General features: G+C 73.2%; 42 protein-coding genes and 1 pseudogene (1 of these 43 running past the window's edge). 24 read left to right on the top strand and 19 right to left on the bottom strand.

Annotated features, from left to right (window positions below; all coding sequences use genetic code 11):
• Positions 1–328, top strand: partial view of a TIGR03620 family F420-dependent LLM class oxidoreductase gene (locus tag ACF073_RS31360; RefSeq protein WP_392074804.1) — the 3' portion only. It extends 554 nt beyond the left edge of the window; the window shows 328 of its 882 coding nt (coding positions 555–882); its start codon lies beyond the left edge, outside the window; it ends in the stop codon at positions 326–328.
• Here ACF073_RS31360 and ACF073_RS31355 read toward each other — a convergent pair.
• The 3 genes from ACF073_RS31355 to ACF073_RS31345 all read right to left on the bottom strand — a co-directional run bounded on the left by ACF073_RS31355 (position 318) and on the right by ACF073_RS31345 (position 4,608).
• Positions 318–1,814: a fatty acyl-CoA synthetase gene (locus tag ACF073_RS31355; protein WP_392074803.1), complete on the bottom strand. Its 1,497-nt coding sequence runs from the start codon at positions 1,812–1,814 to the stop codon at positions 318–320. The two genes, ACF073_RS31360 and ACF073_RS31355, sit on opposite strands and share 11 nt — an antisense overlap.
• Positions 1,815–1,951: 137 nt before the next feature.
• Positions 1,952–3,502 carry an acyl-CoA synthetase gene (locus ACF073_RS31350; protein ID WP_392074802.1) on the bottom strand — a complete coding sequence of 517 codons (1,551 nt, stop codon included), beginning with the start codon at positions 3,500–3,502 and terminating at the stop codon, positions 1,952–1,954.
• Positions 3,499–4,608, bottom strand: coding sequence for an NAD(P)H-dependent flavin oxidoreductase (locus ACF073_RS31345; protein ID WP_392074801.1), 1,110 nt, complete (start codon positions 4,606–4,608; stop codon positions 3,499–3,501). The genes ACF073_RS31350 and ACF073_RS31345 overlap by 4 nt, the downstream gene beginning before the upstream one ends.
• A gap of 161 nt (positions 4,609–4,769) precedes the next feature.
• Between ACF073_RS31345 and ACF073_RS31340 the strand changes: the two genes are divergently transcribed.
• Positions 4,770–6,557 (top strand): serine hydrolase, encoded by a 1,788-nt coding sequence (locus tag ACF073_RS31340; RefSeq protein ID WP_392074800.1) that lies wholly within the window; start codon positions 4,770–4,772, stop codon positions 6,555–6,557.
• Positions 6,558–6,682: 125 nt separating this feature from the next.
• On the opposite strand, the gene ACF073_RS31335 is transcribed toward ACF073_RS31340, so the two are convergent.
• From ACF073_RS31335 to ACF073_RS31315, 5 genes and pseudogenes are all read right to left on the bottom strand, one after another.
• Positions 6,683–8,245, bottom strand: a complete 1,563-nt coding sequence (locus ACF073_RS31335) for a phytoene desaturase family protein (RefSeq protein ID WP_392074799.1) — start codon at positions 8,243–8,245, stop codon at positions 6,683–6,685.
• A 75-nt stretch (positions 8,246–8,320) separates the two neighbouring features.
• On the bottom strand, positions 8,321–9,172 hold the full coding sequence (locus ACF073_RS31330; protein ID WP_392074937.1) for an oxygenase MpaB family protein: 852 nt from the start codon (positions 9,170–9,172) through the stop codon (positions 8,321–8,323).
• 221 nt (positions 9,173–9,393) lie between these two features.
• Positions 9,394–9,765, bottom strand: coding sequence for a hypothetical protein (locus tag ACF073_RS31325; protein WP_392074798.1), 372 nt, complete (start codon positions 9,763–9,765; stop codon positions 9,394–9,396).
• 17 nt (positions 9,766–9,782) lie between these two features.
• The gene (locus tag ACF073_RS31320; RefSeq protein ID WP_392074797.1) at positions 9,783–11,588 is read right to left on the bottom strand and encodes a thiamine pyrophosphate-requiring protein; all 1,806 of its coding nucleotides are present in this window, start codon (positions 11,586–11,588) and stop codon (positions 9,783–9,785) included.
• 68 nt (positions 11,589–11,656) lie between these two features.
• A pseudogene (locus ACF073_RS31315) lies at positions 11,657–12,355 on the bottom strand (FAD-binding oxidoreductase); the annotation flags it as partial.
• A 271-nt stretch (positions 12,356–12,626) separates the two neighbouring features.
• Between ACF073_RS31315 and ACF073_RS31310 the strand changes: the two are divergent.
• The 3 genes from ACF073_RS31310 to ACF073_RS31300 all read left to right on the top strand — a co-directional run bounded on the left by ACF073_RS31310 (position 12,627) and on the right by ACF073_RS31300 (position 14,591).
• Complete coding sequence (locus ACF073_RS31310) at positions 12,627–13,586, top strand: TIGR03557 family F420-dependent LLM class oxidoreductase (RefSeq protein WP_392074796.1); 960 nt, start codon at positions 12,627–12,629, stop codon at positions 13,584–13,586.
• Positions 13,587–13,610: 24 nt separating this feature from the next.
• Complete coding sequence (locus ACF073_RS31305; protein ID WP_392074795.1) at positions 13,611–14,189, top strand: cysteine hydrolase family protein; 579 nt, start codon at positions 13,611–13,613, stop codon at positions 14,187–14,189.
• A gap of 180 nt (positions 14,190–14,369) precedes the next feature.
• The gene (locus ACF073_RS31300) at positions 14,370–14,591 is read left to right on the top strand and encodes a hypothetical protein (RefSeq protein WP_392074794.1); all 222 of its coding nucleotides are present in this window, start codon (positions 14,370–14,372) and stop codon (positions 14,589–14,591) included.
• 357 nt (positions 14,592–14,948) lie between these two features.
• On the opposite strand, the gene ACF073_RS31295 is transcribed toward ACF073_RS31300, so the two are convergent.
• Positions 14,949–16,127, bottom strand: a complete 1,179-nt coding sequence (locus ACF073_RS31295; protein ID WP_392074936.1) for an acyl-CoA dehydrogenase family protein — start codon at positions 16,125–16,127, stop codon at positions 14,949–14,951.
• 127 nt (positions 16,128–16,254) lie between these two features.
• The gene (locus ACF073_RS31290) at positions 16,255–16,629 is read right to left on the bottom strand and encodes a ferredoxin (RefSeq protein WP_392074793.1); all 375 of its coding nucleotides are present in this window, start codon (positions 16,627–16,629) and stop codon (positions 16,255–16,257) included.
• A 170-nt stretch (positions 16,630–16,799) separates the two neighbouring features.
• Between ACF073_RS31290 and ACF073_RS31285 the strand changes: the two genes are divergently transcribed.
• Positions 16,800–17,165: a DUF6479 family protein gene (locus ACF073_RS31285; protein WP_392074792.1), complete on the top strand. Its 366-nt coding sequence runs from the start codon at positions 16,800–16,802 to the stop codon at positions 17,163–17,165.
• 72 nt (positions 17,166–17,237) lie between these two features.
• On the opposite strand, the gene ACF073_RS31280 is transcribed toward ACF073_RS31285, so the two are convergent.
• Together ACF073_RS31280 and ACF073_RS31275 are read right to left on the bottom strand one after the other, a co-directional pair.
• Positions 17,238–17,693 carry an RpiB/LacA/LacB family sugar-phosphate isomerase gene (locus ACF073_RS31280; protein ID WP_392074791.1) on the bottom strand — a complete coding sequence of 152 codons (456 nt, stop codon included), beginning with the start codon at positions 17,691–17,693 and terminating at the stop codon, positions 17,238–17,240.
• Between the two features lie 38 nt (positions 17,694–17,731).
• Positions 17,732–18,064 carry a DUF3040 domain-containing protein gene (locus ACF073_RS31275; RefSeq protein ID WP_392074790.1) on the bottom strand — a complete coding sequence of 111 codons (333 nt, stop codon included), beginning with the start codon at positions 18,062–18,064 and terminating at the stop codon, positions 17,732–17,734.
• A gap of 235 nt (positions 18,065–18,299) precedes the next feature.
• Between ACF073_RS31275 and ACF073_RS31270 the strand changes: the two genes are divergently transcribed.
• Entirely contained in the window at positions 18,300–18,437 is a 138-nt protein-coding gene (locus ACF073_RS31270) for a hypothetical protein (RefSeq protein ID WP_392074789.1), read from the top strand.
• Between the two features lie 105 nt (positions 18,438–18,542).
• Here ACF073_RS31270 and ACF073_RS31265 read toward each other — a convergent pair whose 3' ends face one another.
• Complete coding sequence (locus ACF073_RS31265; protein WP_392074788.1) at positions 18,543–19,445, bottom strand: LysR substrate-binding domain-containing protein; 903 nt, start codon at positions 19,443–19,445, stop codon at positions 18,543–18,545.
• Positions 19,446–19,644: 199 nt separating this feature from the next.
• Between ACF073_RS31265 and kdgD the strand changes: the two genes are divergently transcribed.
• The 12 genes from kdgD (at position 19,645) to ACF073_RS31205 (ending at position 45,559) form a co-directional block, all read left to right on the top strand.
• Complete coding sequence (gene kdgD, locus ACF073_RS31260; protein WP_392074787.1) at positions 19,645–20,565, top strand: 5-dehydro-4-deoxyglucarate dehydratase; 921 nt, start codon at positions 19,645–19,647, stop codon at positions 20,563–20,565.
• A gap of 104 nt (positions 20,566–20,669) precedes the next feature.
• Complete coding sequence (locus ACF073_RS31255; RefSeq protein ID WP_392074786.1) at positions 20,670–22,016, top strand: enolase C-terminal domain-like protein; 1,347 nt, start codon at positions 20,670–20,672, stop codon at positions 22,014–22,016.
• Positions 22,017–22,349: 333 nt separating this feature from the next.
• On the top strand, positions 22,350–23,927 hold the full coding sequence (locus ACF073_RS31250) for a hypothetical protein (RefSeq protein WP_392074785.1): 1,578 nt from the start codon (positions 22,350–22,352) through the stop codon (positions 23,925–23,927).
• An 809-nt stretch (positions 23,928–24,736) separates the two neighbouring features.
• Entirely contained in the window at positions 24,737–26,554 is a 1,818-nt protein-coding gene (locus ACF073_RS31245; RefSeq protein WP_392074784.1) for an asparagine synthetase B family protein, read from the top strand.
• 169 nt (positions 26,555–26,723) lie between these two features.
• On the top strand, positions 26,724–28,529 hold the full coding sequence (locus ACF073_RS31240; RefSeq protein ID WP_392074783.1) for an acyl-CoA dehydrogenase family protein: 1,806 nt from the start codon (positions 26,724–26,726) through the stop codon (positions 28,527–28,529).
• Positions 28,526–38,008, top strand: a complete 9,483-nt coding sequence (locus ACF073_RS31235; protein WP_392074782.1) for an amino acid adenylation domain-containing protein — start codon at positions 28,526–28,528, stop codon at positions 38,006–38,008. The genes ACF073_RS31240 and ACF073_RS31235 overlap by 4 nt, the downstream gene beginning before the upstream one ends.
• 2 nt (positions 38,009–38,010) lie before the next feature.
• Positions 38,011–39,324 carry an MFS transporter gene (locus ACF073_RS31230; RefSeq protein WP_392074781.1) on the top strand — a complete coding sequence of 438 codons (1,314 nt, stop codon included), beginning with the start codon at positions 38,011–38,013 and terminating at the stop codon, positions 39,322–39,324.
• Positions 39,321–42,344: a type I polyketide synthase gene (locus ACF073_RS31225; protein ID WP_392074780.1), complete on the top strand. Its 3,024-nt coding sequence runs from the start codon at positions 39,321–39,323 to the stop codon at positions 42,342–42,344. The genes ACF073_RS31230 and ACF073_RS31225 overlap by 4 nt, the downstream gene beginning before the upstream one ends.
• Positions 42,341–43,132 carry a thioesterase II family protein gene (locus tag ACF073_RS31220; protein WP_392074778.1) on the top strand — a complete coding sequence of 264 codons (792 nt, stop codon included), beginning with the start codon at positions 42,341–42,343 and terminating at the stop codon, positions 43,130–43,132. The genes ACF073_RS31225 and ACF073_RS31220 overlap by 4 nt, the downstream gene beginning before the upstream one ends.
• A gap of 355 nt (positions 43,133–43,487) precedes the next feature.
• On the top strand, positions 43,488–44,480 hold the full coding sequence (gene dhaK / locus ACF073_RS31215) for a dihydroxyacetone kinase subunit DhaK (RefSeq protein ID WP_392074776.1): 993 nt from the start codon (positions 43,488–43,490) through the stop codon (positions 44,478–44,480).
• A 67-nt stretch (positions 44,481–44,547) separates the two neighbouring features.
• Positions 44,548–45,156 carry a dihydroxyacetone kinase subunit DhaL gene (gene dhaL / locus ACF073_RS31210; RefSeq protein WP_392074775.1) on the top strand — a complete coding sequence of 203 codons (609 nt, stop codon included), beginning with the start codon at positions 44,548–44,550 and terminating at the stop codon, positions 45,154–45,156.
• Positions 45,149–45,559, top strand: coding sequence for a PTS-dependent dihydroxyacetone kinase phosphotransferase subunit DhaM (locus tag ACF073_RS31205; RefSeq protein WP_392074774.1), 411 nt, complete (start codon positions 45,149–45,151; stop codon positions 45,557–45,559). Before dhaL ends, ACF073_RS31205 begins: the two co-directional genes overlap by 8 nt.
• Before the next feature lie 17 nt (positions 45,560–45,576).
• On the opposite strand, the gene ACF073_RS31200 is transcribed toward ACF073_RS31205, so the two are convergent.
• Positions 45,577–46,281, bottom strand: coding sequence for a glycoside hydrolase family 75 protein (locus tag ACF073_RS31200; protein WP_392074773.1), 705 nt, complete (start codon positions 46,279–46,281; stop codon positions 45,577–45,579).
• A gap of 428 nt (positions 46,282–46,709) precedes the next feature.
• Between ACF073_RS31200 and ACF073_RS31195 the strand changes: the two genes are divergently transcribed.
• Together ACF073_RS31195 and ACF073_RS31190 are read left to right on the top strand one after the other, a co-directional pair.
• A complete protein-coding gene (locus ACF073_RS31195; RefSeq protein WP_392074772.1) occupies positions 46,710–47,687 on the top strand; it encodes a fibronectin type III domain-containing protein in 978 nt (325 codons plus the stop codon).
• A gap of 198 nt (positions 47,688–47,885) precedes the next feature.
• The gene (locus tag ACF073_RS31190; protein WP_392074771.1) at positions 47,886–48,428 is read left to right on the top strand and encodes a hypothetical protein; all 543 of its coding nucleotides are present in this window, start codon (positions 47,886–47,888) and stop codon (positions 48,426–48,428) included.
• Between the two features lie 82 nt (positions 48,429–48,510).
• Here ACF073_RS31190 and ACF073_RS31185 read toward each other — a convergent pair whose 3' ends face one another.
• Together ACF073_RS31185 and ACF073_RS31180 are read right to left on the bottom strand one after the other, a co-directional pair.
• Entirely contained in the window at positions 48,511–49,068 is a 558-nt protein-coding gene (locus tag ACF073_RS31185; RefSeq protein WP_392074770.1) for a PadR family transcriptional regulator, read from the bottom strand.
• Positions 49,069–49,106: 38 nt separating this feature from the next.
• A complete protein-coding gene (locus tag ACF073_RS31180; protein WP_392074769.1) occupies positions 49,107–51,122 on the bottom strand; it encodes an FAD-dependent oxidoreductase in 2,016 nt (671 codons plus the stop codon).
• 165 nt (positions 51,123–51,287) lie between these two features.
• Between ACF073_RS31180 and ACF073_RS31175 the strand changes: the two genes are divergently transcribed.
• Positions 51,288–51,701: a tautomerase family protein gene (locus tag ACF073_RS31175; protein WP_392074768.1), complete on the top strand. Its 414-nt coding sequence runs from the start codon at positions 51,288–51,290 to the stop codon at positions 51,699–51,701.
• A 4-nt stretch (positions 51,702–51,705) separates the two neighbouring features.
• On the opposite strand, the gene ACF073_RS31170 is transcribed toward ACF073_RS31175, so the two are convergent.
• Together ACF073_RS31170 and ACF073_RS31165 are read right to left on the bottom strand one after the other, a co-directional pair.
• A complete protein-coding gene (locus tag ACF073_RS31170; RefSeq protein WP_392074767.1) occupies positions 51,706–52,077 on the bottom strand; it encodes a hypothetical protein in 372 nt (123 codons plus the stop codon).
• Positions 52,078–52,174: 97 nt separating this feature from the next.
• On the bottom strand, positions 52,175–53,056 hold the full coding sequence (locus ACF073_RS31165) for a hypothetical protein (protein WP_392074766.1): 882 nt from the start codon (positions 53,054–53,056) through the stop codon (positions 52,175–52,177).
• A 337-nt stretch (positions 53,057–53,393) separates the two neighbouring features.
• Here ACF073_RS31165 and ACF073_RS31160 point away from each other — a divergent pair, with 337 nt between their 5' ends.
• Positions 53,394–55,472: a SpoIIE family protein phosphatase gene (locus ACF073_RS31160; protein ID WP_392074765.1), complete on the top strand. Its 2,079-nt coding sequence runs from the start codon at positions 53,394–53,396 to the stop codon at positions 55,470–55,472.
• A 352-nt stretch (positions 55,473–55,824) separates the two neighbouring features.
• On the opposite strand, the gene ACF073_RS31155 is transcribed toward ACF073_RS31160, so the two are convergent.
• Entirely contained in the window at positions 55,825–56,922 is a 1,098-nt protein-coding gene (locus ACF073_RS31155; protein WP_392074764.1) for a hypothetical protein, read from the bottom strand.
• Between the two features lie 83 nt (positions 56,923–57,005).
• On the opposite strand from ACF073_RS31155, the gene ACF073_RS31150 reads away from it, so the two are divergent.
• Complete coding sequence (locus ACF073_RS31150; protein ID WP_392074763.1) at positions 57,006–57,446, top strand: MarR family winged helix-turn-helix transcriptional regulator; 441 nt, start codon at positions 57,006–57,008, stop codon at positions 57,444–57,446.
• Positions 57,447–57,671: the final 225 nt, after the last annotated feature.

Raw genomic sequence — 57,671 nt, 5'->3', positions numbered from 1 at the left:
GCTGGAGACCGACCCGGTCCGGGCCCGGGCACAGGCGCGCGAGCATCTGCACCAGTACCTCGGGACGCCGTACAACGACGCCAAGTTCCGCCGGCTGGGCTACACGGACGAAGACCTGTCGGGCGGCGGCAGCGACCGCTTCGTGGACGACCTGGTGTTCTGGGGCGACACGGACACCGTGGTGCGCAAGCTGCACGGCCATGTCGACGCCGGAGCCGACCACGTGGCCGTGCAGGTGCTCGGGGTCCGGCCGGGCGGCACGGCGCTGCCCCAGTGGCGGCTGCTGGCCGGCGCGCTGCCGCTGTCGCGGGGGACGGCTAGCCGCTGAAGCGTTCGCGCAGCTCGCGCTTGAGGATCTTGCCGCTGGCGTTGCGCGGCAACTCGTCCACGAACAGCACCCGCTTGGGCGCCTTGAACGGTGTGAGCTTCTCCTTCACATGCGCGACGAGCTGGTCCTCCGTCACCTCCGCGCGCGCGACGACCACCGCCGTGACGGCCTCGATCCACCGCTCGTCGGGCAGGCCGATGACGGCGGCCTCGGCCACCGCCTCATGGGTGTAGAGGGCGTCCTCGACCTGGCGTGAAGCCACCAGCACACCACCGGAGTTGATGACGTCCTTCACCCGGTCCACGATGGTGAAGTAGCCCTCGGCGTCCCGCACCGCGAGGTCCCCGGAGTGGAACCAGCCGTCGCGGAAAGCCTCGGCGGTCTCCTCGGGCTTGTCCCAGTAGCCCTCGCACAACTGCGGCGAGCGGTAGACGATCTCGCCGGGCGTGCCGGCGGGCACCTCGGCGCCGTCCTCGTCGACCACCCGGGCGTCCACGAAGAGCACGCTCCGGCCGCAGGAGTCCAGCCTGCCCTCGTGCTCGTCGGGTCCGAGCACCGTGGCCAGCGGGCCGATCTCGCTCTGCCCGAAGCAGTTGTAGAAGGCGAGGTCCGGCAGGCGCTCGCGCAGCCGCTCCAGCACGGGCACCGGCATGATCGACGCGCCGTAGTACGCCTTGCGCAGTCCGTCGAGGTCCCGGGTGGCGAAGTCGGGCCGGCCCGCGAGGGCGATCCACAGCGTGGGCGGAGCGAACAGGCTGTCCACGCGGCCCGCTTCGATCAGGTCGAAGAGCCGGTCCGCGTCGGGGGCGTCCAGGATGATGTTCGTCGCGCCCACCGCGAGGGAGGGCAGCAGGAACACATGCAGCTGCGCCGAGTGGTACAGCGGCAGCGCGTGCACCGGCCGGTCGCCGGCGCTGAGGTCGAGCGCCGTGATCGCGCTCAGGTACGCGTGCACCAGGGCCCGGTGGGTCATCATGGCGCCCTTGGGCAGGGCCGTCGTACCGGACGTGTACAGCAGCTGCACCAGGTCCTCGGTGCGGGGTTCGGGGCCGTCGTACGGCGTCGCTCCGGGGAGCCGGGCGAGCAGCGAGTCGGCGGTGTCCCGCAGCGGCAACGTCGGTACGGTGTCCGGCAGTTGTCCGGCGATGGCCGGGTCGGCGAGCACCAGGGTGCTGCCCGACTGGCCGATGAGGTAGGCCAGGTCGTCGCCGGTGAGGTGCTGGTTGACCGGCACATGGACCAGGCCGGCGCGGGCGCAGGCGAGGAAGGCGATCAGGTAGGCGTCGGAGTTGTGGCCGTAGGCGGCGACGCGGTCGCCGGGCACCCGGCCCTCGGCGAGCAGCAGCGTGGCCGCGCGGGAGACGGCGTCGTCCAGTTCCTCGTACGTCCACACCCGGTCGCCGTACTCGACCGCGATGCGCGCCGGGGTGCGGCGGGCGCTGCGCCGCAGCACCCCGTCGACGGTGCTGCCATGTCCCTGCGTCATGACAGCCGATCCTCGGCCCGCCGGACCCGCCCGGTCAAGCACCCCGGCTCGTGCCGCCGCGCACGCGGAGGGTGGCGCGCGGCCGTCGGTCCGGAGGCGCGATCGGGCCCGCACCCGCCCGCCGCGCCGGGCACGGGTCACACCGGTCGGGTGCGCCCCGCCCAGTACGGCTCCCGCAGGCGCCGCTTGTACAGCTTGCCGTTGGGGTCGCGGGGCATCTCGGTGATGAAGTCGATGCTCTTCGGCCGCTTGTAGCCGGCCAGCCGGTCGGCGCAGTGGGCGAGCAGCGCGGCCGTCAGCTCCGGCCCCGCCTCCTGCCCCGGGGCCGGTTCGACCACGGCCTTGACCTCCTCGCCCCAGTCGTCGTGCGGGATGCCGAAGACGGCCGCGTCGGCGACGGCGGGATGGGCGAGCAGGGCGGACTCGATCTCGGCCGGATAGATGTTCACCCCACCGGAGATGATCATGTCGATCTTGCGGTCGCGGAGGAAGAGATAGCCGTCCTCGTCCAGATAGCCGAGGTCGCCGACGGTGAAGAAGTCGCCGATGCGGTTCTTCCTCGTCTTGGCCTCGTCCTTGTGGTAGGAGAAGCCGCCGGTGTTCATCTTCAGGTAGACGGTGCCGAGTTCACCGGGCGGCAGGCGGTTGCCGTCCTCGTCGAAGATCGCGAGTTCGCTGATGGGCCAGGCCTTGCCGACGGTGCCGGGCTTCTTCAGCCAGTCCTCGGCGGTGGCGAAGGCCCCACCACCCTCGCTCGCGGCGTAGTACTCCTCCACACAGTCGCCCCACCAGTCGATCATCGCCCGTTTCACATGGTCGGGGCAGGGCGCGGCCCCGTGGATGGCGTGCCGCATGGACGAGACGTCGTAGCGGGCCTTCACCTCGTCCGGGAGGGCGAGCAACCGGTGGAACTGGGTGGGGACCATATGGGTGTGTGTGCACCGGTGGGTGTCGATCACATGGAGCATCTCCTCGGGCGTCCACTTGTCCATCAGCGCCAGGCGGTGGCCGATGTGCAGGGAGGCGCCGGCGAACTGGAGTACGGCGGTGTGGTAGAGCGGCGAGCAGACGAGGTGCACATCGTCGCCGTGCGGCGTGATGCCGAAGATGCCGAGGAAGCCACCGAGGTAGGCCTCCTCGGGCCGCTTGCCGGGCAGCGGGCGGCGGATGCCGCGCGGGCGGCCGGTCGTGCCCGAGGTGTAGTTCATGACCCAGCCCAGCTCACGGTCCTCGGGCGCGGACTCCGGTTGTCCGTCCAGGAGTTCGGCGTACGGCCGGAAGCCCTCGACCGTGCCGACGGCGTACCGGCCGGCCGCCGGGAGCCCGGCCTCGTCGGCCGCCTGGCGGGCCTGGGCGGCGAACCGCTCGTGGGCGATCAGCACCTTGGCGCCGGAGTCGGCGACGATCCAGGCGATCTCCGGGCCCACGAAGTGGTGGTTGACGGGGACCAGGTAGAGGCCGGCCTGGCTGGCGGCCAGGTACGCGGTGAAGAACTCGGGGCCGTTGGGCAGGACGACCGCGAAGGCGTCCCCGCGCTCCAGGCCGGCGGCGCGCAGGCCGTGGACGAGGCGGTTGACGGCGGCGTGCAGCCGGCCGGCCGTCCATTCCTCGCCGTCCGGCGCGATCAGGACCGTGCGCTCGGGGCTCTGGGCGGCCTGCGCCCAGAATCCGGCGGGGGGTGTGCTCACTGGCCGCTCCTTCCGGCGATGCGATTGATGCGGTCCACGGCCTGTTCGAAGCCGCGGGTGAGGTCGTCGAAGACGGCCTGGACGCTGCGTTCGGCGGTCATCCGGCCGACGATCTGGCCGACGGGAGTGCCGAGCAGCGGCTCGACCTCGTACTTCTGGATCCGGGAGACCGCCTCGGCGACGAGCAGGCCCTGCAGGGGCATGGGCAGGGTGCCGGGCCCGGCCGGATCGTCCCAGGCGTCGGTCCACCCGGTTCGGAGCTGGCGCGCGGGTTTCCCGGTCAGGGCGCGGGAGCGGACGGTGTCGCCGGAGCCGGCGGCGAGCAGCTTGCGGGTCAGGGCGGCCGAGTGGAGGTCCGCCTCTGTGGTGGTCAGCCACAGGGAGCCCAGCCATACGCCCTGGGCGCCCAGGCTCAGCGCGGCCGCCACCTGCGGGCCGCTGCCGATGCCGCCGGCGGCCAGGACGGGCAGGGGGGCGACGGCCTCCACGACCTCGGGCGTGAGCACCATGGTGGCGATCTCCCCGGTGTGGCCCCCGGCCTCGTAGCCCTGGGCCACGACGATGTCGATGCCCGCCTCCTGGTGCTTGCGGGCGTGCCGGGCGCTGCCGGCCAGCGCGGCCACCAGGACGTCCCGGCGGTGGGCGCGGGCGACGACATCGGCGGGCGGCGAGCCGAGGGCGTTGGCGAGCAGCCGGATCGGGTAGTCGAAGGCGACGTCGAGCTGGGTGCGGGCGACCTGCTCCATCCAGCCGGTGATGCGCCATCCGGACGCCTCGCCCGCGGCCAGCTCCGGGACTCCGTGGGCGGCGAGGGTGTCCCGCACGAACCGCCGGTGCCCCTCGGGGATCATCGCCTCGACCTCGGCCTCGCTGACGCCTTCGACCTTTTTCGCGGGCATGACGACATCGAGGCCGTAGGGCCGGCCCCCGGCGTGCGCGTCCAGCCAGTCGAGGTCGCGTTTGAGGTCGTCGGGGGCGGTGTAGCGGACCGCGCCGAGCACACCGAAGCCGCCGGCCCGGCTGATGGCCGCGGCGACGGCGGGGAACGGCGTGAAGCCGAAGACGGCGTGCTCGATTCCCAGTTCCTGGCTCAGCTCCGTCTGCATGGGCGCAGGATGCCGCAGCGGTCCTGACGACGGAAGACTTTTTCTGATACTCCGTCAGATTCCTGCGGTCGGCGCACACCCCGTTGACACACCTCTCGCCTGACCGGAAAGTTTCACCGGCAGGGCATGCCCCGAAAGATACTTTCAGGCGGGAGGCCTAGATGACGGACGACCTTGCGGGCAGCCGGACGGGCGGACTGACACGCCGTCGGCTCGTGGCCGGCTCCCTGGCGACGGGGGGCGCGCTGGCCCTCGGCGCGCTGCCTGCGGCCCCGGCCGCCGCCGCGCCCGCCGCCGGCCGCCGCCCCACCCTGCGCCACGGCTCGCCCGAGCGCGCCGGACTCCTCCCCGGCCAGCTGCGGCAGCTGGTCACGGACGCGGAGGCGTACCTCGCCCCCTCCCCCCGCCACCCCTGGTACGCGGGCGCCGTCCTGCTCGCCGGGCGCGGGCACACCGTGGCGCTGCACGAGCCGATCGGCATGGCGGTGCGCTACGCCGGCTACGACGAGGCGACCGACAGCGGCATCGAGTTCCCGCCGGAGCGGCAGCTGCCGATGACCCGGGACACCGTGTTCGACCTGGCCTCCCTCTCCAAGCTGTTCACCTCGCTGCTCGCAGTGCAGCTGCTGGAGCGGGGCACGCTGGACCTGGAGGGGACGGTCGCCTCCTACCTCCCGGACTTCGGACGCGCGGGCAAGCGGGCGGTGACCGTCCGCCAGCTCCTCACCCACACCTCGGGGTTCCGCGCCTGGATCCCCCTCTACGACGCGCCGACGTACGAGCAGAAGCTGGAGCTGATCTGGAACGAGGTCCCGCTGCACCCGCCCGGCACCACGTATCTGTACTCGGACCTGAATCTGATCTCCCTGCAACTCGTCCTCGAGCGGATCACCGGCCGCACGCTGGACGCCCTCCTGCGGGACGAGATCACCGGTCCGCTCGGTCTGGACAGCACCCGCTACAACCCGCCCGCCTCCTGGCGGCAGCGGATCGCGGCCACCGAGGACGCCCGCAGGCCCTGGTCCGGTCTCGACCGCGGGCTGGTGTGGGGCGAGGTGCACGACGAGAACGCGTTCAGCCTGGGCGGCGTGGCGGGGCACGCGGGCGTCTTCGCGAGCGCGTGGGACCTCGCGGTCCTCGGCCGCACACTGCTCGACGGGGGCGCGTACGGCCGGACCAGGATCCTGCGGCCCGAGTCGGTGGACCTGATGTTCACGGACTTCAACACGGCCTTCCCCGGCGACGAGCACGGCCTCGGCTTCGAGCTCTACCAGCACTGGTACATGGGCGCGATGGCCACCCCGCGCACGGCCGGCCACACCGGCTTCACCGGTACCTCGCTGGTGCTCGATCCGACGACCGACTCGTTCCTGATCGTCCTCGGCAACTCCGTGCACCCGGTGCGCACCTGGCGATCGGGCTCCGCACCCCGGGTCGCGGCCGGCAACCGTCTCGCCCGCGCGGTCCCGGTCCGGCCGGCGCGCGGCCGTACGGCCTGGTTCGCGGGCATGGCGAGCGCGACGACCGCCACGCTGGCCCTCCCCGCGCTGGACACCTCCGCCGGCGCGGCCCGGCTGCGCTGCTGCCTGTGGTGGGACACCGAACCCCGCTCCGACGTGGTGGCCCTGGAGTCCACGACGGACGGGGGTACCACGTGGCAATCGGTCCCCTTCGCCACCACCCGTCACGGCGAGCACCCCGAAGAGCACCCGGCGGGCACGGTCACCGGCTGGTCGGGGCGCGTCTGGCACCGGGTGACGGCGACCCTGCCGGCCGCGCCCCGGCTGACCCTGCGCTGGCGGTATTCAACCGACGCGCTGTACGTCGGCCGGGGCGCGTACGTCGACGCCCTGCGCGTCGAGGCGGGCCGAACGGTGCTGTTCGACGGGGCACGCCCGGCGGACGCGGCGCGGATCACCCCGGTGGGCTGGCAGATCTCGGGCGACTGAGCCGGACGCTGGCGGCACCCCGGCATCCCGGCATCCCGGCATCCCGGCATCCCGGCATCCCGGCATCCCGGCAGCGGTACCGGACCGCTCCGGGGACAGGTGCCGTCCGGTCCGCGCCGTATCGGTCAGCCGTGTTCCAGCACCGCCATCGCCGCGTTGTGCCCCGGCACCCCGCTCACGCCGCCGCCGCGCACCGCGCCCGCTCCGCAGAGGAGGACGTTGGCGTGCCGGGTCTCCACGCCCCAGCGGCCGTCGTCCGCCTCCGCGTACGGCCAGGACAGGGCCCGGTGGAAGATGTTGCCGCCGGGCAGCCGGAGATCCCGTTCGAGGTCGAGCGGGGTCTTCGCCTCGATGCAGGGACGGCCGTCGGCGTCGGTGGCAAGGCAGTCGGCGAGCGGCTCCGCGAGGTGGGCGTCGAGCTGGGCGAGGGTGGACTTCAGCAGTTCATCGCGTACGGCGTCGTTGTCCCGGTCGAAGAGCCGGGCCGGGGTGTGCAGGCCGAAGAGGGTGAGCGTCTGGTAGCCGCGCCCGGCGAGGTCGGGGCCGAGGATCGTGGGGTCGGTCAGCGAGTGGCAGTAGATCTCCGAGGGCGGTGCGGCGGGGAGTTCGCCGGCGGCGGCCTGGGCGTGGGCGACGGCGAGTTCCCGGTAGCCCTCGGCGATGTGGAAGGTGCCGGCGAAGGCCTCGCGGGGGTCGACGGCGGGATCACGCAGCTTCGGGAGCCGCGTCAGCAGCATGTTGACCTTGAGCTGGGCGCCCTCGGCGGGTTCGGGCGACGGGTCGCCGGTGAGGACCGCCAGTTCCTGCGGGGAGGCGTTCACCAGGACGTGCCGGGCGGCGGCGACGCCCTCGCCCTCCCGGGAGCGGTGGGTGACCTCGGCGGTGCGTCCGTCGGTCTCGATGCGGACGGCCTCGTGGCCGGTGGCGATGACCGCGCCCGCCGAACGGGCCGCCCCGGCGAGCGCGTCGGTCAGCGCGCCCATGCCGCCGACGGGCACGTCCCAGGCGCCGGTCCCGCCGCCGATGACGTGGTAGAGCAGACAGCGGTTCTGGGCGAGGGAGGGATCGTGGGCGTCGGCGAAGGTGCCGATGAGGGCGTCCGTGAGGACGACACCCCGGACCAGGTCGTCGCCGAAGCTGTCCTCGACGGCGACGCCGATCGGCTCCTCGAACAGGGCCCGCCAGGCGGCCTCGTCGTCGACACGGCGGCGCAGCTCGTCGCGGGTGGGCAGCGGCTCGGTGAGGGTCGGGAAGACGCGCTGGGCGACGCGGCCGGTCATACCGTAGAAGCGCTGCCAGGCCGCGTACTCGCGGTCGCCGCCGGTCAGCCGGGCGAAGGCGTCCCGGGTGCGCTGCTCGCCGCCGCCGACCAGGAGCCCGGTGGCGCGTCCCGCCCGCTCCACCGGGGTGTAGGAGGAGATCGTGCGCCCGCGGACGCTGAAGTCGAGTCCGAGATCCTGCACGATCTTCTGCGGCAGCAGGCTGACCAGGTAGGAGTAGCGCGACAGGCGGGCGTCGACGCCGGCGAACGGGCGGGTGGAGACGGCGGCGCCGCCAGTGTGGTCCAGGCGTTCCAGCACCAGCACGGAACGGCCGGCGCGGGCGAGATAGGCGGCGGCGACCAGTCCGTTGTGGCCGCCGCCGACGATGACGACGTCGTACGTGCGGGTTCCCTCGGTGGCAGACATGGTTCTTCGTAACACGTGCTGATCCACCAGGGAAGCCGGATGCCTTGTGTGGTCCGCGCCGGCGGCGACGGCTGTCTAGCGGCCCGGTTCGAACGGTGCCGGCCGGGCGTCCGGTCCGAGCCTCGCCATCGCGCGCAGGATGTGCTTCGGCGGCAGCTGCCAGCGCAGACGTGCGGGTATCGCCCGGAGCAGAGCGCCCGTGGCCCGGAGTCTGCGGGTGACGGCGGCGGGCGCGGAGGCCGGTCTGCCGTACAGCTCGTGGGCGTACGCGGGCAGGGAGTCGTACGCCAGGCGTGCCACCCACCGCCACAGCAGCTCGCGCAGCGGAACGAGGAGCGGGGGCGTCGGGGGCCGGCGCAGGAAGTCGTCCACGGTGCGGGCGTCGGGGCCGGCGGCCAGTTCGGGCCGGACCCTCCCGAAGTACGCGGCGAGGTCGGCGCGGCTCGCGGGGACGGTCTCCGGGTCCAGACCCACCAGCCGGGCGCTGGCCCGGTGCTCGGCGATGTACCGGTCGGCCTGGGCGTCGGTGAGCGGGAAGCCGGAGCGGCGCGCGACGTTCAGATAGGAGTCGATCTCGGCGCAGTGCACCCACAGCAGCAGCGCGGGCTCGTCCACGCCGTACCGCTCGCCGGTGGCCGGGTCGGTGACCCCGAGCATGCTGTGGATCTTGCGCACGCGGGCGCCGGCCCGCTCGGCGGCCTCCGTCGTGCCGTACGTCGTGGTGCCGACGAAGTTCGCGGTGCGCATCAGGCGGCCCCAGGCGTCGCGCCGGAAGTCGGAGTTCTGCATCACTGCGCGGACCGCGCGCGGGTGCAGGGCCTGGAGGTAGAGCGCGCGGACGCCGGCGACCCACATCATCGGGTCGCCGTGCATCTGCCACGTCACCGAGCCGGGGCCGAAGAGGCCGGGATCGCCCCGGGTGTCCATGCCGTCCACACCCGCAGTGTGAGCAGGATGCGGCCCGGTATCAAGGCCCGTGCGGGAGGCGCCGGCGGTGACTGGACACGGGCCGTGGTCGGACGGCCGTGTCCCGGGCGCTCAGCACGACGAGGTGGGTGCGCATCGGGCAGCCGCACCGTAGCGGCACGGCACCGCGCTCCCCGGCGAGGCCGTGCGCCTGCGGCTCCCCCGAACGGGCCCGGCGCCCGTCAGAGGCGGGCCGGGGGGCGAGGCCGACGGCGTGGACGGGCCGGCCGGTCCACGGCGGCGATCGCCTGCGCGGCCACGCCCGGGAGTCCGGCGTGGCGGACGGCCCGGTGCATGGCCTCGCTCATCCGCGGCACGTCGAACGCGGCGCCGCCCACGACCACGCCGGCGAGCAGGTCGCCGACGACGTGCGCGGTGGGCGCGGGCGCGTAGGCGCAGCCGAGCCCGGTGGCTCTGCCGCAGCCGACGGTGGCCGGCACGAGCGTGGTGCTGTCCCAGGCGCGGGTGCCGCCCGCCTCGCCCGCCTCGGCCGCGTCGGTGGGCACGGTGAACACGGCGCTGTCCGCGCGCTCCACGACCGGGGTGTCAGGCATTGCCGTCGACCGGCGTGTCAGGCATTGCCGTCGCGGTGCCGGTGGCCCGGCAGGAACTCCTGGACCTTGGCCTTGAAGCCCTGGCGGACCATCGCGGCCCGGTCGCTGTCGCCCTTGAGGACGGAGGCCGCGGCGGCCTCGATCTGGTCGAGGGTGGCATGCGGCGGGATCGGCGGTACGGCGGGGTCGGTCCGGAAGTCGAGCACGACGGGCCGGTCGGCGGCGAGCGCGCGCTCCCACGCGCCCCGGACGTCCTCGGGCTTCTCGATCCGCAGCCCGTCCAGGCCCACCATGCGCGCGAAGTCGGCGTAGGCGACGTCCGGGATCGACTGGGAGGGCAGGAACTGGGGGGCGCCGGACATCGCGCGCATCTCCCAGGTCACCTGGTTGAGGTCCTGGTTGTTCAGCACGGCCACGATCAGGCGCGGATCCTCCCACTCCCGCCAGTACTTGGCGACGGTGATCAGCTCGGCCATGCCGTTCATCTGCATCGCCCCGTCGCCCACCAGCGCGATCGCCGGCCGGTCGCCGTGCGCGAACTTGGCGCCGATGACGTACGGAACGCCGGGTCCCATGGTGGCGAGCGTGCCCGACAGCGATCCGCGCATCTCCCCGCGCAGTCGCAGGTGGCGGGCGTACCAGTTGGCGGCCGAGCCGGAGTCGGCGGCGAGAATCACGTTCTCGGGCAGCAGGTCATTGAGGGCGTGGGCGACGTACTCGGGATTGATCGGGTCGGCCGCGACCGCGGCGCGCCGCTCCATGACCTCCCACCAGCGGGCCGTGTTCTTCTCGATCTTCTTCCGCCAGCCGCGGTCCTCGGCCGGTTCCAGGAGCGGCAGGAGCCGGCGCAGGGTCTCGCGGGCGTCGCCGACCAGGTTGACCTCGAAGGGGTAGCGCATGCCGACCATGTGCGGGTCGATGTCGATCTGGACGGCCCTGGCCTGTCCGAACTCCGGCAGGAACTGGCTGTAGGGGAAGCTGGATCCGATGACCAGCAGGGTGTCGCAGCCCTGCATCAGCTCGTACGAGGGCCGGGTGCCGAGGAGGCCGATCGAGCCCGTGACATAGGGCAGGTCGTCGTCCAGGGCGTCCTTGCCGAGCAGCGCCTTGGCGACGCCGGCACCGAGCCGGTCGGCTGTCTCCATCACCTCCGCCCGGGCCCCGCGGGCGCCCTGGCCGACGAGGATGGCCACCTTCTCGCCGGCGTTCAGCAGGTCGGCGGCGCGTTGGACGTCCTCGTCGGCGGGGACCGGCGCGTACCGGCCCATGCCGAGGCTGGAGGGCACCATCTTGAAGGCGTGCCCGGGTGCGCTGTACTCGAGTTCCTGTACGTCGGCGGGGATGATGACGGCGGTCACCGAGCGTCGCGCCATGGCCGTACGCATCGCCCGGTCCAGCACGTTGGGCAGTTGCTCGGGGACGGTGACCATCTCGCAGAAGTCGGAGGCGACGTCCTTGTAGAGGCTCAGCAGGTCGACCTCCTGCTGGTAGGAGCCGCCCATGGCGCTGCGGTTGGTCTGCCCGACGATCGCCACGACGGGCACGTGGTCGAGCTTGGCGTCGTAGAGGCCGTTGAGGAGGTGGATGGCGCCGGGCCCTGAGGTGGCCGCGCACACGCCGACCTTCCCGGAGAACTTGGCGTAGCCGACGGCCTCGAACGCGGACATCTCCTCGTGGCGGGACTGGACGAAGCGCGGCCGGTCGTCGGCGCGGCCCCAGGCGGCGAGCAGGCCGTTGATGCCGTCGCCCGGGTAGGCGAAGACGTACTCGACCTCCCACTCGCGAAGGCGTTGCAGGACGTGGTCGGAGACCTTCGTCGACATGTGCGGGGACCCTTTCCGGTGGTGCGGACAGTTTCGTCTCAGGGGCGTCTGACCAGGGGCTACGGGCGGCGGCGCGGGATCCTGGGGAAGCCCGTGCGGACGTCCGCCAGGTACTCGGTGACGACGCGGTCCAAGCCGTCGTAGATCTCGGCTGCGCGGCCCTCTTCGGCGGCGATCCGCTCCCGCTCGGCCCCGGAGGTAGGCCCGACCCACAGGCGTACGCCGTCGTAGGTGAGGATCTCCCGGCGGCGCACGTTGTCCACGGTCTTCCCGTACGCCTGCGCCGACGACCCGCGCGAGTTGTTGCCGGTGATGCCGCCGAGGGCGCAGTGGCTGTGGGGGGAGGGTTCGGGTCCGAACTGCAGTCGGTGGCCGGGCAGCCGCCGGTTGGGTTCGTCCAGCACGATCCCCGGCTCGACGACGCGGGTGCGCGCGCCGGGGTCCACGGAGACCAGGGCACGGCGGCACGGGGGCCAGTCGATCACCACGGCCGCGTTCGCCGGCCGGCCCGCCAGACTCGTCCCGCCGCCGCGCGACACGACCGGCGCGCTGAACCGGGCGCAGACCCCCACGGCGCGGGCGCCGTCCTCCGCGCTGCGCGGGACGGCCACGCCGAGCGGCACCTGGCGGTGGCGGTAGCCGTCCGCCGCGTACGCGCCCCGGCTTCCCGCGTCGAAGCGGACCTCGGCGGCGGTCTCCGCCGCGAGCGCGGCCTCCAGCCCGGCCAGGTCCACCCGCGCGTCGGCCCCGTCCGGCCATGGGGACATGGCCCGCGCCGGCGTATCCGTCATCGGGGAGAACCGCCTCTCTGAGGAAGGGGGAAGACGCGCATCTGAGTTCCGGGCGTACAGGTACCCCGCATCCCGGCAGGCAATAGCGCACCCCCGCGGGCCTCCGGGCGTTGTCCGGCGCGGACCTGCCGGCGCCCGCGCGGTCCACGAGGCCGCTGTGCGCCCGCTCTGGTTAGGCCCGCCGGTCCCCCGGGTACTCGGGGGCGGTTCCCGGACCTGCCACGAACGCTTCACCTGGGAGAACTGCATGCCCGACTTCGGATACTTCCTGTCGTGCGAGGAGCACAGCCCGGCCGAGCTCGTCGACCAGGCCCGCATGGCCGAGCAGGCCGGCTTCGACTCGCTCTGGATCTCGGACCACTACCACCCGTGGAACGACGAGCAGGGCCAGAGTCCGTTCGTGTGGACGGTGATCGGCGCCCTCTCGCAAGCCGTGTCGCTGCCCGTCGAGACCGCTGTGACCTGCCCCATCATGCGCGTCCATCCCGCGGTGATCGCCCAGGCGGCCGCCACCGCCGCCGCCCAGCTGGGCCCCGGCCGGTTCCGGCTGGGAGTCGGTACCGGGGAGGCGCTCAACGAGCACATCCTGGGTACCCACTGGCCCGAGGCGCCGGTACGCCTGGACATGCTGGAGGAGGCACTCCAGATCATCCGGCAGCTGTTCACCAGCGAATCGACGAGCCACTACGGCAAGCACTACACGGTGGAGAACGCCCGCCTCTACACGCTGCCCGACGAGCCGGTCCCCATCGACGTCTCCGCCTTCGGCCCGCAGGCCGCCGAGGTCGCGGCACGGATCGGCGACGGTCTGATCACGATGATGCCCGACACCGCCCTCATCGAGCGCTTCCGTCGCGCCGGCGGCACCACCAAGCCGGTCTACGGCGGTCTCAAGGTGTGCTGGGGCACGGACCGGCAGGAGGCGATCCGCACCGCGCACCGCCTGTGGGCGAACGAGCAACTCCCCGGGGAACTCGCGCAGATACTCCCCACCCCGCGCCATTTCGAGCAGGCGTCCGAATCGGTCACGGAGGACCAGGTGGCCTCCGCTGTGCCGTGCGGTGACGACCCGGACACGCACATCGAGGCCCTGACCGCGTTCGTCGACGCGGGCTTCGACACCGTGTACGTCAGCCAGATCGGCAAGGACCAGCAGAACTTCTTCGACTTCTACCGCACGAAGATCCTGCCGCGGCTGCGGGACTGACGCACGGGACGGACGATCCAGGCCATGGACCGGCGGACGGGCCGCGAGGACCCCGCGCTCATCGTGATCGACATGATCAACACATACGATCACGAGGACGCCGAACTGCTCCTGCCGGCCGCCCGGGGCATCGTGCCGGTCCTGGCGGCGCTGATCGACCGAGCCCGCGGGGCGGACGTACCGGTGATCTACGTGAACGACAACTTCGGGCTGTGGCGCTCCCACCACGGGGAACTCGTGGAAACGGCGCTGTCCGGACCGCACGCCGACCTGATCGAGCCGATCCGCCCCGACGACGCGTCACTCTTCGTGATGAAAGCCCGCCACTCCATCTTCTACGAGACTCCCCTGTCGTACCTGCTGTGGCGGCTGGAGGTCGGACACGTGGTGCTGACCGGTCAGGTCACCGAGCAGTGCGTCCTCTATTCGGCCCTGGACGCGCACATCCGCCATCTGGAGGTCACGATACCGAAGGACGCCGTGGCCTCCATCCACGCCCATCTGGCCTCCGCCGCCCTGGAAATGATGGAGCGCAACATGGGCGCCCGTATCGTCTCGGCGGACGAAATCGACTTCGCCGCATCGGCACGCCGCCGCCGGTAACCCTCAAGAATCCGGTATCTGTGCTGGTCAGAGCGGTGGGACTAGCCGCACGCCCGATCGTTCGGCGCACCCGGCACCGTGGCCGACCGCCCCGGTTCGGCACCCGCGGTGTGGCCCCCGGCACAGATCTGTGCCGGGGGCCACAGCGAACGGCATGCACATAGGCGCATACTGAGAACAATGACAAAGCCAGCTGCACCGAAGCGTCATCTGCCCACCAGCCCCTTCAAGGCGCCGGTGGCACCCGCTCCCAAGCACTTCGCCGTGGGCGACCAGGTCACACACGACATGTACGGACTCGGCCGGGTGATCGGCATCGAGGACGGAATCGCGGCCCTCGTGGATTTCGGCTCCTCGCAGATGCGGATCTTGAGCCCGTATACGAAGATGACCAAGCTCTAGGACCGCTGTGCCCGGTCACGGCACACCAGGCCCCTTCGGGGACCTGTACTGAAAGAGAGACCTCTCATCGATCTGACGTCGCTGTTCTCCGCCCCGGAAGGGCAACCCCGCTGCTCCACGGCAGCTTCGCCGCCTCCGACGACAAACCCCTTCCAGGCTCCGGACTTCGGGGAGGACGAGACCTTCCCGTTCGAGGACGCACAGGCGCCCGACTCAGGCGGGCGCGCGGCACGACGCAAGGCGGCCTAGCTCCGCTCGTGAAGGTGGCCGGGAGCGTGCGGGAGGCGGCTGTCCCGGCCGTGCCGGGCGAGTCGCCGCTCTGCCTGCTCCCGTCATCGTCCGTGGTCGCGTGGCCCGTCAGCGGCGCACCCGGGGCATCCCCAGGCCGATCCACGAGATGATCTCGCGCTGGATCTCGTTGTTGCCGCCGCCGAAGGTGAAGATGACCGCCGAGCGGTAGCCCCGTTCCAGTTCGCCGTGGAGGACGGCGCCGGCCGAGCCCTCTTTCAGCGGGCCGGCCGCCCCGATGATCTCCATGAGCCAGGCGTAGGCGTCCCGGCGGGCCTCGGAGCCGTAGACCTTGACCGCCGAGGCGTCCTGGGGCGTGAGTGTGCCGTCCTGGACGGCCGAGACCATCTGCCAGTTCAGGAGCTTCAGGGCGTCGAGCCGGGTGTGCGTGCGGGCGAGCAGCCTGCGCACCCAGGGCAGGTCGGCCACCCGGCGGCCGTCGGCGGTCTTCGTCTCGCGGGCCCAGCGCTGGACGTCGTGCAGGGCGCGGATGGCCATGGTGCCGTGGGCGGCGAGGGTGACGCGTTCGTGGTTGAGCTGGTTGGTGATCAGGCGCCAGCCCGCGTTCTCCGCGCCGACGCGGCGGGAGACGGGGACGCGGACGTTCTCGTAGTAGCTCGCGGTGGTGTCGTGGGAGGCCAGGGTGCGGATGACCGTGCAGGAGTAGCCGGGGTCCGAGGTCGGCACCAGCAGCATGGTGATGCCCTGGTGCGGTGGGGCCGCGGGGTCGGTGCGCACGGCGAGCCACACCCAGTCGGCGGTGTCGCCGTTGGTCGTCCAGATCTTCTGCCCGTTGACGACGTACTCGTCGCCGTCGCGTACGGCGCGGGTCTTCAGCGCGGCGAGGTCGGTGCCGGCGTCGGGCTCGCTGTAGCCGATGGCGAAGTCGATCTCGCCGGAGAGGATCCGGGGCAGGAAGTACGCCTTCTGCTCGTCGGTGCCGTACCGCATGATCGTGGGACCGACCGTGTTGAGCGCCATCAGGGGCAGGGGTACGCCGGCCTGCGCGGCCTCGTCGAAGAAGATGAACTGCTCCATCGCCGTCATGCCGCGCCCGCCGTACTCCTCGGGCCAGCCGACGCCGAGCCAGCCGTCCGTGCCGAGCCGGCGGATGGTCGCGCGGTAGAACCGCTTCTGCGCGACCGGGTCGGAATACCGGGCGTAGGCGTTGTCCGGAACCAGCTCGGCGAAATAGGCACGCAGTTCGGCGCGCAGCCGCTGCTGCTCGGGCGTGTGGTCGAGGTGCACGGCGCCTCCAGGCTCCCCAAGGGCGGTCCTCACGGCGCACACGGTAGAACGCGTTCCAGAAATTGGGAATGCCGGGGCACGGGCGAATTGGGCTCCGGTGACGCCCGCCTCGGTCACACGGCCCGGCTCACGTGAGCAGCTGGAGGAAGTCCCCGCACGCCTCGGCGCAGGCCCGGCAGAGGGCGGCGACCGACTCGGCGTCGGGATCCTCGTCGAAGGCGGCCGCGCACTCGAGGCAGACCGAGCGGCACCAGGCGACCCGGACCCGGACACCCGACTCGATCTGCGCGTCCTCCTCCGACAGCACCCGGCGGGTGGCGTCACACGCCTCCGCGCACATGAGGCCGAGCCGCCGCGCTCGCTCCTGGCATTCGGCGCCGCCCGGATCGATGAGACTCGCGCGTACGGCGCAGGCCCGGGCGCACTCCGTGCAGGCCAGCGCGCAGCTGAAGCGGTCCTCCAGGAAGCGGTAGAGCTGGTCCTGCGAAGTCGACGATGTCACACGGTGCGGGTAGCCGGGGCGGACGGCCGCAAACCACGGCCCGCTGACCACGTCCCGTCGGAAACCCGCGGACACACCCGGCCGTGTCGCGCGGCCGGTCACTCCTTATTGCCACCCTGTGACCTATAGTGTCCGGGTTCATACCGTTATGGGGTGGGTATTCCTCTCCTATGAACACAGCATCGATGCAGCTTGCCGCGGCGAGCGGACTGATCAGCCTCGTCCTGTTCGCCATCGCCCTGGCTGTCCTCGCGGTACTTGCCGGCGGCTACTGGCTGACCTCCCGCGAGAAGTACCGGGAGCCCCCGCGCCCCCGCGCCGAGGAGCAGCCCAAGCTGCCGCCGGAGGGGGCGGTGCACGAAATCCGCGAGAACAGGGAATCCGCCGACGTGCCCCGGACCGCCAAGGGCGAGCGTCCGCTCACGCCGTACGAGCTGACCAACATGGACACCAGGTCGAGCGACTCGAAGGAGCGCCCACGCTGGAGCAAGGGTTCCAGCGGTTCGTTCGGCGGCGGCGGACTCGGCGCCCACTGAGCCCGCGCCCACGGCACCCGCACCCACGGCCCCACCCGGCATCCTGGCCCGCGCCGGGCCGGCCGGACGCCCCTAGGACTCGGTCCGGGCGGCGTCCAGCCGGCCGAGGCGGGCCACGTTCTGCACGTCCTCGGGATCCTGGCTGGGCTCGGCCGCGAACCAGGCGTCGAGGATCTCCGTCAGCACCGGCCCGGAAGTCAGCCTGAGGCTCAGCGCGAGGACGTTGGCGTCGTTCCAGCGCCGCGCGCCGTCGGCCGTGGCGGCGTCCGTGCACAGCGCCGCGCGCACGCCCGGCACCTTGTTGGCCGCGATGGACGCCCCGGTGCCGGTCCAGCAGCACACCACCGCCTGGTCGGCCGCACCCTCGGCCACTTCCCTGGCGGCGGCCTCCGAGCAGACGGCCCACTGCGCGTCGGCCCCGGGCCGCAGCGCGCCGTGCTCCCGGACGTCGTGGCCACGGCGTCGCAGCTCCGTCACCAGGAGGCGGGCCACGGGTTCGTCCATGTCGGAGGAGACGGAGATGCGCATACCGGGAGAGTAGCGCGCCGCGTCGGAGCTCTCGATGCTCAACGCCGCCGAGTGGCCCGTGATCCGGGGCGGGGGCGGGCCGCTCGGCGCAGCAGGCGGAACGCCTGGAAGAGGGTCAGCGGCCACAGCGCCGCGAAGCACCCCAGCAGGGCGGGGTCCGAGGTACGTATCCCCATGACCGCCACGAACACCGACGCGAGCGCCAGCAGCAGTACGGCCACCGGCAGCCAGACCCGGTGCCGTGCCGCTCCCATGCGCCGCACGAACCGCCGGTCCTGCCGGAGATCCGCTTCCATCCGCAGCAGCGCCAGTTGCTCGCGCGGCGACAGCCGTACCTCGTCGGGCTTCTCCCACATGTCCCAGTCGTTCACGGCGACGGCACCTCCTCCGCCTGTCGGCGGCATCCATGTTCCGGACACCGAGTTCCCCCGGACGGCCCGGCCGATGCGGAGCGGGACGTCGCAGGACGGGTCCGATTCGTTTCCGCTGACGGAGCGGGTGGAGAAAAGCCCACCCGAAGTCCGGTGGCCACCCTGACTGAAACGCGGCCGCGCGCGGTCCACGCTGGAGGCGGTCCCGCCCGTCGCCCGCCCACGAGGAGCCACCGTGTCCAAGACCGCCAAGGTCCGGCCGTCCACCGAGATACGGCCGCCCGAGGAACACCCGATGTGGCCCTGGGTGGTCATCGCGGCCGTGGCGGTCGCGGTGCTCATCGCCCTGGTCAACGTTCTGATGATGCTCTGAGGGCGCCGGTCCCCCCGCCGGTGCCCGGCCGGGCTTCGCGGGGTGACCGGACGGCGCCTGGAGCCGGAGGCGTCCGCCGGGTCGTCCACCGTGACGGCGGGGCGATCACCCGGTCGCCGGCTCGCGCCGCTCGCGCAGCGCCGTCACCAGTGCCGTGAGCGCCGGTACCTCGTGATCGGAGCACCATGCCAGGTGGAGTTCGGCGCGGGTGTCGTCCATGCCCGTCACCGGCCGGAACACCACCCCGGCCGGACGCAGCCGCCGGGCCGCCTCCGGTACCAGGCTGATGCCGAGGCCCGTCCCGACCAGGGCGAGCAAGGTGTGCACCTGGCTGGCGTGCTGGACGTAGCCGGGGGCGGCGCCCGCGCGCTGGAAGAGCCGGCTCAGGAGGTCGTGGAAGTACCACGCCTCGTCCGGGTCGTACATCAGGAACGGCACGCCGTCGAGGTCCCTGACGTCGGGCGCCGCCGCCCGCGTGGCGAGCGGGTGCCCGGCCGGCAGCGCGGCGACCAACGGCTCGCGGGCGAAGGGAAGTCGGGACAGTTCCGCCGCGTCCGCGGGCGGCCGGACCAGACCGATGTCCAGATCGCCGGCGAGCAGCGCTGCGCACTGGGCCGAGGTGACCATCTCGCGCAGCACCAGATCGACCCGGGGCAGCCGGGCCCGCGCCGTGGCGAGCACCGTCTCCAGATGGACGTAGCCGGAGCTGGCGGTGAAGCCGAAGGTGATCGTGCCGGTCTCGCCGGCCATCGCGCGCCGGGCCGAGTGCACCGAGCGTTCGGACAGCTGGAGGATGCGGCGCGCGTCGGCGAGCAGGCTGTGGCCCGCCGCGGTCAGGCGCACACCCCGCTGCGAGCGGTCGAACAGCTGCACCCCGATCCGCTGCTCCAGCGCCTGGATCCGGCGGCTGAGCGGCGGCTGCGTCATGTTGAGGCGGGCCGCCGCCCGGCCGAAGTGGCCCTCCTCGGCCACCGCGACGAAGCCGGACAGCTGGTCGAGCGAGAACACGGAGCCTGCCCCCCTCCGCCCGCCGGAGCGGACGTGGCGCATCCGCGATGCGCGGGACGCATCACGGCATGCCGAATCGGTGTTGGACCTGCATGAGTGTCTCCTCTTAGCGTCACGCCAGACAAGTGACGCGGGTCGCACGGGACGGCGGCCGGCGCCGGCACCCTCGCCGCCTCGTCCTTTCGGGAGCACCCTCGCCATGACCGCCCGCACCCCCGCCGACCTGGGCCGCCACCTCGGTTCAGGTCTGCTGTCCTTTCCCGTGACGCACTTTCGCGCCGAGGACCACTCCTTCGACGAGGACGCCTACCGTGCGCACATCGCGCACCTGGGCGCCCACGAGGTGGCGGGGCTCTTCGCGGCGGGCGGCACCGGCGAGTTCTTCTCGCTGACGCTGCCCGAGGTGGAGCGCGTGGTCGCCGCGGCGGTGGACGCCGCGCCTCGCGGCACCCCGGTCCTGGCCCCCGCCGGTTACGGCACCGCCACCGCCGTCGAGCTGACCCGGTCCGCCGAGCGGGCCGGCGCCGATGGCATCCTCCTCTTCCCGCCCTATCTCACCGAGGTCTCCCAGGACGGGCTCGCGGCGCATGCCGAGGCGGTGTGCCGGGCCACGTCGCACGGGGTGATCGTCTACAGCCGGGCCAACGCCGTGTACCAGCCCGGCACCGTCGCCCGTCTCGCCGAGCGCTGCCCCAACCTGATCGGCTTCAAGGACGGCACCGGCGACCTCGACGCCATGACGCGGCTGTACGCGGCCGTCGGCACCCGGCTCACCTATGTGGGCGGCCTGCCCACCGCCGAGACCTGTGCGCTGCCGTATCTCGAACTCGGCTTCACCACCTACTCCTCCGCCCTGTTCAACTTCGTCCCCGCCTTCGCCCTCGCCTTCTACGAGGCCGTGCGCGGGCGCCGCCATGCGGACGTCCTGCGGATGCTGAACGATTTCGTTCTGCCGTACACCGAGATCCGCGACCGCAAGAGCGGCTACGCCGTGAGCATCGTCAAGGCCGGTCTGGCCGTGACCGGCCGGCCCGCGGGTCCGGTCCGCCCGCCGCTGACGGATCTCGAACCGGCCGAACTCGACGCGCTCGCCCGGCTCATCGCGGGTATCGGCGGCTGACGCAGGGCACACCCGCCCGCCCCGCCGCACCGTCAGTCCCCCGCCGCACTCCCCCCCCTCGCACCGGCACGTTCTCCCGCGAGCCGCACAGGAAAGGCCCGACCATGAGCACCACGGCACCCCGCGCCGCCACCCCCGCCATCACCTCGATGCGGGTCGTCCCGGTCGCCGGCCAGGACAGCATGCTGCTCAATCTGAGCGGCGCGCACGCCCCGTACTTCACCCGGAACCTGGTGATCCTCACCGACTCCGACGGCCGCACCGGGGCCGGCGAGGTGCCCGGCGGCGAGGGCATCCGCAGCACTCTGGAGGAGGCCCGCGATCTGGTCGTGGGCCGGCCCGTCGGTGATGTGCAGGCGGTGCTGCGGTCACTGCGCGAGCGGTTCGGCGACCGTGACGCGGGCGGCCGCGGTGTGCAGACCTTCGATCTGCGGATCACCGTCCACGCGGTGACCGCCGTCGAGTCGGCGCTGCTCGACCTGCTGGGCCAGTACCTCGACGTACCGGTCGCGGCACTGCTCGGCGAGGGCGTGCAGCGCACCAGCGTCCCCGTCCTCGGCTACCTGTTCTACGTCGGCGACCGCCACCGCACCGACCTGGCGTACCGCGACGAGTCGGACGCGGAGGACGCCTGGGTGCGGCTGCGCAATGAGGAGGCGCTCACGCCGGAGGCGATCGTGGCGCTGGCCGAGGCCGCGCAGCAGCGGTACGGCTTCCAGGACTTCAAGCTGAAGGGCGGTGTCCTCGACGGCCGGGCCGAGGCCGAGGCGGTGACCGCGCTCTCCGAGCGTTTCCCGCGGGCCCGGATCACGCTGGACCCGAACGGCGGCTGGCTGCTGGCCGACGCCGTCGCGATCGGCCGCACGCTGCGCGACGTCCTCGCCTACGCCGAGGATCCGTGCGGCGCCGAGGGGGGTTACTCCGGGCGGGAGACGATGGCGGAGTTCCGGCGTGCCACCGGTCTGCGGACCGCCACGAACATGATCGCCACCGACTGGCGGCAGCTCGGGCACGCCGTCAAGGCGGACGCGGTCGACATCCCGCTGGCCGACCCGCACTTCTGGACCATGAACGGGTCCGTGCGCGTCGCCCAGTTGTGCGACGCGTGGGGTCTGACCTGGGGCTCGCACTCGAACAACCACTTCGATGTGTCGCTGGCGATGTTCACCCAGGTCGCCGCCGCGGCCCCCGGCGACATCACCGCGATCGACACGCACTGGATCTGGCAGGACGGACAGCGCCTGACCCATGAGCCGCCCGTCATCCGCGACGGGGCCGTCGCGCTGCCCGAACGTCCGGGCCTGGGTGTCGAGTTGGACATGGAGCAGGTGGAGGCGGCACACCGGCGCTACCGGGAGCTGGGCCTCGGGGCGCGCGACGACGCCGCCGGGATGCAGTTCCTGGTCCCGGGCTGGGAGTTCGACCCGAAACGCCCGGCGCTGGTGCGCTGACGCCTGCCGCCCGTCGGCCGCTCCTGCCTACGAGGACCATCGCCTCAGCCTGCGCGCCCGGCAGACACGTCCGTACTCCTGACCCTCTGCAGCACAACCCGATCGAACCGCGGGTACTCGGCCGCAGCGGCGGAGCCGATGCCATCCGGCGCGGGCTAGGGTGATCTTCGGTAGCGAGAACGCTGCGCAGCCGGCCGGAGGTGACGGGTGGGGTCAGCCGATCCTTGGACGGTAAGGGTGCCGGTCGGCGAGGACTCCCATCTGTGGACCAGTCGGTCGACCAGCCGCAAGGTGCTGCTGGTGGCGCACAACGTCGCTTCCGCTGGGCGCCTCATGGACGTTCTGCCTCTGTTCCGTGATGACTTCCGGGTACAGCTGCTCGTGACCTGCACCGGGTCTTCCGCGTTCCGGGCGGGACTCCCCGAGCTGTTCGCTGAACTGGAGTTGCCCGTACTGCCGTGGGAGCAGGCCCGGTCGACACCGGTCGACCTGGCAGTCTCCGCCAGCTTCGGCGGACAACTGCACGCCCTGCAAGGCAAGTTGAGCGTGCTGTCACACGGTGTCGGCTACACCAAGAAGTTGGCGATACCGAGAAACGGGAGCCGGGAGCCGACGTTCGGCCTCTCACGCGAGTGGCTCCTCGTCGATGACAAGCCGTTCGTGGACGGTCTCGTCCTGTCCCACCCGGAGCAGTTGGAGCGGTTGCGGCGCGCGTGCCCGGAGGCCGTGAGGTCAGCGGTCCTCGCCGGGGATCCCTGCTTCGATCGCTTGCTAGCGGCCTTCCCCTACCGTGAACGGTTCCGGCGTGCCCTGGGCGTACGTTCCGGGCAGCGACTCGTCGTACTGAACTCGACCTGGAATCCGGAGGGTTTCTTCGGGAACGGAGGCGGGGAGGACGTGCTGCCGAGTCTGCTGCCGCGCCTCGCCGCCGAGTTGCCGGCCGACGAGTACCGGCTGGCCGCGATCCTGCACCCGAACATCTGGTACGGGCACGGCCCGGGTCAGATCCGGGCCTGGCTGGACCGAGCGCGCCGTGCCGGGCTCACCTTGATCGATCCCGTACATGCCTGGCGGCAGGCCCTCATCGCGGCAGACGTGGTTCTGGGTGACTTCGGGGCGGTCACCTACTACGCGGCGGCTCTGGGCCTCCCCGTGCTGCTGGCCGCTGCCTCGCAGGTCCGGCTGGACCCCGACGCACCGCTCGCTGCGTTCGTGCGCGACGCACCGCGTCTCGACGTGCACCGCCTCCTGCGGGAGCAGATCGACGAGGTGCTGACCGGGCACCGGCCGCTCGCCGAGCCGGCCGAGTTCACCACCTCCGCTCCCGGCGCCTCGGCGAGGTTGCTGCGACAGCACTTCTACCAGTTGATGGACCTCCCGGAGCCTGAGGGTCCCGCGCTCCTTGAACGCTTGCCGCTACCGGCGTACGACCCGCCGCAACGCACCGCTCCCCTGCGTGTGTGGACGCGTGTCCAGGGGGCGGACGTCATCATCGAACGCTCCACAGGACGCCCGCACCGGACCGACGGGAACGCACACCTCGCCGTCCACGAGGACAGCCTGGACCCCGCCAGCCTGGAGTCCGCTGATGTGATCACACGTGAGGGGCAGCCGGACGATCCCCGACTCGGCAGCCCGGAGGCGTGGACCGCCGAGGTGCTCCGCCGGTATCCGCACTGCCCGGTCGCCGCGTACGTGACGGGCCCGCACACGTGCACCGTCCGGGTCCGCGACCACGGTGGGTTCCTGCTGTCGGCAGCACCGGGCTCGGACGCGGACCCGGCGGCCTACGCGTCCTCGCTGGCCGCGTGGTTCGCCGCGGGCGGAAGCGTGCCACCGGGCGGATCCACCCTTCGGGTGCACGTCGCGGGCGGCGTGCACCCGGTGGCTGTAGCACCGTCGACCGGCTGATCCCCGGCGCGGTCGGGAGGGCTCCGGCGGTTCCGGAAGTGCCGGGCCCGCGGCACGATCCTTTTCTCGTCGATTCTGATGCGCGCTTGTGCCGGGCGGTCGGGGCGGCGGAGCCCAGCTGGATGTGCCCGTTGCGGGGCCCACGGCCTAGACGATGTCCCACGTGTCCGTGCCTCGGCGAGCGCCCCCAGGACGGTCCGCTGCTGCCGTCTTCCCTGGCGGAGGGGAATACGTCCATCGGGCGCCTGGCGAACCGGGCGCATTCGGGGAAGCGGGCCGAGCTCCGCGGAGGCGCTTTAACGAATTAGCTCGCTGCTCGCAAGTGCCCCGTAGCAAAGGTTTTGTATTTTCGCGATTCCTGTGTGTTTGCCATGCGGGAGCCCTTTGAACGCGATAGGTGGGCTGACCGGTCGTTCAGCAGCGTGGCCGGGATTCGAGGGGAGGGTATTGGGATGGATGTCGGGAATGCGAAGTATTCAGACTGGCAATCACAGGGGGCTTGAAGATGAACACCCCGTGTCGTTCGGGGGGTTCGAGAGGGGGCGTGCGGCGTTCGGCAGGGCTGTGAGCAGCACTTCCGGTGGGTCTGTCCGGTGATGTGCTCGCGTTGTCCACGGGTGCGAGGTCGTTCCGGGATCGGTTGGTGAAATGGATCACAGACGTTCCGGATCGGCGCTCACTAAGATCACGAATGTCGGTCGCCCGGCTTCGTTTCCCCCACCTCCTCATGTTCGACAGGACTTGCGTGATTCGAGCCGTCCGCTTCTTCGGCGTCGACACTCCTGCACTGCATGAACGTAAGGAAAAGTGTGTCCGGTATTGCCGGTTGGCTCGATCGACGCCGGGATTTAAGTTCTTTCTCCCTGACGGTCGAGCAGATCGCTTCCGATCTCGTCGTCCGCGGCCGCAAGGGCGGCCCGGTGTGGCAGGGGCGGCATGTCGCCCTGGTCCAGAGGGGTTCGGCGCACGACCAACAGGCCGCTGTCGCCACCGACGGCACCGGTGACGTCCTCGCCGTCGCCGTGTGCGACGGCCACGTACTGCCGCCCGGCGATCTCGATTCCCCGACGGCCGGTACGTCCGGCTCGGACCTCCCCGTCAGCGGGGGAAGCAGAGAGGCCCGGGCCCTGCTCAGGGCCTACATGCGGTGGGGACGGTCCGCCCCGGCGCATCTGGACGGGGCGTTCGCCTTCGCCGTGTGGGACGTCCGCACCGGAGAACTGCTCCTCGGGCGCGACCGGTTGGGCGTGAAGCCCCTGAGTTACGCGCTCACCCCGGACGGGGTCGTGTTCGCCTCCGATGTGGCCACCGTCGTGCGTCATCCGATGGTGCGGGCCGAACTCGACGGCGCCGGCCTGGGCGCCGTCCTCACCCAGTTGCGCAGCCCGGGCCGGGGCGTACTGCGCGGCGTGCGCGAGGTTCGGGCCGGTCACACCCTGTGCCTCGGGCCGGAGGGTCGTACCGAGGAGGCGTACTGGCGCCTGGAGGCCCGCCCCCACGAACTCGACCTCGACACCACCGTGAAGTACGTCCGGGAGCTGCTCGAGGACGCCGTGGCCGACGCCGCGCCCCTCGACGGAGCAGCGGTCCTGCTGTCGGGCGGACTCGACTCCAGCGTGCTGACGGGCCTTGTCGCCTCCCGTGGCCGAAGCGCGCCGAGTACCTTCACGGTGCTGTTCGGTGACACCTCCGCGCCCGTACCCGACCGGCCGTACGCGGAGGAGGTCGTGCGGCTGTGGGGCTGCGACCACCAGGAAGTCGCGGTCCGGCCCGAGGAACTGCTGGATCCGGTGACCCTGGCGGAGGTGCTCGCCGCCAAGGACCAGCCGACGCCGTTCGGCGACAAGAACATCACCCCCTACCTCTTCAGCCGGCACGTGGCGCGGCATGCGCCCGTCGTGCTCAGCGGGGAAGGCGCGGACGCCCTGTTCGGAGGTCTGGGCGGTGCCATCGACGAGGGCCGGGTGCTGACCTCCTTCCCGTGGATCGAGCGTTCGCGGCGGTTCGGGATGCCCTACGGCATCGGCACCGGCCTCTTCGACCAGGCGCTCCTGGAGGCCGTCGACGTCGACGGCCATGTCGACCGCATGTTCCGTGAAGCGCTCGACGAGGTTCCCCACCTGGCGGGCGCCGATCCGGTCGACCGGCTCGCCCGGCAGGTGGACTACCTCACGGTCACCAGGCTGCTGGAACAGACGGTGCTGCACTCCGAGCGGCTGAGCACCGCGGCGGGTCTGGAGGTGCGGTTCCCCTTCACCGACCACCGTCTGCTGTCCGTCCTGTTCAACGTGCCGGCGGCGATGAAGTCCTTCGACGGCCGGGAGAAGAGCCTGCTGCGCGCTCTGGGCCGGGACGTGGTCCCGCCCTCGGTGCTCACCCGGGCCAAGGTCCCGTACCCGATCACCTACGACCCGCACTACAAAGCCGGACTGGTCGGCAGGCTGCGCGAGCTGCTCGACGACAGCACGGCGCCGGCGCGTCCGCTCGTCGACCTGTCGGCGATCCGTCGTATGACCGAGGACCCGGCACTGCTCGACCGCGGCGGCTGGCTGGGCCGCGCCGATGCCGAGATGGTGCTCCAACTCGACGACTGGATGCGGCGCTTGAACGTACGGACCCGGCTGTAGCCGGCCGTCGTGCACGGTCGGCCGGGCGCCCCTGACGCCCCGGCCGCCCCCTCTTTCCTGACCCCACCCCCCTTCCCCCACACCGCCACGCTCGTCCGCCCCTGCACATGGGCAGGGCGACTTGGCATGCCCATGTGCAGGGGTATCCACCTCGATGTGAGGACCTCCTTTGGCAAGCACACCGTCAAGGACCACACGGAACGCGACCAGCGACCCCGATCGGGTCAGCTTCCTCGAAGAGCTGTACCAGGGACGATTCCGCTGGGACCTCATCCGGGACTTTCCGGTGCAGGACCCGGCCGACGCGCGGACCGGCGACCGGATGACCGAGGAGCTGGCCGCCCTGCTCCGCGACCGCGTCGACCCGGACGATGTCGACGCGCGCGCCGCCCTGCCCGACGGACTCCTCGACGAGCTCGGCGCTCGCGGCTACTTCGCGCTCCAGGCGGACCCGGCCCTGGGCGGGCACGCGCTCTCGCACTACAACACCTTCCGCATGGTGGCGACGGCCGCGGCGCACTGCACTCCGGTGGCACTCTCCCTCGCCATCGAGAACGCGCTCGGCGCCGGGGCCTTCCTGTCCGTCGTCCCGGACGGGCCGCTGCGCGAGCTGCTCGGCGACGTGGTGCGCCGCGGCGCCCGGTCCGCCAGCGCGGACAGCGAACCCCAGGGCGCGGCGAACCAGCGCCGCTTCACCACCGCGACCCGCGTCGAGGGCACCGACGACTACCTGCTCAACGGGCGCAAGGTCTTCGTCGGGCACGCGCCCGTCGCCGAGGTGGTCAGCGTCTCGGCGACCGTCCGCGAGGACGGCGCCGACCGGGTGCGGATGTTCTTCGTACGCACCGACAGCCCCGGAGTGACCAGCGGAGACTGGCACACCTACATGGGGATCAAGGGATTCCCCAACGGCTGGCTGGAGTTCCGGGACGTCCGGGTCAGCGGGGCGCACATGCTGGTCGAACGCGACGCCGGGCACGTCGTCCGTACGACGCCCGCGACCGCACGGCTGGTCGGCCGGGGCCGGATGCACCTGATCGCCGCCCCCGCGCTGGCCGTCGCCCGGCTGTCCGCGGGGTGGATGCGCGACTTCGCCGCCCGCCGGGTCATCGACGGACGGCCGCTGTCGGAGTACGACGAGGTGCGGCGCCGGCTGGCCGACACCCTGGCCGAGACGTTCGCGATCGAGACCATGGCCCAGTGGTGTCTGCTGCCGGACGACCAGGGCGGGGACCTCAACCTGCGGTTCGAGCAGAACGCCGTCAAGAACGCGGCCTCCCTGCTGGCCTGGGACGTCGCCGAACGCGCCATGTCCCTGCTGGCGGCCGAGGGCTACGAGACGGCGCCGAGCAAACGGCTGCGCGGCGCGGCGCCCGTGCCAGTGGAGCGGTACCTGCGCGACCTGCGCAATCTCCGGATCTCGGGTGGCGTCGACTTCCAGATCGACAACTGGATCGGACGGCTGTCGATCCTGTCGTACTACTACCCGGAGCCGGAACACGCCGAGGAGCTCCTGAGGGAGGACGCGGCGCCCCTCGACACCGCGGGCACCGTCCTCACCGACCGCAATCTCGGCCATCTGCGCCGGGTGGCCGAACAGACCCGCGACTTCGGCCGCACCTGTCTGCGGCTGGCCCGCCGGCACCCCGACCGGGAGGAACTCGCCTCCCAGGAACGGACGGTGATCCTGCTGGCCGGTATCGCCCGGGAACTGCTCGGCATGTCGCTCACCCTGGCACGCGCCTCGGCCCTGTCGGCGTCCGGCGACGACAGCGCCCAGCCGCTGGCCGACATCTTCTGCACCGCCGCCCGGCTGCGGATCGACGACCTGTCCCGCCGGCTCCAGTCCCCGCCCGCCCCGGACGTAGCAGCGGTCACCGCCGCCTGGATGTCCGGAGCCGGCTTCGGCTTCCTCACCTCCGACGGCACACCCCGCCCGTCGCACGCCGACCGCCCCGAAGAGAGCACCGTATGAACACCCCCGCGCAGTGTGTCCCGCTGTCCGTCGGCCAGGAGGCGATGTGGGTCGCCTGGAAGCTGGATCCCGGCCAGTGGAGCCACATCATCCCCACCCCGTTCAGGGTGCGCGGCACCCTGAACCTCGACCAGCTGCGCCTCGCGGTCGCCGAGGTCGGTGAGGCCTTCCCGCAGCTGCGCGCGCGGGTGCGCACCGGGCAGGAAGGGTCCGTGCTCGACTGGTCGGACGCCCCCGTAATCCCCGTCCGGCGCCGCCGTACCGAACTCGACCAGGACGCGGCGATCCGCGAGACCTGGCAGACCCCGTTCGACCTGCGGAGCGGCCCGCTCGCGCGCGTCGACCTCATCGACGGCCCGGACTACACGGTCCTGCTCATCGCCGTGCACCACCTGGTGTACGACGGCGCCTCCATCCTGCTGCTCCTGGACGCCCTGCGCACCGCCTACGAAGGCGCCCGGCTGCCCCGCGAGGACCACGCTCCGGCGCTCGCCGCGTTCGCCGCGCACTCGCGCGAACTGGCCGACGGCCCCTCCGGAGAGGATCACCGGCTGCACTGGAAGGCCGACCTCGGCGACGGCGGCGGCGACTTCGCGCTGCCGAGCGGTGCGCAGGAGCCGCGGTACACCGTCCTCAGCGAGAAACTGCCGGCCGACCTGGCGAAGGACCTGCGCGCACGTGCCACCGAGGCGGGCATGTCCTACGCCACCCTCCTCATGGGCGCCTACTTCGCGCTGCTGAGGCGGCACAGCGGCGCGTCGGACGTGCTCTCGTTCCTCCCGTACCACGGCCGCTGCCTGCCCGAACTGAGCGGGCGGGTGGGCTACTTCGTGAACGCCCTCCCGGTGCGGGTCCCGGTGCGCGACGACGACACCTACGCCGACCTGCTCGGCCGTGTCCGCTCCCGCGTCAAGGAGACCCTGGCCCACGGCGATCTGCCGCTGCCCGCCATCATGCGCGCCGCCGGCCTGACCGGCCCCGAGGCCCAGCGGCGCACCCATCAGACGGTGTTCCAGTACTGGCACGCCGGCCTGCGCGACGGCGTCGACGTCCACGACGTACGGCTGCGCCACGACGGTGCCGAGGCGCGGTTGAGCCTGCTGGACATGGAGAGCACCGCCGGTTTCCGCCTCGCGCTCATGGTCCGGGAGGACAGCTGCGGCACGCATCTGCTGTGGAAGGACCCGGCGGGCTCGCTGGGCGCCACGGTGGTCCGCGCCATGGCCGACGACTACACGGCGGTACTGCGCGCGCTGGCGGACGACCCGCGGGCGGGCATCGGCGAAGTGGTGGCCACCGCACGAACGGACGCGGGCGGCACCGCACCCGGCGGCGACGGCGGCGGGGACCGGCCTGCGTCGGCCGCCGCTGCCGGGGACACCGCCCGTCTGAACGAGATGGCCGAGGTCTGGCAGTCCGTGCTCGGCACGGGTCCCGTCGCGCCCGGCGACTCGTTCTTTGAGCTGGGGGGCCACTCGCTGCTCGCCGAGAGGCTCGTCGCAGCGGTGCGTGAGCGGTTCCCGGCCTCCACCGCGACCATCCGCCTGCTGTTCGACCACCCCCGGCTCGGGGAGTTCGCCGCCCACGCGCTGCCCGCACCCGCCTCCGAGGCCGCCGACCGGCCGCTCGACGGGACACCGGCCGCTGCCGCCGGCACCGACCGCCCACGCCACGGGACAGGGACGGCTGCCGCCGACGCCGGTCGCCCGGCCGGCGCTCCCTCCGTCCAGCCCGGCCCGGCCGCCACGGCCACGCCGGAAGCAGGAGAGGCCGCCGGGCGCCCGGTGCAGGGCGTCGGCGACCGCTTCCCGGCCTCCAGCTTCCAGCGCCGTGTCTGGCTGGCGCAGCGGGTGGGCGGTGATCCGGCCGCGTACAACGTGCCCCTCGCCTGGCGAGTCGAACACCCGCTGGACGCCGACGGCGTCAGCCGTGCCCTGGCCGCGACGATCGCGCGGCACGAGATCCTGCGCACCGCGTTCCACGAGGTCGACGGTGATCTCATGCAGACCGTGCGCGCGCCGTGGGTGCCCGGCGTCCAGCGGATCGACCTCGCTGACCGCCCCGATCCGCAGGCGGCGCTGCAGAACTGGATCCGCACCGCCGCCCATGAGCCCTTCGACCTGGCCTCGGGCCGGCTGCTGACCGCTGCGCTCATCGAACTCGGGCCGGCCGGCCAGGTGCTCTTCGTGTGCCTGCACCACCTGCTGTGGGACGGCGAGTGCGAGGAGATCCTGCTCAAGGAACTGGACGCCCACTACACCGAGGCGAGCGGCCCCGAGGCGCCGCTCCCGACCGGCGAGGAGGCTCCGGCCGGGACCGGGGCGGACGTCCACCCGGCCTCCGCGCACCAGGAACGCATGTGGTTCGTGGACCGGTTCGAGAACGGCCACCTCTACCCGGCGGCGCCCACCTACCACAACCTGCCGCTCTTCCTGCGGCTCGACGGGCTGCCCGACCGCACGGCGCTGGCGCGGCGCGTCGCCGCCGTCGTCCGCGCCCATGAGGCACTGCGTACCGAGCTGGTCGAGCTGGACGGCCGCGTCGTCCAGCGGGTGCGTACCGACGCGACCGTCGTGCCCGCGTGGCTGCCCGCCGGGCCGGGCGACGCGGCCGGTGCGGAGGTACCGGACGCCCTGACGGACTGGGCACGCACACCGTTCGACCTGTCCGCCGGTCCGCTCCTGCGCATCGCCGTCCTGCCCGACCAGGGCTCCCGCGGCGGCTGGATCGCCCTGTGCGGGCACCAGGCCGTGATCGACCGGGTCTCCCTGGAGACGGTGGCCGGGCAGATCGTGGCCGGTCCGGACGCGCGCGAACCGCGGCCGACCGGCTACCAGGCGTGGCGCGACAGCGAGGACGAGGCCGCCGGCCGGGCTCATCTCGCCGCCCGGGCCGCCGTACTGCGGCCGCCCGCCGACCCGCTGCGCCTGCCGGAGCGCCGTACCCGCGACGCCGTGCACGTCTACGAGGAGCGGTCGGTGGCGTTCGCCGTCCCCGCCGACGTCGCGCTGGGCAGCGCCGCCGAGCGGCTCGGGGCGCAGGTGACGGACGTCGCCCTCGCCGCCTTCGCGGCCCTGCTCCAGTGGTACTCCGGCCAGGAGGACATGGTGCTCGGCCTGTCCCACGCCGGGCGGCGGGAACAGGACCGGCACGTCGTCGGTCCGCTGAGCAACCTCCTGCCGGTGCGCCTGCGCCCGGAAGCCGGCCTCTCGTTCGCCGGACTCGTCGAACGCACCGCCGCCGAGACGGCCCATGCCCGTACCCACGACCGGGCTCCGTTCGACGAGCTGGTCCGGCTGGTCGACCCGTCCAAGGACATGAGCCGTACGGCGCTGTTCGACGTCCTGTACAGCTACCTCCCGGCCGCCGCACCGCTGCCCGTGCCCGAGGGGGCGGCGGCACGGCCGGTGGACGCCGGCGGCGGACGCGGCAAGTACGACCTGCACCTGTGCCTGCGGCCGGACGGCGACGGCGGGCACCGCGCCCGTCTCGTCTACAACGGCCGGTACTTCGACCACGACCAGATCACCGCGATGGCCGCCCACTACGTCACGGCCCTGCGCCTGCTGACCGAGCGGCCCGACTCCGGTGTGGCCGAGATCGACCCCCTCTCGGAGGCGGAACGCCACACCCAGCTGCGGGTGTGGAACGCCACCGAGGCCGGGTACGAGGAGACGCCCGCCCACGACCTCATCCGGCGTCGCGCCGAGGCCCGGCCCGCCGACGTGGCACTGACCGACGGCGCGCACTCGGTCGCCTACGGCGACCTGCTGGCCGACGCGCGGGCGGTCGCACAGGGTCTGCTCGCCGCCGGCGTACGCCAGGGAGAGCTGGTCGCCCTGCTGTTCCCGAGGGGTGCCGACCAGGTGCGGGCGGTCCTGGGAACCCTGCTGGCCGGCGCCGCCTACCTGCCCATCGACCCCGCCGTCCCGGACGAGCGCCGGGAGTTCATCCTCTCGGACTCGGGAGTGCGCGTCGCGCTCGCCCCGTCGGCCGGGTCGGACGGCCACGGCTTCGACGGGCGGGTTCTCGCCCTGGACGAGCTGCTCGCCCCGGCGACCCGGGGCGCGGAGGCACCGCTGCCCTCGGTCCCCCTGGACTCGCCCGCCTACTGCATCTACACCTCCGGCACCACCGGCCGGCCCAAGGGCGTGGTCCTCACCCACCGCAACCTGGTGCGGCTCCTCGTCAACGACCGGCTCCCGTTCGCCTTCGGACCGCAGGACGTGTGGACGATGTTCCACTCGTACGCCTTCGACTTCTCGGTGTGGGAGCTGTTCGGCGGCCTGGTGCACGGCGGCCGGGTCGTGCTCGTCTCCGAGGACGAGACCCGGGACCCCGGGCTCTTCTTCGACCTGCTCCAGCGCGAGCGCGTCACGGTGCTGAACCAGACGCCCAGCGCGTTCCGCCGGCTGATCGGGCTGCGGCCCTCGGCGCCGGACGGTCTCGCCGCGCTGCGCTATGTGGTCTTCGGCGGTGAGGCACTGCGCCCGGCGATGCTGACCGAGTGGTCCGAGCGGTTCCCGCAGGTGCGGCTGGTCAACATGTACGGCATCACGGAGACCACCGTGCACGCGAGCGTGCGCACCGTCTCACGCGGCGACATGGAGACCGACACGAGCGTCGTGGGCACTCCGATCCCTACGACGCGCCTGCATCTGCTGGACCGGCACACGGGCCGCCGGCTGCTGCCCGTCGGCGCGGTGGGTGAGATCTACGTCGGCGGCGACGGCGTCGCGGGCGGCTACCTTGGGCGGCCGGAACTCACCGCCCAGCGCTTCGTGCCCTCGCCGTTCGGTGACGGCACCCTGTTCCGCAGCGGCGACCTCGCCGCCCGGCTGCCGGACGGATCCCTGAGGTTCATCGGACGCGCCGACTCCCAGGTCCAGCTGCGGGGCTACCGCATCGAGCCCGGCGAGGTGCAGACGTGCCTGTGCGACCACCCGGGTGTCTCGGACGCCGTCGTCTTCGCGGAGGACGACCGGCTGATCGCGGTGGTGCGCGGTGAACAGGGGCTGAGCGCGGGCGAGTTGCGCGGCCACCTGGCACGCCGGCTGCCCTCGTACATGGTGCCCTCGCTGTTCCACGTGGTGGCGAGCATCCCGCTGACCGTCAACGGCAAGATCGACATGGCCGCGCTGCGGGCGCAGACCGCCGCGCTCGCCGCTCCGGCCCGCCGTGCGCCCCGCTCGGGTACTCCGGCCGCGCTGGCGGCCGTGTGGCGCGACCTGCTCGGCGTGCCGACGGTGGGCGAGGACGACTCGTTCTTCGGGCTGGGGGGACACTCCATGCTCGCCGTACGCCTCATCGGCGAGATCGCCGAGCGGTTCGGAGCCGACCTGCCGATCAAGACGCTGTTCGAGACGCCGCGGCTCGGCGACCTGGCCGATGTGATCGACCGGGCCTCGGGCCGTACGGCGGCCGACCCGGACCGGCCCTCGCCCGACGCCGCACCCGCGGCACCGCGTGGGGCGGACCGCGGGAGCGCCGGCGCCGGTGACCGGGCGGCGGCCCCCGCCGCCGCGGCGGCGTCGCCCGCCAGCGCCTTCCAGCGGCGCATGTGGCTGGCGGAGCAGACCGGCCAGGGCTCGCCCGCCAACGTCTTCCTCGGCTGGACCGTCGAAGGCCGGCTGGACACGGCGGTCCTCGAGGACGCGCTCGCCCGGCTCGTCGCGGGACACGAGATCCTGCGCACCGCGTTCCGCGCGCAGGGCGGCACCGTACGGCAGGTCGTCCAGGAGCCCTGGCGGCCCCGGATCGAGATATGCGACCCCACCGGCGCGGAGGGCCCCGAAGAGACCGCCACCCGCTGGCTCGACGGCGCCGCGGGCCAGCCGTTCGACCTGGCCTCGGGCCGGCTGCTGCGCGCGGCCGTCGCCGACTGCGGGCCTCGCGGCCAGGCGTTCATGCTCTGCCTGCATCACCTCGTCGTGGACGGCGAGTCCGTACCCGTCCTGCTGCGCGAGCTCGAACGCCGCTACCGCGACAGCCTCGCGGGGCTGCCGTCCGAGCCGCCGGCGCTCCAGTACCGCGAGCACGCGGCCGCCCTGGAGCGCTCGGGCGACCTTCGCCGTGACGCCGACCTGGACTTCTGGGCGGAGCGGCTGACCGGCTGGCCCGCCCGGCTCGACCTGCCCGCGCCGGCGCGGACCGAGGCCGACGGAGCGGTGCGCCTGGTGCTGCCCGAGGGGCTGCTGGGACGGCTGCGTCCGGTCATGGACGAGCACGGCGCGACCTGGTTCATGCTCATGGCGGCGGCACTGGCCACCGGCCTGCACCGGTGGAGCGGCCTGCCCAGGGTCACCTTCGGTGTTCCCGCGAGCATCCGGGACCGCGACAGCGCCGACCTGCTCGGCCCCTGCCTCAACCTCGTCGTCCTGCGCTCCTCGACGGCCGGTGACGGTCCCGCGGGCGACCTGCTGCGCGCGATGCGCACGGAGGTGCTGGACGCCTTCGAGCACGCCCGGACGCCCTTCGACGAGGTGCTGGCCCGGCTCCGCCCCGAACAGGGCGCGGACCGGGCGCCGTTCGGCGACGTGGTCATCAACATGAACCTGCGCGCCGACCGGCACGCCGTGCTCGGCGGCGCCGCGCTGCGCCCGGTGTTCGCCGAGTCGCTCTGGTCCCACGAGGCCAAGTTCGGCATCACGCTGACCGTGGCCGAGCAGGACGGGGAACTGGACGCCGTGCTCTCCCACCGGGGCGACCGCGTGTCCGCCGCCGACGCGGCCCGCCTCGCGGACGCCGTCACCGCGTTCCTCGTGGAGCTCGCCGACGGCCGGCGCCCCGCCCAGTACCGGGACTTCGTCCAGGCCCGGGAGACGGCTCGCGCCGGCGCCCGGCACGAGGCGGACCTCGCCCACTGGCACGAGCACCTCGGCGGGGCGCCCGCGTACGTGGAGCTGCCCGCCCCCGAGGAACCGGCACCGCACGGGGTGGTGGAGATACCGATGCCCGCGGGCGTGGGCGAGCGGCTGCGCGCCCTGCACGAGCGGCACGGTCTCTCCCCGTTCATGACGGCGGCGACCGCACTGGCCCTCCTCCTGCACCACCGCACCGGCACGGACGACGTGGTGATCAGCAGCCCGATGACCCACCGGGGCCCGGGCGCTCTCGCGGACGTCTTCGGGCCGTGCCTGAACACCGTGGCGCTGCGCTCCCGGCTGCGGCCCGACGCGACCGTGCGCGAGGCCCTGGAAGCGATGCGGGACACGACCCTGGACGCCTTCGCGCACCGCGAGGCGGCCTTCGAGGACGTCGTCGACCGGATCAACCCGCCGCGCAGACCGGGACGCACGCCGTACTGCGACGTCTCGCTGGCGTTCAGCACGGCCGCGGGGCGCCCGCCGACGCTGGGGGGACGCGCCCTGCGGGCCGTCGAACTCGACGGCGGCGACGCGGCGTACACCGGAAAGCTCGGACTGACCGTCGCGCTCGTCCTCGACGGCGGCGAACTGCGCGGCCGCATGGCCTACCACGGCGGCCTCGTCCGGCGCGACGACGTGGAACAGCTGGCCGACGCGCTGGCCGCGCTGCTGGCACAGCTGCCCGATCACCTGGACACCCCCGTCACCGGTCTGGAACTGATCCCGCGCGACCAGCTCGACCGGATGCGCGCGTGGGAGCGCGGCCCGCTGCCGGGCCCCGCGACCACCGTCCCGGAACTGATCCTGGAGCAGGCACGCGTCCGCCCCGACGCGAAGGCCGTCGACAGCGACCGGGGCACGCTCGACTACCGCGGGCTGGTCGCCCGCGCCCGCTCGCTGGCCGGCGCGGTGCGCCCGCACCTGCCGGCCGACGGGCCCACGGTCGCCCTGCTTCTCGAGCGCGGCGAGGACTTCGTCGTCGCCATGCTGGCCGCCTGGTTCGCCGGGGCCGCCTTCTGCCCGCTCGACCCGTCGTGGCCGGCCGCCCGGCAGGAGTTCGTCCTGGACGACGTCCGGGCCGATGTCCTGCTCACCCGCGAGGGAATCACGCTCCCGTCGACCGGCCGGACCACCGTCCTCGACGTCGCGAAGGCGGCGGGCACGGCGGACGGCGGCGACACCGGGGCCGGGCCGGCGTGGTCCCCGCAGGCCACGGCCTACGTCATCTACACCTCCGGCACCACCGGAACCCCCAAGGGCGTCGTCGTCCGGCACGGCGGACTGGCCAACCTCGTACGGTCGGTGGGCGACACCCAGGGCATCGGCCCCGAGGACCGCTGCACGCACCTGCTGAGCGTCAGCTTCGACTCCTCGCAGATGGAGGTGTGGCAGGCCCTCGCCCATGGCGCCTGCCTGGTCCCGCACGAGCGACCGGTCGTCGCGTCCACGCTCGGCGCGTGGCTGGACCGCAAGGGCGCCACCGTGGCGTTCTGCGCCACCGCGCTGGCCGAGGCCATGTGGAGCGCCGGCACCGCCGCCCCGCGCACACTGCGCTGGCTCGGCATCGGCGGCGCGGCCCTCTCCCAGCGTCCGCCGGCCGGGCTGCCCTACCGGCTGCTCAACTCCTACGGCCCCACCGAGAACACCGTCGCCGCCTCGGAGCACGTCATCGACGGCTCCGGCTCGACGCCGCTGAACTGCATCGGCCGGCCGATCGCGGGCGTACGGATGCTCGTCCTCGACGCGGCCGGCCGGCGCTGCCCGCTCGGCACCACCGGAGAGATCCACCTGGCGGGAGACAGCCTCGCCGTCGGGTACCTGCGGCGGCCGGAACTGACGGAGGACCGCTTCCGCACGATCGACCTGGACGGTGCCCCGCTGCGGGTCTACCGCACCGGAGACCTCGGCCGCCGGCTCGGCGACGGGACCGTGGAGTACCTGGGCCGGGCGGACCGCCAGCTCAAGCTGCGCGGCTACCGCATCGAACCCGGCGAGATCGAGCACTTCCTGCTGCGCCAGCCCGAAGTGGCCCAGGCCGCGGTGACCGGCGATCCGCAGCGCACCCCGGCTCTGGTCGCCTATGTGACCCCGCAGGGCGCGCACCGTCCCGACAGTGCCGAACTGCTGCGCCGCGCGCGGGCGGAACTGCCCGCCTTCATGGTGCCGGAGGCCGTCGTCGTGCTGCCCGCCCTGCCGCTGACCACCAGCGGCAAGGTGGACCACGCCGCACTGCCCAGGCCCGAGCGCGGCGACCTGGTGGGGGCGGCGGGCCACGTCGCACCGGGCAACGACACCGAACGGCGCGTGGCCGCACTCTGGTCGGAGGTCCTGGGACTGTCCGCGGTCTCGGTCCACGACAACTTCTTCGACCTCGGGGGCAATTCCCTGGCGTTGGCCAAGCTGCACGGCAAGGTCGTCGCCGCCTTCGGCCGGGAGCTGCCCGTCACCGCCCTGTTCGAGCACCCGACCGTCGCCGCTCTGGCGAAGGCGCTGGACCCGGCGCGTCGCGACGGCGGACCGGCGGACGGCGGCACCGAACCGAGGCGTCCTCAGCGGTCCGGCCGCCAGGCCCGGCGGGGCCGGCGCCGTCCCGGCACGACGGAAGGTGCGTGATCATGACGAACGGGACCACACCCCTCACCCCCGTCGCCCCGCCGCCCGGCATCCGGCGGCACCGGACCCTGCGCGTGCTCCTCGTGGCCGAGACCATCTCGATGCTCGGCACCCAGCTCAGCGCGGTCGCCATGCCCTGGCTCGTCCTGCAACTGACCGGCTCCGCCGGCGACATGGGGCTCGTCATGGCGTCCCAGCTGGCCGCCATCGCGGTGTTCGGCTTCTTCGGCGCCTCATGGACGGGACGCCTCGGACCGCGCGGCGTCATGCTCATCGGGGACACCGTCCGCGGCCCGCTGGTGGCGCTGCTGCCGGTGCTGTACTTCCTCGACTGCCTGAACACGGCCACGTTCGTGGTGGTGATGTTCGCGATCGGCGCGTTCTACGCCCCGTACGCGGCGAGTCAGCAGGCCATCCTGCCGGGCGTCGTCGGCGAGGACGAGCAACTGCTCGGCCGGGCCAACGCCGCCCTGCAGAGCGCGACCCGGCTCAGCGTGCTGCTGGGCCCCGTGCTCGGCGGCGTCCTCATCTCCCTGTTCGGCGCTCCCACGGTGCTGGTCCTGGACGCGGTGTCCTTCGCGTGCTCGGCCGTGCTGCTGCGCCTGTGTCTGCCGCGCACGCCGAGGACCGGCACGGTCCCGGCACGTCGTTCGCCCGCGGCCGGGTTCCGGGTGCTGATGCGGGACCGGCTGCTGGGCAGCTGGTCGGTGGCGCTGGCGCTCGGCGAGATGGCCTGGCAGGCGCTGTTCGCCCTGTTGCCGGTGATCGCCGTGTCGCGGGAGAACGGATCCTCCGTCGTCGCCGGCGCCCTGCTGACCGCCTTCGGCGGCGGCGCCCTCACGGGCACGCTGCTGGCCGGGCGGCTGCTGCGCCGGGTACCGGCGAGGAGGCTCGCCCTGACCGGCCGGGTCGCGCTGGGCGTGGGATTCCTCGCGCTGCCGCTGCCGCTCGGCGTGCCGGGCCTGGTCTGTCTGCTGGTGTGCGTGGGCTTCCTCAACGGCGTCTCCTCCGCGCCGGTCGCCACCGTCCGGGTCCTGCGGATCCCGCAGGCCCAGCGGCCCGAGGCGCTCACCGTCGCCACCGCGCTGGCGCTGATGGGCGGCACGGCGGGCTGGGTGCTGTCCGGCACGGTCGCCCAGAAGGCGGGACTGACCCCCGCCTTCTGGGGGCTGGCCGGCCTGCAGCTCGCGGCCGCCGCCCTGTTCGTGATCGGCGCCCTGGGCACCGCGTCCCCGGCGCCCGCGGTGTCCCCGGCGCCCGCGCCCGCCGACCCCGCCAAGGCCACTCGCACCGACCCCGCCAAGGATTCTCGATGACATACGACCAGCAGGAAGACCAGCACGACCTCGTCGCGGTGGTGGGCATGGCCGGCCGCTTCCCCGGCGCTGCGGACGTGGAGCGCTTCTGGGAGAACCTGTGCGCCGGCCGGGAGACGGTCTCCGTCCTGCCCGACCGCGCCGACCCGGCACATCCCGACTACGTGCCGGCCTACGGAGTGCTGGACGGGGCCGGCGAGTTCGACGCGGCCTACTTCGGACTCTCGGCCCACGACGCCCTCATCACCGACCCGCAGCAGCGGCTGCTGCTGGAGTGCGCCCACGAAGCACTCGAACGGGCCGGGCACGGCGGCGAGGACCGGCCGGTGACCGGTGTCTTCGTCGGCGCGGGGAACAACGGGTACGCCGAGGCGGTGCGCGCCCGCATCGACGAGCTGCCGTTCCTCGACGAATGGCGGCTGCGGCAGGCCACCGCGCCGGACTTCGTCAGCACCCGCATCGCCTACCACCTGGACCTGACGGGCCCGGCGCTGACCGTGCAGACGGCCTGTTCGACCTCTCTGGTGGCGGTGCACCTGGCGGTGCAGTCGCTGCTGAACGGCGAGTGCGACCTCGCCCTCGCCGGCGGCGCGAGCGTCGTCCCGCACCTGCCCCGCATGCGCTACACACCCGGCGGCATCGTCGCGGCCGACGGCCACTGCCGCGCGTTCGACGCCGACAGCGACGGTACGGTCGGCGCCAGCGCGGTGGGCGTGGTCGTACTGCGGCCCTTGACGGACGCGCTCGAGGACGGCGACCACGTGCACGCGGTGATCCGGGGTTCCGCGGTGAACAACGACGGCCGGCACAAGGCGGGCTTCACCGCGCCGAGCGTGGTGGGCCAGGCCGAGGTGATCCGACTCGCCCACGAGGCCGCCGGTGTCGATCCGGCCGAGGTGGGCTACGTGGAGGCGCACGGCACGGGCACCGCGCTCGGCGACCCGATCGAAGTGGCCGCGCTCAGCCGGGCCTTCGGGTCCGGAGCCGACCGCGAGGGCGGCCCCTGCCTGCTCGGTTCGGTGAAGACGAACATCGGGCACGCCGACTCCGCGGCGGGTGTGGTGGGCTTCATCAAGGCGGTCCTCAGCGTGGAGCACGGCGTCGTGCCGGCCACGCTGCACTACCGCCGGCCGAACCCCGCCATCGACTTCACCTCGTCCGCCTTCGAGGTCAGCGGTACCACGCGCCCGTGGCCGGCGGCGCGGCGGCGGATCGCCGGAGTCAACGCGCTGGGTGTCGGCGGGACCAACGCGCACGTGGTGCTGGAGCAGGCGCCGCCTCCCGTGGCCTCCGCCCCGGTCCATCGCCGGCAGCTGCTCGTGGTCTCCGGCCGGACCCCGGAGGCCGCAGACCTCGCGGCGAGCCGCCTGGCCGACCATCTGGTCGCACATCCGGAGACACACCTGGCCGACGCGGCCTGGACCCTGCAGTCGGGCCGCGCCCACCACACCCACCGCAGGTTCGCCGTCGCCGGCGACGCGCAGGAGGCGGTGTCCGCGCTGCGCGGCCGGGCATCGGCCGCGGGCGGCGCCTCCTCCGACGCCGAACAGGTCTTCCTCTTCCCGGGCCAGGGCGGCCAGCACGTCGGCATGACGGCCGAGTTGTACGACGCCGAGCCCGAGTTCCGCCGGCACCTGGACGAGGTGGCCGAGGCGGTGGCGGAGCCGCTCGGACTGGATCTGCGGGAGGTGCTGTATCCGGACACGGAGGCGCAGCGGGCGACCGCGGCGGAACGGCTCGCGACCATCGCCGTCGGCCAGCCGGCGGTGTTCGCGGTGCAGTACGCCACCGCCCGGCTGCTGACGTCCTGGGGGCTGCGGCCGAGCGCCGTCACCGGGCACAGTCTCGGCGCGTACGCCGCGGCCTGCGTGGCCGGGGTGTTCGCACCGGTGGACGCGGCCCGGCTGGTGGCCGAACGGGGCCGGCTCCTGGCCGCCCTTCCCGCCGGCGCGATGGCGGCCGTCCGGCTGCCGGAGGACGAGGTCGTGCCGATGCTCCCGGCGGACGTGACGATCGGCGCGGTGAACGGCCCGGGCCAGTGCACGGTCACCGGGCCGGCCGCGTCCGTCGCCCGTCTCGCGCGGGAACTGAGCGGCCGTGGGATCGAGGCACGGGTGCTGCGGATCGCCACCGCGGGCCACTCGCCGCTCGTGGAGCCGATCACGCGCCGCTTCGCCGAAGCGGTCGAGGCGGTGCCGCGCGAGCGGCCGGTGCTGCCGGTGCTCTCGGACACGACGGGGTCGTGGGCGGACCCCGAGGGGATCCGTACCGCCGACCACTGGATACGGCACCTGCGGCAGCCGGTCCGCTTCGGCGAGGTGCTGGACACCCTCTTCGGCACCCCGGACCAGGTCCTCGTCGACATCGGCCCGGGCCGCACCCTGGCCACGCTGGCCCGGCAGCACGCGCGCTACGACAGCAAGCAGGCCGTCGTCCATCTCGCCCCGCACCCGGCGGAGGAGGCCTCGGAGACGGCGACACTGCTGTCCGGGGTGGGCGAGCTGTGGACGCGCGGCGCACGGCCCGACTTCGCCGCGCTGCACGGCTCCCGGGCACGGCGCCGGGTGACGCTGCCGACGTACCCGTTCGAGCGCCGGAACCACCTGGTTCCCGCACCGGCCGAACCCGGCACGCCCGCCGGTCCGGCCGAACCGCACGGCCGGCCGGTGTCACCGCCGCCCGCGCCCGCCGCCGCCGCGCCGTCGGCCGCGGGGACGGCGCCGACGGACTCCGGGGCGCCGCGGGAGCGCCCGGCGGCGGAGCACCCGAGCGTGCTGGACGCCGTACTGGGCGCCTTCACACAGGCGCTCGGCTACCCGGACATCGACCCGCACGAAGGTCTCTTCGACCTCGGCGGTGACTCACTGACCGCGACCAAGCTCGCCGCGTGGGCCGCCGCCGCCTTCCACATCACCGTCAACGCCGGGGACGTCCTGCGCTCCCAGACCCCGGCGGCGCTGGCCGCGCTGCTCGAGGAGCGCGGGGCGGCATCCGATTCCACCGAGGAGACTCCCGCATGACCGCCCCTGTGCCGTCCGCCGCGCCGACCGGCACGCCCGGCCGCCGCAGCCCCTGGCTGACCGGCCGTGCCCCGGCCCAGGCCCCCGAGCGCCACCTGTACTGCTTTCCGCACTCCGGTGGGTTTCCCGGCGAGTACGTCCGCTGGGGACAGCAGTTGCCCGGCACCCAGGTGTACGGCGTATGCCCGCCGGGCCGCGGCGGCCGTGTGTCCGAAGCGCCGTTGACCGACCTGGACACCCTGGTGCGGGAGCTGCTCGACAGCACGGAGTTCGTACCGCCCTACGACCTGTTCGGGCACAGTCTCGGCGCGTTGGTCGCCTACGAGGTGACGCGGGAGCTGATCGCCCGGCGCCGCCCGCTGCCCGAGCGGCTCATCGTGTCGGCCTTCCCCGCACCGCACCTGCCGCGCCAGGCGGCCGGGCTGGCCGACACGCCGGACGGCGAACTGCTCGCGGTGCTCGACGAACGCCACGGCGGCATCCCGCCGCAGATCGCCGCCGACCCGGAGCTGCTGACGCTGCTGCTCCCGGTGTTCCGCGCGGACCTCACCCTGCTGGACAACTACCGCCACCGGGAGACCGGGCCGCTTCCGGTACCCCTGGTCGTGCTCGGCGGGGACGCGGACACCGTCACCGCCGAGGACCTCGAACAGTGGAAGGAGCACAGCACCGAGGCCGTACGGGTGCGCCGGTACCCGGGTGGTCACTTCTACTTCCGTGACGATCCGGCGCCACTCCTGAGCGTGCTCGCCCGACGGGACGGAGGGCACGCGCTTCCCACTCCGTGACGAAGTCCGGTCCGCCGCCGCGTCCGCGGGGCGCGGCGGCGGCGTGCCCCGCCCCGCACACGGCCACCGTCTCCGGAGCAGAGGTACCGCTACGCACCGTGACGGTGGGCCGTCGCAGGTGACCTTCGCTGCCGCAAGGTCGATACTGCCAGTAGACGAGACGGGCGGCTGCCTCGACCGGGTGGCCGCCAGTTCCTGACACGCGGTCACGAAAGTCAGCATGGAGTCAGCGACAGCCCGCCACGACCCGCCTCCGACGGCACCGGAGCGTCACGATCGATAACTGCCCCCGCCAACGGTGACCTGCGAAAACGCCGGTCCTGAGCCCTGGTGATAAGCTCACGAGGAGACACCCATGAGGATGCTGATCAACGTCCCGGAGACCGTCGTGGCGGACGCGCTGCGCGGCCTGGCGGCCGCGTATCCCGATCTGAACGTGGACGTCGAGAACCGGGTGATCGTCCGCCGGGACGCCCCCGTGGCCGGTCAGGTGGGGCTCGTCTCCGGCGGCGGCTCCGGGCACGAACCGCTGCACGGCGGGTTCGTCGGGCCGGGCATGCTCTCCGCCGCCTGCCCCGGGGAGGTCTTCACCTCGCCGGTGCCCGATCAGATGGCACGCGCCGCCGCGGCCGTCGACAGCGGCGCGGGTGTCCTGTTCATCGTGAAGAACTACACCGGTGACGTGCTGAACTTCGACATGGCGGCCGAGCTGGCCGAGGACGAGGGCATCCAGGTCGCCAAGGTGCTCGTCAACGACGACGTGGCGGTCACCGACAGCCTCTACACGGCCGGCCGGCGGGGCACCGGGGCGACGCTCTTCGTGGAGAAGATCGCGGGTGCCGCCGCGGCCGAGGGGCAGCCGCTGGAGCGGGTGGAGGCCATCGGCCGCCAGGTCAACGAGAACTCCCGCAGCTTCGGCGTCGCCCTCAGCGCGGTGACGACCCCGGCCAAGGGCAGCCCGAATTTCGATCTGCCGGACGGCGAGCTGGAGTTGGGCATCGGCATCCACGGCGAGCCGGGCCGGGAGCGGCGCCCGATGATGACTTCGGGGGAGATCGCCGACTTCGCGGTCAACGCCGTCGTGGAGGACTTGCCGCCGCGCGGCCCGGTCCTGGTGCTGGTCAACGGCATGGGCGCGACCCCGCTGCTGGAGCTGTACGGCTTCAACGCCGAGGTGCAGCGGGTGCTCGGCGAACGCGGCGTCGTCGTGGCCCGCACCCTCGTCGGCAACTACGTCACCTCCCTGGACATGGCGGGCGCCTCGGTGACGCTGTGCCAGGTCGACGAGGAGCTGCTGCGCCTGTGGGACGCGCCGGTGAAGACGCCGGCGCTGCGCTGGGGAATGTGATCCGGCGGGGCGGCCGGCCACCCGGTCCGGCCGCCCCGCCAACAGCCCTACCACGCAAGGAGATCCAGTGCTCGATGCCGATTTCTTCCGCCGTTGGATGACGGCGGCCGCCGCGTCCGTCGAACGTGAGGCGGACCGGCTCACCGCCCTCGACTCGGCCATCGGGGACGCCGACCACGGCAGCAATCTGCAGCGCGGGTTCCGGGCCGTGACGGCCACCCTGGAGAAGGAGGCCCCGGACACCCCGGGTGCCGTCCTGACGCTGGCCGGGCGGCAGTTGATCTCGACGGTCGGAGGTGCGTCGGGGCCGCTGTACGGCACCCTGCTGCGCCGGACCGGCAAGGCGCTCGGGGATGCCGCCGAGGTCGACCGGGAGCAGCTGGCCGCGGCGCTGCGCGCGGGGGTGGACGGGGTGACGACGCTCGGCGGGGCGGCGCCCGGCGACAAGACCATGGTCGACGCCCTGCTGCCGGCCGTGGACGCGCTCGGCACCGGGTTCGCCGCGGCGCGGACCGCTGCGGAGGAGGGCGCGCTGGCCACGACGCCGCTGCAGGCCCGCAAGGGCCGGGCGAGCTATCTGGGCGAGCGCAGCATCGGCCACCAGGACCCGGGGGCGACCTCGTCGGCGCTGCTGATCGCCGCGCTGGCCGACACGGCGGAGGCGGACGGTGAGTGACGAGAAGCTGGTCGGGATCGTGCTGGTGTCGCACAGCGCGGAGGTGGCCGCCTCGGTCGCCGAGCTGGCGAAGGGCCTGGCGGGCGGTGCCACCGCGGTGCCGGTGGCCGCGGCGGGCGGCACCGAGGGCGGTGGGCTCGGCACCAGCGCCGAGCTGATCTCCGCCGCCGCGGCGGCGGTGGACCGGGGTGCCGGGGTGGCGGTCCTCACCGACCTGGGCAGCGCGGTGCTCACGGTGAAGGCGCTGCTCGCCGAGGGCGACGAACTTCCGGACGGTACCCGCCTGCTGGACGCGCCGTTCGTCGAGGGCGCGGTGGCGGCGGTGGTCACCGCCGCCGCGGGTGCCGGTCTGGACGCCGTGGAGGCCGCGGCGGCGGAGGCGTACAGCTACCGGAAGGTGTGAGGGGCCCGGCGGGCTGGTCAGTCCTTCTCGATGAAGTGCCTGGCCAGCCGCCTTCCCACCTCCGTCGCCTCCTTGCGGGACTCGATGGGGCGGATCCGGGAGTTCCGGAAGACGATGTAGGTCACGCCGGAGGCCACCCCGCCGTTGATCGGGTTGGCCCGGATGCCGAGGGCCCGGGCGGTGGCGTAGGAGGCCTCGCCGATGAGGTCGCGCGGGCCGGTGTCGCCGACGATCGCGTACTGCACCCGGTCGCGGTAGATCACGGCGGCCACGGAGCCGCCGCGCACACCGGACGTCCGGGGGTTCCAGCGCTTGCTCGGCGCGGGGACCACGATGTACGGCAGCCGCTCGGCGTTCAGCTGGCGGCCGTCGGCCTGCTGGAAGGCGGTGGTGGCGGCGAACAGCGGGTCGGTGCCGCGGTTGCAGCGGGCGGTGGGCCGGCCGTCGCAGTCGATGTCCAGGTCGGCCTTCCAGAAGACGATGTCGCGGTTGCCGCAGACGCGGATGGTCGCGGGGCTGTCGGCGTCGGTGCGGAACCGGCCCCGGGAGGGCTGGGTGCACGCGTGGGCCCTGGCGAGCAGGTCGGCGGCGGTGACCTCGTGTTTGTCACGGGACGCGGCGGGCCGCTGGGGCGGCGGGACGGCGGTGGCCGGGACGGGCAGCACTGCCGGGGCGAGCAGGGCGGCGCCGGCCGTGGCGAGCGACAGGGACGTGACACGCACGATGAGGGACCCTCTCGTCGGGAACATGGGGGACAACCAGCCCACTGTGCTGCGGGGGCGGCCACCCGGCCATCGGGGCCGCCGCGAAGGGGCCGGATGGAGCACGCTTCTGACACTCTGTCAGGGGACAGCGCGGGACCGGCGCGGGCAGGCGTCGGGGGCCGGGACAGCGGGGGCCGGGGATCCGGGCCGGAGGCCGGACCGGATCCCCGGCCACCCGTGCCGGCGCGGGATCGGCGACGACAGCGTGTCCGCGCCGCAGGCCGAACTGCCCACCTCTCGGGGGCAGTTCGGCCGTAGAGGGGCTCAGCATACGTAACGTCCGGGGATCCTCACCAACGCGGCCCCCTTGCTGTGGCCGCCCCGGCCGGGCCATATTGGTCCGGACCTTTGCGTGATGTCCAGGCCGTCCCCGGGGAGGCAGAGCCGTGCGACGCGTTCCTCTTCCGTCCGTGCTGGCCTGCGGGATGCTGCTGCTCGTCGCGTCCTGCGGCTGGAGCCGGGCCGACGACGGCGGCGGGGAAGGCCGGGTACCCGGCGCCCCGGCCGGGGTCACGGCCGCCGCGGGCAGCGCCACGAGCGTGCACGTGATGTGGAACGCGGCGCCGGGGGAGGCCGGGGTCCGCGCCTACGAGGTCTACCGCGGCACCACGAAGGTGGTCGACGTACCGGGTTCGCAGCACATGGTGGACGTCACCAGGCTCAGGCCGTCCACTCAGTACGCCTTCACCGTGCGGGCCCGGGGTGCCGGGGACCGGCTGGGTCCGCCGAGCCGGACGGTGCGGGCGCGGACCCCGGCCGCCGCCGCAGCGGACCGCTCGGCGCCGACCCGGCCGAAGGACACCACCGGGCGGACCGTCAGCAGCCGCGCGGTCCAGCTGTCCTGGGGCGCGTCCCGGGACGACCGGAGTGTGGTGTCGTACGACGTCTACCAGGGCGGCGTGAAGATCCACAGCGTCGGCGGGAACCAGACCGCCACCGTCGTCACCGGCCTGCGCCCCGGCAGCCGGTACGTTTTCACGGTCCGCGCCCGGGACGCCGCGGACAACCTCTCCCCCGCCGGCTCACCGGTCCGCCTCACCACACCGGGCCGCGACGACGGCCGCGACACCGCGCCGACCGGGTTCACGGCCACGACCCACCGGGCCGACGGGGCCTGCTACATCGACCTCGCCTGGGATCCGCCGCGGGCCGACGGTGTGATCACCGAGTACCAGATCCAGCTCGACGGCACCGCGGCCACCTCGCTGGTCTGGGGCGGCACACCGCCGCGCGGCCGGGCGCACCACAGCTTCTACGCGGGCACCGCCGCCGGCGAGGAGCACCGGGTGCGGCTGCGGGCGCGGCTGCCTGACGGCACCTGGGGCGGCTACTCGGCGCTGCGGACGGTGACCACGGGCCGCTGACCGCGTCCCCGGGCCGCGGCGTTCCCCGGCGCCCGCCTGCCGGGGTGCGCCGGTCGACGGAATCCGTCACCTGACCGGGCCCGCTCCGCGTGCGGGCGGACCCGGGACCGCGTTGGCTGCGGTTGAGGCAGCACGGGCGTATCCGACCCTCGGCGGCGCATCGGACGTACCGCCAACCGTGCCGTCGGAGGTCAGACCATGCACAACTCGCGACTCCTGCTCCGCTCCGGCCTGACCCTGGCGGCCGCCGCCGCGGTCCCGGCCGCGCTCGCCGGGCCGTCCGCCGCGGTCTCGGGCATCTCGGTCAGCACCACCGGCTCCACGGTCTCCGTGGTCACCAGCGCCTGCACCCAGATCAACAGCAGCTGGGGCACCGCCGCCCTGCTCGCCAACGGGCAGTCGAGCTTCTCCCAGGGCCGCCAGGTGACCCTGTCCGGCACGACCGTCAGCCAGTCGGCGGCCTGGTCCGGGGTGAGCCCGGGAACGTACACCGTGGTGGTGGTCTGCTCCAGCGGCACCACCGCAGGCAGCCAGTCGGTGATCGTCTCCGGGGCCGCCTCGCGCCCGACGATCTCGGCGACCTCCAGCCCGGCACCGTCCCGGGGCGTGATGGGCGGCCTCGGAGGCGCGGCACGCGACTACGGCCCGCTGACCCTCGGCGTGGGCGCGGCCCTGGTCGGTGCGGGCGTCGTCGCCACGGGCTGGGTCCTGCGCCGCCGCTCGAAGCCGTACCGGCTCTGACAGCCGGACCGGGGCCGCCGGCCGTACCGCGCCGGGCGGCCCGGGCGGCCGTACCGGCCGTGCGCGAGCGCACCGCCGGGCGTCAGCTCCGCTCCGGCCCCTCCCCCGGCAGTTCGCCGAACTCGGCGAGGGCCTGGGTGAGCCACCCGGTCCAGAAGGTCTCCAGGTCGATGCCCGCCCGCAGCACCAGATGGCGCAGCCGGTCCTCCGGGGTGTCCCGGTCCGGCGGGAAGTCGCGCTGCTCGATCTCCTGGTACTCGGCCAGCTGCCGCCGGTGCAGCTCCAGATGGCGGCGCAGATCGGCGTCGAGGCCCGCCGTGCCGACCACGGCAGCGGCGCGCAGCCGCAGCAGCAGCGGATCCCGCAGGGTCCGGGGATCCTGCGGTGCGGCGGTCCAGCGGGCCAGTTCGGCGCGGCCGGCCGGCAGGACCTCGTAGCTCTTGCGCTGCCCGCGGGCGGGCTGCTCGGCCGGCAGCGTGCGGATGAACCCCTCGCCCTCCAGCTTCCCCAGCTCCCGGTAGATCTGCTGGTGGGTCGCCGACCAGAAGTAGCCGATCGACTTGTCGAACCGGCGGGTCAGCTCCAGCCCCGACGAGGGCTTTTCCAGCAGGGCGGTGAGGATCGCGTGCGGGAGTGACATGGGCTCATCCTAAGGACGGGGCCGGGACGCGCCCGGCGCTACAGCGCCGCCGCCAGCTCCGTGCCCTGCTTGATGGCGCGCTTGGCGTCCAGTTCGGCCGCGATGTCCGCGCCGCCGATCAGGTGTGCGCTGCGCCCGGCGGCGATCAGCTCCTCGTACAGGTCGCGGCGCGGCTCCTGGCCGGTGCAGAGCACCACCGTGTCGACTTCGAGGACGGTGCTCTCCTCGCCGACGGTGATGTGCAGTCCGGCGTCGTCGATCCGGTCGTAGCGCACGCCCGGCACCATGGTCACGCCCCGGTGCTTCAGCTCGGCGCGGTGGATCCAGCCGGTGGTCTTGCCGAGGCCGGCGCCGACCTTGGTGGTCTTGCGCTGGAGCAGGTGGACCTGGCGGGGCGGGGCCGGCCGCTGCGGGGCCGCGAGGCCGCCGGGTGCCGCGTAGTCCATGTCGACGCCCCAGGCGCGGAAGTACGTCTCCGGGTCCTCGCTCGCCTTGTCGCCGCCGTCGGTGAGGAACTCGGCGACGTCGAAGCCGATGCCGCCGGCGCCGAGGACGGCCACGCGGTCGCCGACCGGGGCTCCGTCGCGCAGCACGTCGAGGTAGCCGAGGACACGGGGGTGGTCGGCGCCGGGGATGTCCGGGATGCGCGGGGAGACGCCGGTGGCGACGACGACCTCGTCGTAACCGTCCAGATCGGCGGCGCCCACCCAGGTGTCCAGGCGTACGTCGACGCCGTGCGCGTCGAGCTGGTGGCGGAAGTAGCGCAGCGTCTCGTCGAACTCCTGCTTGCCGGGCACCTTGCGGGCGACGTTCAGCTGTCCGCCGATCTCGGCGGCCGCGTCGAAGAGGGTGACGGTGTGCCCGCGCTCGGCGGCGGAGACCGCGCAGGCGAGGCCGGCCGGACCGGCGCCGACCACGGCGACGCGCTTCGTCAGCCGGGTCGGGGCGAGCACCAGCTCGGTCTCGTGGCAGGCGCGCGGGTTGACCAGGCAGGAGGTGATCTGCCCGCTGAAGGTGTGGTCGAGGCAGGCCTGGTTGCAGCCGATGCAGGTGTTGATGGCCTCCGGGGTGCCGGCGGCGGCCTTGGCGACGAAGTCGGGGTCGGCGAGCATCGGGCGGGCCAGGGAGACCATGTCCGCGACGCCGCCGGCCAGCAGTTCCTCGGCGAGTTCCGGGGTGTTGATGCGGTTGGTGGTCACCAGGGGCACGGAGACCTCGCCCATCAGCTTCTTGGTGACCCAGGTGTAGGCGCCGCGCGGCACGGAGGTGGCGATGGTGGGGATGCGGGCCTCGTGCCAGCCGATGCCGGTGTTGATGATGGTGGCCCCGGCGGCCTCGACGGCCTTGCCCAGGGTGATCACCTCGTCCAGCGAGGAGCCGCCCGGGACCAGGTCCAGCATGGACAGCCGGTAGATGATGATGAAGTCCTCGCCGACGGCCTCGCGCACCCGCCGGACGATCTCGACGGGGAACCGCATCCGGTTCTCGTACGAGCCGCCCCAGCGGTCCGTGCGGTGGTTGGTCTGCGCGGCGATGAACTCGTTGATGAGGTAGCCCTCGGAGCCCATGATCTCCACGCCGTCGTAGCCGGCCTGCCGGGCGAGGCGGGCGGTACGGGCGTAGTCCTCGATGGTCCGCTCGATGTCGGCCTCGGTCAGCTCACGGGGCACGTACGGGCTGATCGGGGCCTGGACGGGGCTGGGCGCGACCAGGTCCTCGTGGTACGCGTACCGGCCGAAGTGCAGGATCTGCAGGGCGATCCGGCCGCCCTCGCCGTGCACGGCCCCGGTGATCCGCCGGTGCTCCTCGGCCTCCGCCTCGGTGGTGAGCTTGGCTCCGCCGCCCCACGGCCGCCCCTCCTCGTTGGGCGCGATGCCGCCGGTGACGATCAGCCCCACTCCCCCGCGGGCGCGGGCCGCGTAGAACGCCGCCATCCGCTCGAAGCCGTGCTCGGCCTCTTCAAGGCCGACGTGCATGGAGCCCATGAGCACGCGGTTGGGCAGCGTGGTGAAGCCCAGGTCGAGCGGGGTCATCAGGTGCGGGTAACGGCTCATGGGGCCCTCCGTGCGCGGTGTCGTCACTCCCTGTTGTAGAGGAAGCCCCCCGCTTTATGCAACTAGTTGCACAACCGGGAGGGGGTGACTCCAGCCACTCTGTACCTACTAGTATGTACAGCCTCCGGGCGACCGACCCGCCCCCGAACCGGAAGGACGCCTCGCATGCCCTTCGTCCGCATCGACACCCTCGGCACCGACCCCGCCCGCCTCGACGCGCTCGGCCGGGCCGTCCAGGACGCCCTCGTGGAGAGCCTCGGCGTCCCGCCCGAGGACCGCTTCCAGGTGCTGACCGGCCACGACGGAGTCACCAGCACCCTGCGCCACGGCGACTACCCCGGCGTGCGCCGGGACGACTCGCTGGTGTTCGTGGCGATCACCCTGCGCGCCGGGCGCGACGCGGACCGCAAGCGGGCGATGTACCGCAGGATCGCCGAGCTGGTGCACGAGCGCACCGGCACCGAGCCGCGCAACGTGTTCGTCACCCTGACCGAGAACGGCGACGCCGACTGGTCCTTCGGGCACGGCCTGGCGCAGTACGCCCCGGCCGACGGGGAGCCGGCCGGGGCGCTGCCCTGATCGTTCAGCGGCTCTCCAGGCGCAGGTGCAGGTCCCGCTCCTGGTCGCCCGAGGCCGTACAGGTCTCCCGGACGGTGAACATCGAGTCCAGGGTGGTGCGGAACCGGTCCACGGCCCAGTAGCCGCCCTGGACGTCCGCCTGGACGGACGCGTCGAGGTGGACCGGAGGGCACCCCGATCCGCGGACGTCCGCGACGTCGTACGTGCCGAGCCAGACCATGGGCCGGGTCTCGTGCAGCTGCTGCGGGTCCTCGTGCTCACCCCGGTCGGAGGCGAAGCAGGACCCCAGCGCGTCGAAGACCAGGCGGGCGTCCTCCTTGGAACCGCTGATCTCCACCGTGACGGTTTCCGGATGCGACCGCTCCGTGCGTGCCATTGATCGCTCCTTTCATGGACCGCGCCGCGATGGCAGGGAGGTACCCCGTCTGACCGCGTCCATGCTCAGCAAAGCACCGCGGGGCACCGCGCACACCTCAGCCGCGGGAGAACTTGTACGTCTTGCTGTCCGTCAGCACGCAGAAGCCGGGCGAGACCACGATCACCCGCAGGACCCCGCTGCGGCGGTCGTAGTCGATGCCCTCCGCCTCGAAGGTGCCCGGACAGGCGCTGCGCAGCGGCAGCTGGCGCAGGGCGGTGACATGCCCGGAGACATCGCCGGAGCCGTTCGGCGCGGCCGACAGGTCGACCTGGAGGAGCGGCTTGGCGAAGCCGAAGAGGCTGCCCTCGGGGTCGTCGGAGGAGCACAGCAGGGTGGTCGGTCCGGAGAAGTCGCAGCCCTGGACGTCGCGGACGGCGTGGTCCAGGCGGACGGTCGCGGCCCGCGGCAGATCGGCCGAGGGCGAGGTGGCCGGGTTGACGCCCGGGGTCGGGAAGACCAGCAGGCGGTCCATCGTGCCGTACTCGCCCGAGAGCATCCACTGGCCGTCGGGCGAGATCGCGACCCAGGAGTTGTTCAGCGCCTCGCCCGCGCTCAGCGTGTGCACGTACTCCGACCAGGCCCCGCCGGGCGCCTGCACGCGGAACATCTTCGCGTTGCCGGAGTCCCGCTGGTAGGGCTCGATGTAGTAGCCGTTGTACGAGGCGTCCGGGTCGCCGACGTGGTTCCAGCCGCGGCTGGAGACGCCGATCGGGATGGTGCCTATGCCGGTGTACCGGTTGGGGCTGTTCGCCGGCACCTCCACCGAGGCCAGGCCCTGGCTCTCGGTGAGCGGTTCGGCGCGGTCGGAGCCGGTCTCGGTCCAGGTGTCGGCCGCGCTGGCGGGTGCGGGCGCGGCGAGGGACACGACGGCGGCGGCGGCGAGGGTGACGAGTCCGGCGAGGACTGCGTGACAACGTTGCCTGGCGGACGCGGGCATGGCCGACTCCTCGGGCGGGGGGCGGGGGGCAGCGGACGGGTGCGCGGGACACCCGGTCGGCCGACAGTCTGGCGTGGCGTCGTAGTCATGTACAGACCAATAGAGCAACATGAGCGTGAACTCTCACGGCCCGCCGGAACCCGCTGTACGGTCTCGGCAAGGGGCCCCGATCCCGCGCCCGCCTCCGGCGCGGCGACTTCGGCGGACGTCCGCCGAGGTGTTGAGAGATGGTGGAGGTAGGCGAAGGGCGCGGAGAGTCGGGTGTGAGCGCGGTAGAACAAGGGGAGTCGGCACGGGGGACGGCGTGCCGTGCGGACGGGCGAAGGCGGTGCGTGGCATGAGTGCAGCCGAGGCTCCGGTGACGGAGAGCGGCGAGCCGGCGCGCGGGCCGGTGCGTCCGGGCGGTCTGCTCGATGTACTGGGCGTGGCCTCCGTGGTGCTGGACACCGACGGCCGCATCGTGCTGTGGAGCCCGCAGGCGGAGGAACTGTTCGGCTACACGGCGCAGGAGGCCCTCGGTGAGTTCGCCGCGCGGCTGATGGTGCACGAACGCCACATCCAGCTGGTCGGCAGGCTCTTCGCCGACGTGATGCGCACCGGGCAGAGCTGGGCCGGCGGCTTCCCGATCCGGCACAAGGACGGCAGCACCCGGCTGGTGGAGTTCCGCAACATGCGGCTGCTCGACGACCGGGGGGACGTCTACGCCCTCGGCCTGGCCGCCGACCAGTCGACCGTGCGGCGGCTGGAGCAGGACGTGGCGCTGTCCGAGCGGATGGTGCGGCAGTCGCCGATCGGCTACGCCGTGCTCGACAACGACCTGCGGTTCGTCTCCGTCAACCCGGCGCTTGAGCGGCTGAGCGGGGTGCCGGCCGCCGAGCACGTGGGCGGCAGGCTGCCCGAGGTGCTGCCGCTGATGAACGCCGACGCCTGGGAGACCGCGGCCCGGCGGGTGCTGGACACGGGGGAACCGCTGATCGCCGACACCCTCGTCGGCCGCACCCCGGCCGACCCGGACGAGGACCACACCTGGTCGCACTCCCTGTACCGGCTGGAGGACGCCGGCGGCAATGTGCTCGGTGTGGCGGTCTCCCTGCACGACATCACCGAGCAGCACCGGGCCTCGGTGGAGGCGGAGGCCGCGCGGCGCCGGCTCGCGGTCGTCGCGGACGCCTCCGCGCGGATCGGTACGACACTGGAACTGGAACGCACCGCCTGCGAGCTGGCCGAGGTCGCCGTGCCGGAACTGGCGGACGTGGCGGCGGTCGACCTGCTGGACGCGGTGGTCGAGGGCCGGCCCAGCACCCTGGGCCCTTCCGAGTCGGCGGTGATCCGCGCGCTCGCCCTGCGCCCGACGGAGGGCACCGAGGCGGTACGGGCCGCCGACCCGCCCGGCCGGATCGCCCGGTACGCACCCGACCGCCTGGTCACCGAGTGCGTACGCACCGGCGAGACGGTGCTGGTGCCGCAGGTGAAGGACGAGGACCTGCCGCGCATCGCCCGCTCCCCCGAGGCGGCCGTCCTGCTCGGCCGCGCGGGCCTGCACTCCTACCTCGCCGTACCGCTGATCGCGCGCGGCGTGGTGCTGGGCGCGCTCGACCTCAAGCGCACCCGCAATCCGGCGCCCTTCGACGAGGACGACGTCCTGCTGGCGCGGGAGCTGGCCGCCCGCGCTGCGGTGCAGATCGACAACGCGCGCTGGTACCAGAACGCCCGCAACACCGCGCTCACCCTGCAGCGCAGCCTGCTGCCCAGCCATCCGCCGGTCACCACCGGCCTGGAGGTGGCTTCCCGCTACCAGCCGGCGGGTGCCACCAGCGAGGTCGGCGGGGACTGGTTCGACGTCATCCCGCTGGAGGGGGGCAAGACCGCACTCGTCGTCGGGGACGTGATGGGCAGCGGCATCAGCGCCGCCGCCACGATGGGCCGGCTGCGCACCGCGACGCTCACGCTGGCCGCCCTCGATCTCGACCCGGCGCGGCTGCTGGAGCACCTGGACAAGACCACCTCGGCCCTCGACCACTCCATCGCGACCTGCGTGTACGCCGTCCACGACCCGCATCTGCGCCAGTGCCGGATCGCCAACGCCGGCCATCTGCCGCCGGCCCGGGTCCGGCCGGGCAGGCCCCCGGAGCTGCTCGGCCTGCCCACGGGGGTGCCGCTGGGGGTGGGCGGGGTCGAGTTCTCCACCGTCACGGTCGACTTCGCACCCGGCGACGAGTTGGTCTTCTACACCGACGGCCTGGTGGAGACCCGCCGGCACTCGCTGGACGAGCGCCTGGACTTCCTCCTGTCCCTGCTCGACGACCCGGCCCGCCCGCTGGAGGAGGTCTGCGACCTGCTCCTGCGCACACTGCACCACCCCGACAACCACGACGACGTGGCCCTGCTGATCGCCCGGGCGCAGGAGCTGGATTAGCGGCCGGCACCGGCGGGGCCGCCGCCGGAGCCCCCTGCGGCGAACCCGCCGGCGGGACCTGGGGCGGCGCACCGACCGCCACCAGCGCGGACGGGAGCCTCGCGCACCGCCGGACGGGCCGGGTCGGACGCGCGTCCGTGACCGCCTGTACGGCGGCCGGGTCCTGGCGTTCGCCGGGCCCGGTCGGCAGGCAGCCGCCGGGGGCGGGCCACTCGGGCGCCCCGGCGGCCGGCCGGCGCAATACGTCCGGGGAGGATCCGGCCGAAACGGCCGCGGTCCGCGCTCCTCCCCCGCCGCGGGGGTGCCGTCCGGCGCCGGGCGACTCGTCCCCCGCGGTGGGGTTGCCGGCCGCTCAGACCCCGACCGTCTCCTCGACCTCTTCCTCGGCCTCCTCCTGGGCTTCCGCCGCCTCCGCTGCGGCTTCCCGCCCGGCGCCGTGCTCGGGCTCGGCCGCCCTGGCGGCGTCGGTCCTGGGCGCGGCGTGGGCGGCTGCCCGGCGGGGGCGCTCCCAGACGGCGGCGAGCGCGGTCGCCGCGAGGCCGACCAGGAACCAGACCGCCAGGGTCAGGACGGGGCGGGCGAGGCCGTCGTCGGCGAAGTAGAGCAGGCTGCGGACGCCCTCGACGAATCCGGCGCCGTTCCAGAAGGCGTGCAGGGTGCCGAAGAAGCCGTTCTGGAGTTCGGGCCGGAAGAGGCCGCCCGAGCTCGTGAAGTTGAGCATCACGAACAGCACCATCATGGTCAGCGTGGTCCACCGCTTCAGGAAGGTGTGCAGGCCGACACCGATGAGGAGGATGCCCGCCGAGTACAGCGAGGCCATGCCCCACACGCTCGCGAGGTCGTGGTGGGCGAGGTGGAAGACCGGCCCGGCGAGCAGCGCGCCGATACCGCCGACGACCACGGCCACGCCGAGCGCCAGCAGCGCCCGTACCCGCATGGCGAGACCCGCGCCCGCGGCACCGAGCGCGGCGACCGAGGCGTACGAGCCGATGCTGACCGCGATCAGCAGGAAGAACAGGCCCTGGCCGGTGGGGTCGTCGGCGACCGGGGCGGCCACGTCGGTGACCTTCAGCGGGGCGCCCTCCTTGGCGGCCACCGGTGTGAACACCTTCTCCACGGCGGTGGCACCCATGTCGGAGGCGGCGCTCGCCACCAGCAGCTCGGGCGCCTTGGCACCCGGCACATAGGCGCCGGTCACCTCGCGGGACTTCAGCAGCTCGACGGCGTCGGCACGGTGGGCCACCGTACGGACGTCGAGCTTGTCACCCGCGGTGTCCTTCACCGTCTGCGCGAAGACCTTCGCCTCGGGTCCCGTACCGACGATCGCCACCGGCATGTGGTGCGGCTCCGGGGTGACGAACGCCCCCATATACGCGAGCCCCATACCTATGCACATCAGCAGCGGGGTGATCAGGTGTGTGAGCACATGGCGCAGCGCCGGCGACCTCATCGAGCGCGACCTCCAAAGGTTGGCTTATACAACTCTCAGTTCAAGTTGTACTATACAACTAGAACCCCGGAGGAGGTATTCCCGTGACCGCAGCGGAGTCGGCCGTCGAGACGATCCAGCGCGAGATGACCATCTTCGCCCGCCGGGCCCGCGCCTCGGCGGGCCGCATGCACCCCGAGCTGTCCCTGGTCTCGTACACCCTGCTCGGCCATCTGGAGGAGCGCGGCGGCTGCCGGGCCACCGACCTCGCGGCCCACTACGCCCTGGACAAGTCCACGGTGAGCCGCCAGGTGGCGGCGCTGGAGCGGTCCGGCCTCATCGAGCGGCGCCTGGACCCGGAGGACCACCGGGTCCAGGTGCTGCATCTGACGGAGGCCGGCGAGGAGATCCTGGCCCAGGTCACCCACAGCCGCCGGGCCGCTTTCCGGGAACGGCTCGCCGACTGGCCGGAGGAAGACCTGGTGCGGTTCGCGGCCTACCTGGAGCGCTACAACGCGGGGGCGGGCGGCGCCGCCCCGGAGTGAGGGATCACCGACCACCCGGGCTAGGGGCGGCGTACGGGGGCTATGGGTGGGCTACGGGGCGGAGGGGCCCCTTGCCCCGGGGCTGAGGGGGCTCGGGGCTGCGGGGCCACGGGGCTCGGGGCTGAGGGGGCTAGGCAGTGTCTTCAAATGATCTTGCCTGGTGGATCATGGTGGCGTGATACGTCGTCATGAACTGTCTGATGCCGAGTGGGAGTTCGTCCGGCC

This window comes from Streptomyces sp. NPDC015171, assembly GCF_043079545.1.
Taxonomy (GTDB): Bacteria; Actinomycetota; Actinomycetes; order Streptomycetales; family Streptomycetaceae; genus Streptomyces.
Note: the sequence above shows the minus strand (reverse complement) of the source record. Positions and strands in the feature narration are given on the sequence as shown.

Coding starts and splice junctions, on each gene's coding strand:
- ACF073_RS31335 (WP_392074799.1), bottom strand. CDS start 8,245: ATGTCTGCCACCGAGGGAACCCGCACGTACGACGTCGTCATCGTCGGC.
- ACF073_RS31345 (WP_392074801.1), bottom strand. CDS start 4,608: ATGCAGACGGAGCTGAGCCAGGAACTGGGAATCGAGCACGCCGTCTTC.
- ACF073_RS31320 (WP_392074797.1), bottom strand. CDS start 11,588: ATGTCGACGAAGGTCTCCGACCACGTCCTGCAACGCCTTCGCGAGTGG.
- ACF073_RS31175 (WP_392074768.1), top strand. CDS start 51,288: ATGCCCTTCGTCCGCATCGACACCCTCGGCACCGACCCCGCCCGCCTC.
- kdgD (WP_392074787.1), top strand. CDS start 19,645: ATGACCGCCCGCACCCCCGCCGACCTGGGCCGCCACCTCGGTTCAGGT.
- ACF073_RS31225 (WP_392074780.1), top strand. CDS start 39,321: ATGACATACGACCAGCAGGAAGACCAGCACGACCTCGTCGCGGTGGTG.
- ACF073_RS31160 (WP_392074765.1), top strand. CDS start 53,394: ATGAGTGCAGCCGAGGCTCCGGTGACGGAGAGCGGCGAGCCGGCGCGC.
- ACF073_RS31250 (WP_392074785.1), top strand. CDS start 22,350: ATGGACGTTCTGCCTCTGTTCCGTGATGACTTCCGGGTACAGCTGCTC.
- ACF073_RS31170 (WP_392074767.1), bottom strand. CDS start 52,077: ATGGCACGCACGGAGCGGTCGCATCCGGAAACCGTCACGGTGGAGATC.
- dhaK (WP_392074776.1), top strand. CDS start 43,488: ATGAGGATGCTGATCAACGTCCCGGAGACCGTCGTGGCGGACGCGCTG.
- ACF073_RS31325 (WP_392074798.1), bottom strand. CDS start 9,765: ATGCCTGACACCCCGGTCGTGGAGCGCGCGGACAGCGCCGTGTTCACC.
- ACF073_RS31355 (WP_392074803.1), bottom strand. CDS start 1,814: ATGACGCAGGGACATGGCAGCACCGTCGACGGGGTGCTGCGGCGCAGC.
- ACF073_RS31155 (WP_392074764.1), bottom strand. CDS start 56,922: ATGAGGTCGCCGGCGCTGCGCCATGTGCTCACACACCTGATCACCCCG.
- ACF073_RS31165 (WP_392074766.1), bottom strand. CDS start 53,056: ATGCCCGCGTCCGCCAGGCAACGTTGTCACGCAGTCCTCGCCGGACTC.
- ACF073_RS31190 (WP_392074771.1), top strand. CDS start 47,886: ATGCACAACTCGCGACTCCTGCTCCGCTCCGGCCTGACCCTGGCGGCC.
- ACF073_RS31185 (WP_392074770.1), bottom strand. CDS start 49,068: ATGTCACTCCCGCACGCGATCCTCACCGCCCTGCTGGAAAAGCCCTCG.
- ACF073_RS31280 (WP_392074791.1), bottom strand. CDS start 17,693: ATGCGCATCTCCGTCTCCTCCGACATGGACGAACCCGTGGCCCGCCTC.
- ACF073_RS31220 (WP_392074778.1), top strand. CDS start 42,341: ATGACCGCCCCTGTGCCGTCCGCCGCGCCGACCGGCACGCCCGGCCGC.
- ACF073_RS31330 (WP_392074937.1), bottom strand. CDS start 9,172: ATGGACACCCGGGGCGATCCCGGCCTCTTCGGCCCCGGCTCGGTGACG.
- ACF073_RS31180 (WP_392074769.1), bottom strand. CDS start 51,122: ATGAGCCGTTACCCGCACCTGATGACCCCGCTCGACCTGGGCTTCACC.
- ACF073_RS31255 (WP_392074786.1), top strand. CDS start 20,670: ATGAGCACCACGGCACCCCGCGCCGCCACCCCCGCCATCACCTCGATG.
- ACF073_RS31310 (WP_392074796.1), top strand. CDS start 12,627: ATGCCCGACTTCGGATACTTCCTGTCGTGCGAGGAGCACAGCCCGGCC.
- ACF073_RS31285 (WP_392074792.1), top strand. CDS start 16,800: ATGAACACAGCATCGATGCAGCTTGCCGCGGCGAGCGGACTGATCAGC.
- ACF073_RS31230 (WP_392074781.1), top strand. CDS start 38,011: ATGACGAACGGGACCACACCCCTCACCCCCGTCGCCCCGCCGCCCGGC.
- ACF073_RS31340 (WP_392074800.1), top strand. CDS start 4,770: ATGACGGACGACCTTGCGGGCAGCCGGACGGGCGGACTGACACGCCGT.
- ACF073_RS31235 (WP_392074782.1), top strand. CDS start 28,526: ATGAACACCCCCGCGCAGTGTGTCCCGCTGTCCGTCGGCCAGGAGGCG.
- ACF073_RS31305 (WP_392074795.1), top strand. CDS start 13,611: ATGGACCGGCGGACGGGCCGCGAGGACCCCGCGCTCATCGTGATCGAC.
- ACF073_RS31300 (WP_392074794.1), top strand. CDS start 14,370: ATGACAAAGCCAGCTGCACCGAAGCGTCATCTGCCCACCAGCCCCTTC.